At 73.7% G+C, this 57671-nt stretch carries 50 protein-coding genes (1 of these 50 running past the window's edge); 21 read left to right on the top strand and 29 right to left on the bottom strand.

What is annotated here, in order from left to right; genetic code table 11:
* A protein-coding gene (locus HT134_RS24250; protein WP_175602757.1) for a S8 family serine peptidase crosses the window boundary here: on the bottom strand, nt 1–2822 show its 5' portion. The gene continues 442 nt to the left of window position 1, outside the view; 2822 of the gene's 3264 nt are visible here — the first part of the coding sequence; the start codon lies at nt 2820–2822; its stop codon lies off the left edge, out of view.
* 175 nt (nt 2823–2997) lie between these two features.
* Here HT134_RS24250 and HT134_RS24245 point away from each other — a divergent pair, with 175 nt between their 5' ends.
* The gene (locus tag HT134_RS24245; protein ID WP_312888382.1) at nt 2998–3576 is read left to right on the top strand and encodes an RNA polymerase sigma factor; all 579 of its coding nucleotides are present in this window, start codon (nt 2998–3000) and stop codon (nt 3574–3576) included.
* Nucleotides 3573–4466, top strand: a complete 894-nt coding sequence (locus HT134_RS24240) for a PASTA domain-containing protein (RefSeq protein ID WP_175602756.1) — start codon at nt 3573–3575, stop codon at nt 4464–4466. The genes HT134_RS24245 and HT134_RS24240 overlap by 4 nt, the downstream gene beginning before the upstream one ends.
* Before the next feature lie 483 nt (nt 4467–4949).
* Here HT134_RS24240 and HT134_RS24235 read toward each other — a convergent pair whose 3' ends face one another.
* From HT134_RS24235 to HT134_RS24225, 3 genes are read right to left on the bottom strand one after another with little or no spacing between them, the layout of a single operon-like run.
* Nucleotides 4950–5648, bottom strand: coding sequence for an alpha/beta fold hydrolase (locus HT134_RS24235; protein ID WP_175602755.1), 699 nt, complete (start codon nt 5646–5648; stop codon nt 4950–4952).
* Between the two features lie 56 nt (nt 5649–5704).
* Nucleotides 5705–6829, bottom strand: a complete 1125-nt coding sequence (locus HT134_RS24230; RefSeq protein ID WP_175602715.1) for a sensor histidine kinase — start codon at nt 6827–6829, stop codon at nt 5705–5707.
* A gap of 17 nt (nt 6830–6846) precedes the next feature.
* Entirely contained in the window at nt 6847–7512 is a 666-nt protein-coding gene (locus tag HT134_RS24225) for a response regulator transcription factor (RefSeq protein WP_175602754.1), read from the bottom strand.
* Between the two features lie 113 nt (nt 7513–7625).
* On the opposite strand from HT134_RS24225, the gene HT134_RS24220 reads away from it, so the two are divergent.
* Nucleotides 7626–7961, top strand: a complete 336-nt coding sequence (locus tag HT134_RS24220; RefSeq protein WP_175602753.1) for a hypothetical protein — start codon at nt 7626–7628, stop codon at nt 7959–7961.
* A gap of 128 nt (nt 7962–8089) precedes the next feature.
* Here the strand turns inward: HT134_RS24220 and HT134_RS45905 are convergent, their stop codons facing one another.
* From HT134_RS45905 to HT134_RS24180, 8 genes are all read right to left on the bottom strand, one after another.
* Nucleotides 8090–10444: a YfjP family GTPase gene (locus HT134_RS45905; protein ID WP_246365268.1), complete on the bottom strand. Its 2355-nt coding sequence runs from the start codon at nt 10442–10444 to the stop codon at nt 8090–8092.
* The gene (locus HT134_RS24210) at nt 10441–12192 is read right to left on the bottom strand and encodes an ABC transporter (protein ID WP_246365265.1); all 1752 of its coding nucleotides are present in this window, start codon (nt 12190–12192) and stop codon (nt 10441–10443) included. The genes HT134_RS45905 and HT134_RS24210 overlap by 4 nt, the downstream gene beginning before the upstream one ends.
* Before the next feature lie 9 nt (nt 12193–12201).
* Nucleotides 12202–12888, bottom strand: coding sequence for a response regulator transcription factor (locus tag HT134_RS24205; protein ID WP_175602752.1), 687 nt, complete (start codon nt 12886–12888; stop codon nt 12202–12204).
* A gap of 35 nt (nt 12889–12923) precedes the next feature.
* Nucleotides 12924–14345: a sensor histidine kinase gene (locus tag HT134_RS24200; RefSeq protein ID WP_175602751.1), complete on the bottom strand. Its 1422-nt coding sequence runs from the start codon at nt 14343–14345 to the stop codon at nt 12924–12926.
* Nucleotides 14345–15037, bottom strand: coding sequence for a response regulator transcription factor (locus tag HT134_RS24195; protein WP_235995810.1), 693 nt, complete (start codon nt 15035–15037; stop codon nt 14345–14347). Before HT134_RS24195 ends, HT134_RS24200 begins: the two co-directional genes overlap by 1 nt.
* Before the next feature lie 17 nt (nt 15038–15054).
* Nucleotides 15055–16245: an L-2-hydroxyglutarate dehydrogenase gene (gene lhgD / locus HT134_RS24190; protein WP_312888381.1), complete on the bottom strand. Its 1191-nt coding sequence runs from the start codon at nt 16243–16245 to the stop codon at nt 15055–15057.
* Nucleotides 16242–17249, bottom strand: coding sequence for an NAD-dependent epimerase/dehydratase family protein (locus HT134_RS24185; RefSeq protein ID WP_175602748.1), 1008 nt, complete (start codon nt 17247–17249; stop codon nt 16242–16244). The genes lhgD and HT134_RS24185 overlap by 4 nt, the downstream gene beginning before the upstream one ends.
* 113 nt (nt 17250–17362) lie before the next feature.
* Nucleotides 17363–19834: an XRE family transcriptional regulator gene (locus tag HT134_RS24180; protein WP_175602747.1), complete on the bottom strand. Its 2472-nt coding sequence runs from the start codon at nt 19832–19834 to the stop codon at nt 17363–17365.
* A gap of 182 nt (nt 19835–20016) precedes the next feature.
* Here HT134_RS24180 and HT134_RS24175 point away from each other — a divergent pair, with 182 nt between their 5' ends.
* The 3 genes from HT134_RS24175 to HT134_RS24165 all read left to right on the top strand — a co-directional run bounded on the left by HT134_RS24175 (nt 20017) and on the right by HT134_RS24165 (nt 21442).
* Complete coding sequence (locus tag HT134_RS24175) at nt 20017–20472, top strand: carboxymuconolactone decarboxylase family protein (protein WP_175602746.1); 456 nt, start codon at nt 20017–20019, stop codon at nt 20470–20472.
* A gap of 84 nt (nt 20473–20556) precedes the next feature.
* Nucleotides 20557–21012 carry an iron chaperone gene (locus HT134_RS24170; RefSeq protein WP_175602745.1) on the top strand — a complete coding sequence of 152 codons (456 nt, stop codon included), beginning with the start codon at nt 20557–20559 and terminating at the stop codon, nt 21010–21012.
* Between the two features lie 55 nt (nt 21013–21067).
* Nucleotides 21068–21442: a hypothetical protein gene (locus HT134_RS24165; RefSeq protein WP_175602744.1), complete on the top strand. Its 375-nt coding sequence runs from the start codon at nt 21068–21070 to the stop codon at nt 21440–21442.
* 15 nt (nt 21443–21457) lie between these two features.
* Here the strand turns inward: HT134_RS24165 and HT134_RS24160 are convergent, their stop codons facing one another.
* Nucleotides 21458–22528, bottom strand: coding sequence for a YjiK family protein (locus tag HT134_RS24160; protein ID WP_175602743.1), 1071 nt, complete (start codon nt 22526–22528; stop codon nt 21458–21460).
* Nucleotides 22529–22535: 7 nt separating this feature from the next.
* On the bottom strand, nt 22536–23753 hold the full coding sequence (locus HT134_RS24155; RefSeq protein ID WP_175602742.1) for an MATE family efflux transporter: 1218 nt from the start codon (nt 23751–23753) through the stop codon (nt 22536–22538).
* Nucleotides 23754–23862: 109 nt separating this feature from the next.
* Here HT134_RS24155 and HT134_RS24150 point away from each other — a divergent pair, with 109 nt between their 5' ends.
* Entirely contained in the window at nt 23863–24831 is a 969-nt protein-coding gene (locus HT134_RS24150) for an aldo/keto reductase (protein WP_175602741.1), read from the top strand.
* A gap of 164 nt (nt 24832–24995) precedes the next feature.
* Here HT134_RS24150 and thpR read toward each other — a convergent pair whose 3' ends face one another.
* The 4 genes from thpR to HT134_RS24130 all read right to left on the bottom strand — a co-directional run bounded on the left by thpR (nt 24996) and on the right by HT134_RS24130 (nt 28872).
* Nucleotides 24996–25553, bottom strand: a complete 558-nt coding sequence (thpR, locus tag HT134_RS24145) for an RNA 2',3'-cyclic phosphodiesterase (protein WP_175602740.1) — start codon at nt 25551–25553, stop codon at nt 24996–24998.
* Nucleotides 25554–25590: 37 nt separating this feature from the next.
* Nucleotides 25591–26781 carry an MFS transporter gene (locus tag HT134_RS24140; RefSeq protein ID WP_376768108.1) on the bottom strand — a complete coding sequence of 397 codons (1191 nt, stop codon included), beginning with the start codon at nt 26779–26781 and terminating at the stop codon, nt 25591–25593.
* A gap of 56 nt (nt 26782–26837) precedes the next feature.
* Nucleotides 26838–27290 (bottom strand): MarR family winged helix-turn-helix transcriptional regulator, encoded by a 453-nt coding sequence (locus HT134_RS24135; protein ID WP_175602738.1) that lies wholly within the window; start codon nt 27288–27290, stop codon nt 26838–26840.
* 139 nt (nt 27291–27429) lie between these two features.
* Nucleotides 27430–28872, bottom strand: coding sequence for an NCS2 family permease (locus HT134_RS24130; protein WP_312888380.1), 1443 nt, complete (start codon nt 28870–28872; stop codon nt 27430–27432).
* 81 nt (nt 28873–28953) lie between these two features.
* Between HT134_RS24130 and HT134_RS24125 the strand changes: the two genes are divergently transcribed.
* From HT134_RS24125 to HT134_RS24115, 3 genes are all read left to right on the top strand, one after another.
* The gene (locus HT134_RS24125) at nt 28954–29169 is read left to right on the top strand and encodes a DUF2530 domain-containing protein (RefSeq protein WP_175594880.1); all 216 of its coding nucleotides are present in this window, start codon (nt 28954–28956) and stop codon (nt 29167–29169) included.
* 114 nt (nt 29170–29283) lie between these two features.
* A complete protein-coding gene (locus HT134_RS24120; protein WP_246365260.1) occupies nt 29284–30783 on the top strand; it encodes an alpha/beta hydrolase in 1500 nt (499 codons plus the stop codon).
* 109 nt (nt 30784–30892) lie between these two features.
* Complete coding sequence (locus tag HT134_RS24115) at nt 30893–31096, top strand: hypothetical protein (protein WP_175602737.1); 204 nt, start codon at nt 30893–30895, stop codon at nt 31094–31096.
* Between the two features lie 83 nt (nt 31097–31179).
* On the opposite strand, the gene HT134_RS45900 is transcribed toward HT134_RS24115, so the two are convergent.
* On the bottom strand, nt 31180–34383 hold the full coding sequence (locus tag HT134_RS45900) for a sacsin N-terminal ATP-binding-like domain-containing protein (RefSeq protein ID WP_175602736.1): 3204 nt from the start codon (nt 34381–34383) through the stop codon (nt 31180–31182).
* A 104-nt stretch (nt 34384–34487) separates the two neighbouring features.
* The gene (locus tag HT134_RS24105) at nt 34488–35297 is read right to left on the bottom strand and encodes a DUF3027 domain-containing protein (RefSeq protein WP_175602735.1); all 810 of its coding nucleotides are present in this window, start codon (nt 35295–35297) and stop codon (nt 34488–34490) included.
* Between the two features lie 237 nt (nt 35298–35534).
* Between HT134_RS24105 and HT134_RS24100 the strand changes: the two genes are divergently transcribed.
* Nucleotides 35535–37208, top strand: a complete 1674-nt coding sequence (locus HT134_RS24100) for an MFS transporter (RefSeq protein WP_312888379.1) — start codon at nt 35535–35537, stop codon at nt 37206–37208.
* Between the two features lie 30 nt (nt 37209–37238).
* Here the strand turns inward: HT134_RS24100 and HT134_RS24095 are convergent, their stop codons facing one another.
* Nucleotides 37239–37634, bottom strand: a complete 396-nt coding sequence (locus HT134_RS24095) for a cold-shock protein (RefSeq protein WP_175602734.1) — start codon at nt 37632–37634, stop codon at nt 37239–37241.
* A gap of 91 nt (nt 37635–37725) precedes the next feature.
* Nucleotides 37726–38343 carry an HAD family hydrolase gene (locus tag HT134_RS24090; RefSeq protein ID WP_175603078.1) on the bottom strand — a complete coding sequence of 206 codons (618 nt, stop codon included), beginning with the start codon at nt 38341–38343 and terminating at the stop codon, nt 37726–37728.
* A gap of 220 nt (nt 38344–38563) precedes the next feature.
* Between HT134_RS24090 and HT134_RS24085 the strand changes: the two genes are divergently transcribed.
* The 5 genes from HT134_RS24085 to HT134_RS24065 all read left to right on the top strand — a co-directional run bounded on the left by HT134_RS24085 (nt 38564) and on the right by HT134_RS24065 (nt 45445).
* Entirely contained in the window at nt 38564–39238 is a 675-nt protein-coding gene (locus tag HT134_RS24085) for a TetR/AcrR family transcriptional regulator (protein WP_175602733.1), read from the top strand.
* 59 nt (nt 39239–39297) lie between these two features.
* Nucleotides 39298–41730 carry a helicase C-terminal domain-containing protein gene (locus tag HT134_RS24080; RefSeq protein WP_175602732.1) on the top strand — a complete coding sequence of 811 codons (2433 nt, stop codon included), beginning with the start codon at nt 39298–39300 and terminating at the stop codon, nt 41728–41730.
* Between the two features lie 83 nt (nt 41731–41813).
* The gene (locus HT134_RS24075) at nt 41814–43292 is read left to right on the top strand and encodes an AMP-binding protein (protein ID WP_175602731.1); all 1479 of its coding nucleotides are present in this window, start codon (nt 41814–41816) and stop codon (nt 43290–43292) included.
* A gap of 55 nt (nt 43293–43347) precedes the next feature.
* The gene (locus tag HT134_RS24070; protein ID WP_175602730.1) at nt 43348–43719 is read left to right on the top strand and encodes a hypothetical protein; all 372 of its coding nucleotides are present in this window, start codon (nt 43348–43350) and stop codon (nt 43717–43719) included.
* A gap of 73 nt (nt 43720–43792) precedes the next feature.
* Nucleotides 43793–45445, top strand: a complete 1653-nt coding sequence (locus HT134_RS24065) for a DNA repair helicase XPB (RefSeq protein ID WP_175602729.1) — start codon at nt 43793–43795, stop codon at nt 45443–45445.
* Nucleotides 45446–45666: 221 nt separating this feature from the next.
* On the opposite strand, the gene HT134_RS24060 is transcribed toward HT134_RS24065, so the two are convergent.
* Nucleotides 45667–45999: a hypothetical protein gene (locus HT134_RS24060; protein WP_175602728.1), complete on the bottom strand. Its 333-nt coding sequence runs from the start codon at nt 45997–45999 to the stop codon at nt 45667–45669.
* 120 nt (nt 46000–46119) lie between these two features.
* Between HT134_RS24060 and HT134_RS24055 the strand changes: the two genes are divergently transcribed.
* On the top strand, nt 46120–48132 hold the full coding sequence (locus HT134_RS24055; protein WP_175602727.1) for a HelD family protein: 2013 nt from the start codon (nt 46120–46122) through the stop codon (nt 48130–48132).
* A 6-nt stretch (nt 48133–48138) separates the two neighbouring features.
* Here the strand turns inward: HT134_RS24055 and HT134_RS24050 are convergent, their stop codons facing one another.
* Genes HT134_RS24050 through HT134_RS24030 form a run of 5 tightly spaced genes read right to left on the bottom strand, consistent with a single transcriptional unit; the run spans nt 48139 to nt 52561 of the window.
* Nucleotides 48139–48813: a nucleoside/nucleotide kinase family protein gene (locus HT134_RS24050; protein WP_175602726.1), complete on the bottom strand. Its 675-nt coding sequence runs from the start codon at nt 48811–48813 to the stop codon at nt 48139–48141.
* Nucleotides 48810–49691, bottom strand: coding sequence for a sugar phosphate isomerase/epimerase family protein (locus HT134_RS24045; RefSeq protein ID WP_175602725.1), 882 nt, complete (start codon nt 49689–49691; stop codon nt 48810–48812). Before HT134_RS24045 ends, HT134_RS24050 begins: the two co-directional genes overlap by 4 nt.
* Before the next feature lie 39 nt (nt 49692–49730).
* Nucleotides 49731–50519, bottom strand: a complete 789-nt coding sequence (locus tag HT134_RS24040) for an ATP-binding cassette domain-containing protein (RefSeq protein WP_175602724.1) — start codon at nt 50517–50519, stop codon at nt 49731–49733.
* Nucleotides 50516–51493, bottom strand: a complete 978-nt coding sequence (locus tag HT134_RS24035; protein ID WP_175602723.1) for an ABC transporter permease — start codon at nt 51491–51493, stop codon at nt 50516–50518. The genes HT134_RS24040 and HT134_RS24035 overlap by 4 nt, the downstream gene beginning before the upstream one ends.
* A gap of 36 nt (nt 51494–51529) precedes the next feature.
* Nucleotides 51530–52561 carry a sugar ABC transporter substrate-binding protein gene (locus HT134_RS24030; RefSeq protein WP_217708301.1) on the bottom strand — a complete coding sequence of 344 codons (1032 nt, stop codon included), beginning with the start codon at nt 52559–52561 and terminating at the stop codon, nt 51530–51532.
* Between the two features lie 159 nt (nt 52562–52720).
* Here HT134_RS24030 and HT134_RS24025 point away from each other — a divergent pair, with 159 nt between their 5' ends.
* From HT134_RS24025 to HT134_RS24010, 4 genes are all read left to right on the top strand, one after another.
* Nucleotides 52721–53929, top strand: a complete 1209-nt coding sequence (locus tag HT134_RS24025) for an ROK family protein (RefSeq protein WP_175602721.1) — start codon at nt 52721–52723, stop codon at nt 53927–53929.
* Nucleotides 53930–54017: 88 nt separating this feature from the next.
* Complete coding sequence (locus HT134_RS24020) at nt 54018–54548, top strand: YbhB/YbcL family Raf kinase inhibitor-like protein (protein WP_175602720.1); 531 nt, start codon at nt 54018–54020, stop codon at nt 54546–54548.
* 172 nt (nt 54549–54720) lie between these two features.
* A complete protein-coding gene (locus tag HT134_RS24015) occupies nt 54721–55254 on the top strand; it encodes an RNA polymerase sigma factor (RefSeq protein WP_217708300.1) in 534 nt (177 codons plus the stop codon).
* Between the two features lie 5 nt (nt 55255–55259).
* The gene (locus tag HT134_RS24010; protein WP_175602718.1) at nt 55260–56378 is read left to right on the top strand and encodes a hypothetical protein; all 1119 of its coding nucleotides are present in this window, start codon (nt 55260–55262) and stop codon (nt 56376–56378) included.
* Between the two features lie 80 nt (nt 56379–56458).
* Here the strand turns inward: HT134_RS24010 and groL are convergent.
* The coding region (groL, locus tag HT134_RS24005) for a chaperonin GroEL (protein WP_175602717.1) at nt 56459–57671 on the bottom strand (1213 nt) is incomplete at its 5' end.

Here is a 57671-nt window from a genome sequence, read left to right as displayed (position 1 = left end):
AGGCGGACGTCGAGCTGGCAGCTCTCCGTGAACGCGGGCTCGCAGGTCGCCAGATCGGCCTCGGCCAGTTTCTCCCCGCCGCGGGCCAGGGCGATCGTGCCGGTGACGGCGTAGTCGCCGCCCATCAGCCCGGCTCGCCCGTCGGCGAGGATGCCGTCGACGTTGGAGTGCAGCCAGTCGCCGTCGCGGTCGCCCGCGGACGTGCCGAAGGCCGGCCCCGTCACGGCGGCGTTCCACACTTCGGCGACGGGCCGGCGATCAAGCACCTGACTCACGCCGGACACCCAGTGGGTGCCCGTCGCGATGCCCGTCGCCCAGGCGAAACCGGGGGTGCGGTAGTGCGTCATGGTGGCCGGCAGCTCCATGTCCGGGCTGTGGGACAGCCAGGCGCCTCCTGCCCAGGGCGAGCCAGGGAGCCGCGGCCCCACCAGGACGGAGGCCGAGCCCGGCCCGCCCGGCGCCCGGTACGTCTCGCTCACCTTCACCAGGTCACGCGTACGCACCGTGTACGACAGGTCGTCCGGGATCCCGCCGGTGCGGTACTCGACCAGGTCGTAGCGGTACGGGCTCGGCCTGGCGTTCTTCTTGTGCCAGGTGCTGCCGGCCATGTACCGCACGCCGGGCTGGCGTATCGGCACGGCGTAGACGTCGTCACCGAAGCTGGACCAGCCTTGGCTCCACGAGCCGTTGGCCACGGTGATCTCCTCGCTGCCGTCCTGCACGGCGGTCGGCTCGTCCAGCGTGAACGTGATCTCCTTGCCCTGGCGCGCGTCCACCGTCACCTCGCGATCCGCGCCGTCGATGGTCACGGGCTGGTGCGCGGTCGTGGAGTGGTCCGAGGCGAAGACGTTGACGTAGAGGTTCCACTCGCCCTCGGGCACCCGCGCCTTCGCGACGCCCTGGTCGTCGAACGAGAGCTGCCGGTACGTGTCGGTCTTGAGCTGGTAGAGCACGCCCATGGCGTTGCGGGGGAGCTCACCGTCCCGCTCGATGGCCTTGACGGTCAGCGTGTAGCTCTCCGGCTCCACGAACGCGCCCGCGAGAATGCGCAGGACGGTTTCGCCCGACCTGGCGGTGACGACGCCGGGGTAGTCCCCTGGCGCCTTGCCCTGGGCGCGGATCGTCAGCTCGACCGACGCCTCGCCCTTGGCGGGCACCTCCAGCCGCTTGGCCCCCAGCTCCAGCGCCTCGCCGTCCGCGGCGAGGTCCAGGGTGACCGGGGTGTCGCCGGAGTTGGCGTACGTGAGCGTCCTGGTCGCCACCCGCTCGCCGGTGCCGTTCCAGGGGAAGGAGGCCCAGACGTTGCCCGTCGTCGCGGCCACCTGCTGGGAGACCGCACGGGCCACGTCCACGCGTCCGGCGCCCTCCTCGTAGAGTCCGGCGCTCCCGTTGGGGGCGGCGCTGCCGATGAGCGCCGCCTTGAGACGCTGTCCGCTCCAGTCGGGATGGCGTTGGGCGAGGATCGCGGCGGCTCCCGCGACGTGGGGCGCGGCCATCGAGGTGCCGCTCATGGCGACGTACGGCTCGTCGGCCCCGCCCCCGGCGTTCGCGGCCTTGATCGCCGCACCTGGGGCGGTCACGTCCGGCTTGACGGCGTGGTCGGTGAGCCGGGGCCCTCTGCTGGAGAAGGCGGCCACCTTCTCGTCCCGGCCGACCGCGCCGACCGTGAGGGCGGCGTCGGCGCTGCCCGGGCTGAGGACCGTGCCGGACGTGGCCTCGTTGCCCGCCGCCACGACGAAGAGCGCGCCGGTACGCTCCGACAGCGTGTTGACCGCCTGCTCGATCGGGTCCATGTCGATGGTGTCCGGGGCGCCGAGGCTCAGGTTGATGATCTTGGCCTTGACCTCGGCGGCGGCCCACTCCATGCCGGCCAGAAGGTCGGACTCCTCGATCACGTGGTCGCCGACCTTGCCGATCGCGAGCTTCGCGCCGGGTGCCACGCCGCGCTGCTTCTCGCCCGCGCCCGCGACGATCGACGCGACGTGGGTGCCGTGCCCGTCCGTGTCGCGGGTGTCGTCGCGGCCGGTGAAGTCGCGTGCCTGCGTGACGACGCCCTTCAGGTCGGGATGCGTGGGGTCGTAACCGGTGTCGAGCACGGCGACCGTGACGCCCTCGCCGGTGAAGCCCTGCTTCCACGCCTCGGGGGCGCCGATCTGCTTGACGCTCTGGTCGAGGGTGAAGGAGCGACGGCCGTCCAGCCAGAGCTTCGTCCGCCCGGCGGTCAGGGTTCGGGCGCCGTCGCCCGCCAGGCCCTTCCACGTCTCGGCCGCGCTCTTCTTGGACACCTGCACGGCCGTCATGCCGAGAGCGGACAGCCGCCGGTCCTGACGGGCGCTCCGGAGCGCGGGCACGTCCCCCTGGGCCGACTGCGTGATCAGCGGGATGTCGTCCCGCCGCGCGTCGCCGTATCCCCACGTCAGGAGCTGCGTGACGTCGAACAGCCGCTCGTCCAGGAGGCCCCGGGCCACCAGCGGATGGGCGTCGGACGGGTAGACGTACAGGTGGCCGTCGCGGTGCTGGCTGGCGTAGTGCACCTGTCTGCCCGGCCCCGGCTCCACCCGGTGCCCGGCGGCGGTGACGACGACCTTGTCACCGGTGATCAGCGTCACCGTGCCGGTCGGCGCGTTCCCCGGCCGATCGGGGCTCGCGAGCGTCGCGGCTGCGGACGCTCCGGGGGTCGCTGGGGTCGCGGGGGTCGCGGGCGTCGCGGTGGTCGCGGGCGTCGCGGTGGTCGCGGGCGTCGCGGCGGCGGGCGCCTGGGCGGCCGTGACGCCGGCCGATCCGGCCAGGATGGCGGCCACCAGGCCCTTGCCTAACCTCATGCGCTTCCTCTCCATCGGCTGCATGACCGATCACCGCCGACGACCCTCGGGTGCGTACGGCGGCGACGCATGAGCAGATGTCCGGATGAGGAAGGGTGTTACCGGGGCCGCCAGGAAAGCGGAGACGCGCCGCTTCCCGTGAAACAGAGCCGCCAAGCCGGACATCTGCTGAGATGTGTCCAAACAACGGAAAGAAGGCGACATCGGGCCTCCTGCGCCGGAGCACCGCTTCGAGCGGCTCTACCTGGCGCACTATCCCGCGATCGCCGCCTACGTCACGCGACGCACCGAGTCCACGGACGACATCGCCGACGTGATCGCCGAGACGTTCACGACCGCCTGGCGCCGGCTGGACGACGTCCCGCAGGGGGACGAGGCCCGGCTGTGGCTGTACGCCGTCGCCCGGCGCGTCCTCGCCAACCACTTCCGCGCCGAGGAGCGCCGCTCGGCGCTGGCCGCGCGGCTGCGCGAGGAGCTGGCCACCTGGTCCCGGCCCACGGCGGACCGGGACGGCGACGCCACGTACCAGGCGTTCCGGCGCCTGTCGCCCGACGACCGGGAGCTGCTCACCCTCGTCGGCTGGGAGGGGCTGAGCAGCGCCGAGATCGCCAAGGTGCTGGGGTGCTCGCGCGGAGCCGCGCGCCTGCGCCTGCACCGTGCCCGCAAACGGCTGGCCAAGGAGCTGGCCGCCGCCGACCTCGACCTCGCCACCTACGGCCTGCGCGCCGTCGCACTCGCGGAGGGAAAATCGTGAACACCGACGTGGATCGCGTCGTCGCCCACCTGTCCCCCGGCGCCGGACCCGGCATGACCGAGGGGGCCCGCGCGCTCATGCGCGACATCATGGCGGCCGAGCCCGCTCCCGCCATGGCCAACGCGTCGACCAGGGCCGCCGCACCGGCCGGGCGGCGCGGGCGCCGGTCGCGGGTCCTGCGCGCCGCGGTGCCGGGCGTGGCCCTGCTGGCCGCCGCCTTCCTCGGGCTGAGCTGGCTGCTGCCCGCCGGGCACGGCCTCGGCCCGGGGACGGCCGCGGCGCTCGACATCAAGAAGGAGGACGGCTACTACGTCATCGAGGTCAAGGACCTGTACGCCGACTCCGCCACGTACGAGGCGCAGCTCCGCGACGCCGGCCTGGACGTGACCCTCAAGGTCGTCCCCTCGACCCCCGCGTTGGTCGGGTCCGTTTTCCCCACCTCGCCCACCGAGGGCCGGTATCTCGACGAGATCAAGACCATCGACCAGCCGGGGGGCTGCGACAAGATGGGCGGCTGCCCGATCGGGGTGAAGATCCCGGAGAACTTCCAGGGGCCGGCCGAGATCACGATCGGCCGCGAGGCCAAGCCCGGCGAGCCGTTCGAGAACGGCACCTCGATCGACGCGCTGGGCGAGCCGCTGCACTGCCTGCCCTACATCGGCCGGACCGTGGCCGAGGTGCGCGGCATGCTTCAGGAGCGCGGGGTGACCGTCCAGAGCTTCACCGACATGGACCCCGAGACCGGGGGGACGAAGGAGTCGGTCCCGGAGTCGTGGCTGGTGGAGGGCGGCAACATGACGGAGCCGGGCAAGGCGTCCCTGAGCGTCTACGAGGGATCCCAGCCGCAGGAGCCGGGGGGCCGCCGCGGCGAGAACTGCCCGACCTCCTAGGCGCACCGGGTCCCCGGACGACCGCCTAGCCGTGCCGGGTCCCCGGACGACCCCCTGGGCGTGCCGGGTCTAGCCGTGCCGGGTCCCCGGACGGCCCCCTGGGCGTGCCGGCTCTAGGGGTGCCGGGTCCCCGGACGACCGCCTGGAAGCGCCGGTCATCGGTCGGCCTTCCCGGCGCGCGAGGTCGCCGGCCCACTTGCGGGCGTGAGAGGGCCGCTGCCCGCACGGGGCGCGGGGCAGCCGCCCTCTCCACGCGACACCGGCCCGCGACACCGGCCCACGGCGCGTCCCCACGGGCCGTCACCGCGGGCCGGTCACTGCGGGCGGTCACCGCAGGCCGTCGCTGCTGCCCATCGCCACGGGCCGTCGCCACAGACCGTCGCCACGGGCGGTCGCTGCGGGCCGTCACCCGGTCCGTCGCCACGGGCCGTCCCCACGGGCCGACGACACAGGCCGTCCCCACGGGCCGGCGCCGCGTATCGCTCAGCTAGCGGCTGCGTCGAGCAGGACGCGGGCCAGCTCGCGCGGCTGCGAGAACATCGGCCAGTGCCCCGTTTCCATCTCGACCAGCCGCCACCGGTCACCGCCCAGCAGCCGCGCCACATCAGGGCTCGGTTCGTCGCCGTCGAGCAGGCACTTGACGTACGTGGCCGGCAGTTCGCCGAGAGGCTTGGCCAGCACGGCCGGCTCGGTGAGCGTGGCGCCCGGATGGGGCGTCGAGCCGGTCACGATCCGGTCGATCTGCTCGTCGGTCAAACCCTGGCCCGCGTAGTCGGCCGCGGTCAGCGGCGCCCAGAAGCCGTCGTTGGCGGCGATGGAAGCCTCCACCGTCGCGCGCCCCTCCGGCGAGGGGGACACGAACGACTCGCCGTGGGCCGGCACGTTGGAGTCGACGAAGACGACGTGCGCCAGCCGGTCGCCGATGCGCTCGGCGGCCTGGCCGACCGGGATGCCCGAGTAGCTGTGGCCGACCAGGACGACCTCGCGCAGGTCGAGCCGCTCGACCTCGTCGACGATGTCCTGGACGTGGGTCTGCTGCCCGGCCGGCGCGCCCCGCTTCTCGGCGAGCCCGGACAGCGTCAACGGGTGCGCGCCGTGGCCCGCCGCGCGCAGCTCGGGCACCACGTCGTCCCAGGCCCATGCTCCGAGCCAAGCCCCTGCCACCAGTACGAATTCCGCCATAGGCGGCACGGTATCGGACCGCTCCGACAGTTACCGGCGCGCGGGCGGTGCCACCGTCACCGCGGCAGTGTCACGGTGGCCTCCAGGCCGCCGCCCGGCAGGGCGCTCAGCTCCAGCGTGCCGTGGTGGGCCTCGGCGATGGCGGCGACGATCGACAGGCCGAGGCCCAGGCCGTCGCCCATGGCCCGGCGGCCGGTCTCCAGGCGCTGGAACGGTTGCAGGAGCGTGTCCACCCGGCCCGGCGGGATCACGGGGCCGCTGTTGGAGACCCGGAGCACGGCCCGGCCGGCCTCCACGCCGGTGCTCACCCTGATCCAGCCGCCCGGGACGTTGTGCCGGGCGGCGTTGCCCAGGAGGTTCGCCACCAGCCGCTCGACCAGGGCTCGATCGCCGGCCGCCGGCGCGGGCCGAAGGTCCGCCTCCACCCGCGGGCCGGCCGCGAGCGGGGAGCGCGGCTCCGTCCCGGCGCGCGCGCCGGGGACGACGTCCCGCTCGTCGAGGGTCTGCCGGGTGACCTCCGCCAGGTCGAACGGCCCGCGCCGCTGCGGGCCCTGGCGGCTGCGGGCGAGCGTGAGCAGCGCCTCGATCAGCCGTTCCTGGTGTCTCCCGGCGGCGAGCAGCCGGTCCAGTACGGCCCGCAGCGCCGCGGCGTCGGCGTCCGGGTCGGCGAGCGCGACCTCGGCCATGGCCCGCTGCAACGTCAGCGGCGTGCGCAGCTCGTGGGAGGCGTTCGCGACGAACGCCCGCTGCGCCGTGAACGCCGACTCCAGCCGGTCCAGCAGCGCGTCGAACGTGTCGGCCAGCTCCTTGAGCTCGTCGTCCGGCCCGGTCGCGGCCAGCCGCCGGTCGAGCCGGTCGGCCGTGATGTGCCGGACGGTGGCCGTCATGCGGGCCAGCGGGCGCAGCACCCGCCCCGCCACGTACCAGCCGAGCGCTGTGGACGCGAACGCCATGACCGGCAGCGCCACGAGCGAGTTGACCAGGAGCCGGCGCAGCTCGGCGTCGCGCGGCGCGTCGGCCACCACCTCGGGCGGCACCGGGCCCGCCCCGCCCGGCGGCGCGGGGGCGGCGGGCGGGCGCCCGAACGGCGAGTACTCGACCAGCACGTAGAGGAGGGTGATCAGCGCCGTCCCGGCCAGCAGGAACAGCCCGGCGTAGAGCAGCGTCAGCCGCAGCCGCACGGACCACCGCGGCGGCCTCACGCGCCGGCCGGGATGCGGTAGCCGGCCTGCTGGACCGTCTCGATCAGCGGCGGGTCGCCGAGCTTGCGCCGCAGCCGGCTGACCGTGACCTTCACGGTCTGCGTGAACGGGTCGGCGAACTCGTCCCATGCCCGTTCCAGGAGTTGCTCGGCCGACACGACCGCGCCCCGCGCCGACAGCAGCAGCTCCAGCACCGCGAACTCCTTGGGGCTCAACGACAGCCGCCGCCCGTCGCGGGTGGCGGTCCGGGCGGCCGGGTCGAGGCGCAGGTCCCCGTGGACGAGCACCGGCGGCAGCGCGGGCTGCGAGCGCCTGGCCAGCGCCCTGATCCGGGCGACCAGCTCGGCGAACGCGAACGGCTTCGGCAGGTAGTCGTCGGCGCCGAGGGCCAGCCCGGTGACCCGGTCGTCGATGGTGCCGGCCGCGGTGAGCATGAGCACCCGCGCCGGGTGGCCCGCGCGGGCCAGCGACGCGCACACCTCGTCGCCGTGGACGCCCGGCAGGTCGCGGTCGAGGACGACGACGTCGTAGTGGTTCACGGCGGTGCGCTCCAGCGCCGCCCCGCCGTCGAGCGCCACGTCCACCGCCATGCCCTCCCGGCGCAGCCCGGCGGCGACCGTCCGGGCCAGTTCCTCGTGGTCTTCGACGATCAGCACCCTCATGGTGCAGCCAGCATGCCGCGCCACCGGTTACAGCGGGGTAACCGCCGGCGTTCCGGCCCGGTAACCGGGTCCTGTCTTCACTGGGTCCCATCGGTCGGGACAGGAGGACCACCATGATCAACAACACCACGCTCCGGGTCGGGATCATCGCCGCCGCCGTGTCCGTCGTGGCGGCGGTGGCGGCCTCGGCGGCGCCGCCGGGCCCCTCGGGCGGGGGCGGCAAGGCGTTCACCGCGTGCATGCGCGCCCACGGGCTGCCGGACTTCCCCGACACCGCGTTCTCGTCGGACGGGCTGGTCAGTCTGGAGGTCAAGGGCGAGGACGTCGACGTCCGGTCGGCGACGTACGGTGCGGCGGTGCGGGCCTGCGAGCCGCTGCTGCCCCACGGCGTACGGCCGCCCGGCGCTCCGGCCGCGCCCGCGGCTCCGGCCGCCCCCGTGCGCCCCTGAGCCTTCTCGCCGGGGACGTCACAGCCGCCGCCTTGACGCACCGTGGCGCGCCGACTCGCCGGACGACATCGCCGGCCTGCTGCCGGAGACCTTCACCACCGCGTGGAGGCGGCTCGGCGCGCATGGGGTCAGGCGCGGGCCCGTTCCACGGCGTCACGGAAGCGGGCGTAGGCGTCGATCTCCGCCTCCACCGGACGGAGCACGTACGCGGCGCCGACCTCCCCGACGGCGGCGTGCATGGCCTTGGCGGTACGGCGGGCACGACGCCGGCCGCCCACCCAGGCCGCCAGCCGGGACAGCAGCGCGACCACGACCCCCGTCAGCGCTCCCCCGACGAGCAGCACGGTCGGCCACGGCACCACCCCGAGCGTGGGCACCGGCAGCTCCGGCAGCCGCAGGTAGTCCAGCCCGAACAGCACGCCGAGCCAGAGCGCGCCCACCACCATCGTGGCGAACACCAGCCACTGCACCGTCCCGACGGCCTTCCACCAGCGGGGCGGCCGGACGGCCTGGACGGACGTCCGGCCCACGGCCCGGTCCACGGCGTCGGCCAGCTCGCCGGAGCGCGCCCGCGCCGCGCGCCGCACGGCCCCCTCCCAGGGGCCGGGCAGCCCGGTCGCGGCGGCCTCGCCGACGTCGCGGATCGCGGTCTCGACCCGCGCCTTCTGCACGGCGGAGGCGGCGGGCAGGGACGTACGGCCCACGATCTCCTGACCCTCGCCACGCGGAGCGGGAGTCCCGGCGGCGTGCGCTCCGCCTCGCGGGACGCGCGTCCCGGCGGCGGGCGCCCCACCTCGGGGGGCGGGGGTCCCTGCGGCGGGCGCCCCACTTCGCGGGGCGGGGGTCCCGGGGGCGGGCGTCCCGCCTCGCGCGACGATCGCGCCTCCCGCGCCCGGGGTGCCGCCGCTCGTGCCGTTCCGAGTGCCGGTGCTCACGCCCATGCCGAGGCGGAGGCGGCGCAGGGGGTCGGGTCTGAGGCGGCGGATCCACCGGGTGACCGGCCAGCCGGTGGCGACCACGGCCCGGTGCCGGTGTCCCTTCGCCACGGCCTCCAGCACGAGCGGCACCCCGGCCGCCTCCTCCAGCGCCACCGTGAGCCGTCGCCCCAGCCGCGCCGAGACGTCCCTGCCCGAGGGCGCCTCCGGCAGCTCGGCCGAACGTGTGATCTCCCTTCCCGCCGCCAGCACCCCGGCCCGCCCACCAGGCCGCCCTTCCTCCCGGGCCCGCGCCGCTGAGGCCGTCCCCCCGGAGGGCTCGCCGCCCGGTTCCCGAGACACCCCGGCACGCGGCGCGCCGGACACGGCTGTCGGGCCGGACACGGCCGTCGGGCCGTTCGCCGCCCCGGCGCCCGCGCCACCCGCCGCAGGAGCGACGGAGACGCCCTCATCCCTGCTGCCACGCGCCCGGTCCTCGCCCGAAGCCGGCTCCCCGGACGCGGAGCCCTGCCCACCTGCGGCGCCCGCAGGGCTCCGCGAGATCCTGTCCCCCGTCGTCGCGCGCGTCCCGCCGCCACCTGTGTCCCGCGTCCCCGGCCCCGTCGCCCCCGGCCCCGTCGCCCCCGGCCCCGTCGTCCCCGGTACGTCGGCAGAGAGCGGCGCCGGGACGGGAGGGGCGTTCGGCGCGAGGACGGGGACCTCCGGAGGGCTGACCGAAGCGGCCGCCAGGAGGTCGGCGGCGGTGGTGACGTCGGCCGCCAGGCGGGCCGCCCAGGCGCGCCGGTCGGCGACGCGCCCCGCCAGCAGCGTGCGCAGCTCCGCCAGGCCTCTGCCCGTACGGGCCGAGGTGGCGAGCACGGGCACGCCCTTCAGACCGTCGTCGTCCAGCAGGCGCCGCACGTCGCCGAGGCAGCGGTCCACCGCGTCGGGCGGCAGCCGGTCGGCGTGGTTGAGCGCCACCACCATCACGTCGCGGTGCCCGGACAGCGGGCGCAGGTAGCGCTCGTGGAGTGCCGCGTCGGCGTACTTCTGCGGGTCCAGGACCCACACCAGCAGGTCCACCAGCTCGACCAGGCGGTCCACCTCCAGGCGGTGGCCGAGCTGGATGGAGTCGTGGTCGGGAAGGTCCAGGAGGACGAGTCCGGACAGGTCGGGGTCCGCCGGAGAGCCCCCCTCCGAAGGGCCGCCCGTCTGGTGGCGGGTGAAGACGTCCAGCCAGTCCAGGAGCGGGCCCGCGGCGCCCGCGCCGCCGTCCCACACCGCCGCCTGCACCGCCGACGTCGTCGGCCGCGTGACGCCCACCGCCGCCACCTCGGCCCCCGCCAGCGCGTTGAACAGCGACGACTTCCCGCTCCCCGTGGCCCCGGCCAGGGCGACGACCGTGTGCTCGGCCGACAGCCTGCGGCGCGCCCCGGCCCGCTCGGCCACGCCGCGCGCGGACTCCACCGCGCCGTCCGGCAGCCGTCCCTCGGCCAGCGTGGCGGCCTCCAGCAGGGCCTCCAGCCGGGAGTCCAGCGACGGCCCCTCCTTGCGGCGCAGCAGCCTCATCCCCCGCCCCCCGACGAACCCGGCCGCGAAACCCCCGGCGCGTCCGGGAGTTCCGTGCGGTGCGCGCGCACCGCGCCCGCCGCCTCCAGCAGGGCGTCCGCCGTGCCCGGCGGCGGCTCGATCGGCTCCAGCAGCGCCGTGTACCGGGCCGCCTCCTCGTCCGTCAGCGCCCGCACCCGCTCCCGCAGGTCCTCCCGCGCCCGGACCGTCAGCGTCCGCACCGCCTGGTCACCGAAGATCGCCTCCAGCAGCTTCTGCGACAGCACGCTCGTGCCGCCCGCGATGCCCACCTCGATGCCGGTCAGCCCGCCCGTCGAGGCGAACACCGCCAGCATGATCAGCAAGCCCGCCCCGTTCACCCCGAACGACGCCAGCCGCGCCGTGGTCCGCCGCTCCGAGCCTTCCTGCCGTACGAGGTCCATCACGAACTCCTGCCACCCCCGCACCGCCGCCTCGGCCCGCTTGCCCAGGTCCGGCGAGGCGCGGCCGAGCCGGGCGGCCTCGACGGCGCCGATCCGCTCGATGATCCCGGGCCCGCCGGGCGCGGCGGACCAGCCGTCCAGCGCCCGCTCGGCGGCGGCGTCGGCGGCGCCCCTGATCAGCGTCTCCACCCCGCTCTCCAGCGCGTCGCGCAGCTCGGCGGCGGGCACGCGGCCGGTGAAGAACGACACGACCCGGTCGCGCAGCCAGCCCACCCGGCTCTCCAGCGAGCGCATGAGGTCACCGGTGCCGATGAAGTCCTGCCAGCGGGCCAGCACCTCGCCGCGCAGCAGCGACCCGTCGCGCATGCCCTCGTCGAAGTCGGCCATCGCGCCCGCGTACGCCCCCGACACGATGGAGCGCAGCCCGTCGAAGCCCGCCTGCTGCCGCCGCACGGCCTCGGCCAGCTCGGGCACCCGGGCCGCGAGGCTGTCGAGCGCCCCGGACAGCGTCTGCCGCACGACCCGGGCCCGTTCGGCGGCGTCGTCGGCCAGCCCGGCCAGCCAGGCGGCGATGGGCGCGACGAGCGGGGCGGGCAGCCGCGCCTTCTCCGAGGGCAGCGCCGCCTCCGGCACGGTGAACAGGCGGGTGCCGTCGAGCCCGTTGGCGACGAGGAGGCGTTCGAGGTCCCGGGTGACCGGCTCGGCGGCCTCCGAGGGCACCCGGTCGAGGACGACGGCCAGCGCGGTGCTGCGCTCCCGGGCCAGGCGCAGGAAGCTCCACGGCACCTCGTCGGCGTAGCGGGCGGCGGTCGTGACGAACAGCCACAGGTCGGCGGCGGCGAGCAGCTGCGCGGCGAGCTCCCGGTTGGCGGTCACCACGGAGTCGATGTCGGGGGCGTCCAGCAGGGCCAGCCCGGCCCCGAGCGCGTCAGAGGTGACGACGCGCAACGCCCCGGCCGTCCCCTGACCGGCGCCGCCGGCCCGCGACAGTCCGGGCAGCACGTTCGGGCCCATGAACCAGTCGCGGTCCGCCGGGCTGGCCACGAGCGTCGGCACGAGCGTGGTGGGCCGCAGCACGCCGGGCTCGGCCACGTCCGCCCCGACCAGCGAGTTGACCAGCGTGGACTTGCCCGCCCCGGTGGAGCCGCCCACCACGGCGAGCAGCGGCGCGTCGATCGCGCGCAGGCGCGGCAGGAGGTAGTCGTCGAGCTGTCCGGTCAGCTCCCTGAGCAGCCGGCGGTCCTCCTCGGCACGGCCGATGGCCAGCGGGAACAGCTCGCCGTCGAGCCGGCGCCGCAGCGCCTCCAGCGCACCTGGCAGGTCCATGTCCTGAAACTAGCCCGCAGGCGGCTCCCTAAGCACATATCCGACGCTCCGTAGCGTGTGGATCAGCCGCGGCTCGATGGCGTCGACCTTGCGCCGCAGGTAGGAGACGTACGACTCGACCACGCCGGCGTCGCCGCCGAAGTCGTAGTTCCACACGTGGTCGAGGATCTGCGCCTTGGACAGCACCCGCCCGGCGTTGGACATGAAGTAGTGCAGCAGCTTGAACTCGGTCGGCGACAGCCGCACCGGCTTCCCGGCCCGCCACACCTCGCGCGCGTGCTCGTCGAGCTCCAGGTCGGCGACCTTCAACCGGGTGGCGGGGGCGTTCTCGCCGCGGGTGCGGCGCAGCACCGCGCGGATGCGGGCCTGCACCTCCTCCAGGCTGAACGGCTTGGTGACGTAGTCGTCGCCCACGCCGAGCCCGGCGATCTTGTCCTCGGTGGCGTCGCGGGCGGTGAGGAACAGCACGGGGGCGGTGATCCGCCTGGCCACCTCGAACCCGTCGAGGTCGGGCAGCATCACGTCGAGCACGACGAGGTCGGGCGAGGCGCGTTCGGCCACCTCGACGGCCTCGTAGCCGTCGGCGGCGGTCAGCACCTCGAACCCGGAGAAGCGCAGGCTGGCGGACAGCAGGTCCCTGATGCTGGGCTCGTCGTCCACCACCATGATCAACGCTTCGGGTGTGGTCACCTCCATAGCGTTACCCAGGGAGCTGAGGAATAGCTGAAGGGTCACTCCAAGGCGAGTGGGAGTTCGACGCGGAAGGTGCAGCCCGCGCCGAGCGCGGTGGTCAGCGTCACGGTTCCGCCGTGGGCCTGGACGAGGGCCTGCACGATGGCGAGGCCCAGGCCGCTGCCCCGGTCGTCGCCGGCCCGCCGCCGCGAGCGGGCGCTGTCGGCCCGGTAGAAGCGCTCGAAGACCCGCTCGGCCTGCTCGGGCGGGAGCCCGGGGCCCTTGTCGGCGACCTCCAGGAACAGGGTCTCCTCGCCGGCGCCGACGCGGATGGTGACCGGGGCGCCCTGGTCGGTGTGGACGAGGGCGTTGGTGACCAGGTTGCCGATGACCTGGCGCAGGCGCACCTCGTCGCCGGAGACGATGAGGGCGGCGCCGCCGACGACGTCGAGGGTGATCAGCCGGTCGGGCTGCAGGATGCGGGCGTCGTGGACGGCGTCGGCGGCCAGCGCCAGCATGTCCACCGGCCGCATGCTGAGGGGGCGCTGCTGGTCGACGCGGGCGAGCAGCAGCAGGTCGTCAACGAGCAGGCTCATCCGGCCGGCCGCCTTCTCCACGCGCTGCATGAGTTCGGCGGGGTCGGCGCCGGGGTTCTGCCGGGCGTACTCGGCGAAGCCGCGGATGGAGGTGAGGGGCGTGCGCAGCTCATGGGAGGCGTCGCCGACGAACTGGCGCATGCGGTCCTCGGAGCGGCGCGCCGCCGCCTCGGAGGCCGAGCGGGCGGCGAACGCGGCCTCGATCTGCGCCAGCATGCCGTTGAGCGAACGGGCCAGGCGGCCCACCTCGGTACGCGGGTCGCCGTCGGGCACGCGCCGGCCCAGCTCGCCGGCGGCGATGGCCTCGGCGGTGCGCTCGATCTGGATCAGCGGCCGCATGCTGGCCCGCACGCTGGTGACGCCCACGACGGTGAGGATGAGCAGGATGCCGCCGCCGCCGAGCAGCTCGATGAGGCCGAGCCGGCGGGTGATCTCGTCCACCTCGGTCAGGTCGGCGGCCACGACGAACGCGCCGTACGGGGTCTCGGTGTGCAGCACCCGCCACTCGCCCTCGCCGTTGGCGGCCTTGGCGGTGTGGATGCCGGGGCCGGGCGAGGAGGGCAGCACCGGCTTGGACTTGAAGTCCACGTCGCGGTCGATCTGGAGCGGCTGGTAGCGGCCGCTCTTGTCGCGTACCAGGACGATCGTGTCGGACTCGATGAGGATCGGCTTGTCGCCGACCTTGCGCCCCTTCTCGCGCCGCTGGTGGTCGTACTCCAGCTTCTTCTGCATGCGGACGGCGACCAGGTTGACCTGGCCGTCCACCCGGTCGAGCAGGTAGCCGTGCAGGACCGAGACGCTGACCAGGCCGATGAAGGTGAGGCCGAGCGCGAGCAGCGCCAGCATCGCGGCGATCAGCTTGATCCTGAGCGGCAGCCGCGCCATCAGGGACTCGGTGGCAGGCGCAGGACGTAGCCGACGCCCCGCAGCGTGTGGATGAGCCGCGGGCTCCGGTTGTCGATCTTGCGGCGGAGCACCGACACGTACGACTCGACGATGCCGACCTCGCCCCTGAAGTCGTAGTCCCAGACGTGGTCGAGGATCTGCGGCTTGGACAGGACCCGGCCCGCGTTGGTCATGAAGTAGCGCAGCAGCTTGAACTCGGTGGGCGAGAGCGGGACCGCGGTGCCGCCGCGCCACACCTCGTGGCTCTCCTCGTCGAGCTCGATGTCGGCGAAGGTGAGCCGGGGCGGCGGCGCGGGGCCGTCGCCGGTCGTGCGGCGCAGCACCGCGTGGATGCGGGCCACCACCTCTTCGAGGCTGAACGGCTTGGTCACGTAGTCGTCGCCGCCGAGGGTGAGCCCGCGGATCTTGTCCTCGGTCTCGTCGCGGGCGGTGAGGAACACCACGGGGGTGTGCGTCCCGCCGCCGCGCAGCCGCTGCACGATCTCGAACCCGTCGAGGTCGGGCAGCATGACGTCGAGCACGATGAGGTCCGGCCGGTGCCGCTGCACGGCGGCGACGGCGTCGTGGCCGCTCTTGGCCGTGGTCACGTCGAACCCCGCGAACCTCAGGCTCGCGGCGAGGAGTTCGAGGATGTTGGGGTCGTCCTCGACGATCAGCAGGCGCGCTTCCATCACCTCCAAGGATGCACTCATCGGACGGGTGCTGGGACAAGTGCGGTGATATGCCGGGCGATCGCCAGGCTGGACGTGGCCGCCGGAGAGGGCGCGTTGCGGACGAGCACCACCCTGCCGGCCACGTCCACGGCGAAGTCGTCGACCAGGCGGCCGTCCCTGGTCACGGCCTGGGCGCGCACGCCGCCCTCGGCCCGGCGCAGGTCCTCGGCGGTCAGCTCGGGCACGTAGCGCCGGGCCGCCTTGAGGAAGGCGCGCTTGGCGAGCGAGCCGTAGATCTCCCTGAGGCCGGTGCGCCAGTGCCGTCCGGCCATCCGGACCGTGCCCGGCCAGCCGACGATCCGCCGCAGGTCGCGCACGTCGCGCCGGCGGTAGCCCTCGTAGGCGAGGGCCAGCACGGCGTTCGGCCCGACGAGCACCTCGCCGCCGATGTGCCGGGTCAGGTGGACCCCGAGGAACGGGTAGCGCGGGTCGGGCACCGGGTAGATCAGGCCGCGCACCAGGTCACGGGCGGGTTCGGCGAGCTCGTAGTACTCGCCGCGGAACGGCACGATCCTGATGTCGCCCCGGCGGCCGGTCATCGCGGCGACCGCGTCGGTGCCGAGCCCGGCGCAGACCACCAGCCGGTCGAAGGCGAAGCGCCGCCCGCCCGCGATCACCTCCACGCCCGAGGCGGTCTCCCGGATCGCGCGGACCGGGTGCTCCAGCCGTACGGACCCGCCCTGCTCCTCCACGTCGAGCGCGAGGCGGCGGGCGATCGCCGGGAAGTCGGTGATCGCCGTGTGCGGCGAGTGGACGGCGCCGACGCCTACGGCGTGCGGCTCGATCTCGCGCAGGCCGAGCGCGTCGAGCTCGGCGATGCCGGGCACGCCGTTGGCCCGCGCCCGCTCGGCCAGCGCCTTCAGCAGCGGCCGCTCGGCGCGGGTGCTCGCCACGACGAGCTTGCCGACCTCCTCGTACGGCAGCGCGTGCCGGGCGCAGTAGTCCTTGAGCAGCGCCACGCCCTCGCGGCACAGCCGGGCCTTGAGCGAGCCGGGCGGGTAGTAGATGCCGGCGTGGACCACGCCGCTGTTGTGTCCCGTCTGGTGGGCCGCGACCCGGCTCTCCTTCTCCAGCACGGTCACCTCGGCGCCCCGGACCGTGGCCAGCTCGCGGGCGACCGCCAGGCCGACGATGCCGGCGCCGACGATGCCAATCTTCTCCGTCACGGCGACAGTCTGCCGATTTCCCACCGATCCAGGTGCCCTTCCGCACACAGCCACCGCAATGTATCCGAAACGGTGTCTTCCACTGGACGCAAGGTGACGCCGAGCGCCTTCAGCGCGGGGCTGTCGTCGGTGGGGACCATGGTGAGCATGATGTCGGCGGCGTCGCGGGTCAGCGGGTAGGCGACGGGGGCGCCGAGGGCCTTGGCGCCGTCGAGGGCGGTCGCGACCGCGCGCAGCAGGACGGGGGGCAGCCGGTACGTGCGGACCCGGCGGCCGGTCAGGCCGGCGCACAGCGCGGCCAGCTCCGCCCAGGTCCTGAAATGTCCGCCGATGAGGTAGCGGCGTGCGCCCTGCCCGGCCGTGAAACAGCGCGCCAGCGCCACCGCCAGGTCGCGCACGTCCAGGACGCCCACCCCGCCCGGGATCACCGGCCAGCCGGAGCGCGTGCCCGCCCGGAAACCCTCGTTGAGCGCGTCCAGCCGGGGCTGGCCGGGCCCGAGCAGGCCGCCGGGGTAGACGATCGTCACGCCGCCGAGGCCGCGCGCGTGGCGCTCGCCCTCGGCCTTCGAGCGGCCGTACGCGTTGCGCGGGACGGCCAGGGGGCTGTCGGGGGTGATGCGCGGCCCGGCCGGCGGGACGAACACCGCCACCGTGGACACGTGCACGACCGGGTCGAGCCCCAGTTCCACGGCCTGGTCGAGGACGTTGCGCAGGCCGACGACGTTCGAGCCGCGCAGGTCGGCGCCGTGCCCGGTGACGCCCATGTCGGCGGCGGCGTGCAGCACGGCGTCGCAGCTCTTGAGCGCGTCGCGGACGGCGGCGGCGTCGCGGATGTCGGCCCGGTGCAGCGGCCAGGCGGCGCCGGGCGCCCCCGCCCCCGCGAGGGACCGCGCGGCCTTGGCCGGGTCCCTGACGAGGAGGTGCGGCTCGTGCCCGGCCTCGGCGAGGGCGACGGCGGCGTGCGCTCCGACGAACCCGGAGGCACCGGTGACCAGCACGCGCATGCTGGCAACCTAGCGCTCACTTGGTTGCCGGGCAACGGCCCGCGCGGAACGGCACGCGCGCTGGGCCGCCGGCTCTGGAGAGCGCCGTGCTGCCGGCTCCGGGCGGCGCCGTGCTACCGGCTCTGGAGGGCGGTCTCCTCCAGGCCGAGCTCCTTCAGGATGACCGTCCTCGCCTCCCGATGCCGGGCGGCCGCGGCCGGATCCCGCTCGTCGAGCACGATCGCGATCCCCTCGTGGGCCTGCGCCTTCTCGTACCGGTAGCCCAGTCTCGGGGCCAGCTCCAGCGCCTCCCGGTGCAGCCGCAGGGCCTCCTCGGGCAGGCCCGCGAGCCGGCAGGTCTCGCCGTACCCGTTGAGGAAGCGGAGCTTCCAGTGCTCCTCGAACAGCTCGTCCAGCAGCGCGAAAGCCTCCCGGTGGCTGGCCAGCGCCTCGTCGTAGCGGCCCATCTGCCGCAGCGCGACGCCCAGGCAGTTGAGGCACCACGCCTGGTTGTTCAGGTGCCCGTCCTCGCGGGCCAGCGCGAGCGCCCGGTGCAGGTGCTCCGTCGCCTCCTCGGGCTCCTCGCGGGCGATGGCCACGCCGAGGATGATCCGGGCCGTCAGGGTGGGTGGCCAGGCGGGGTCGCCGTGCGGGATGTCCAGCACCTCCCGGGCCAGCCGCGCCGCCTCCTCGCGGTGTCCGAGCTGGAGCATCGCCCAGCCCTCCGCCGCCGCCGCGTGGGCGGCGCCCGTCACGCTCCCGGCCTCGTCGTACAGCTCCCCCGCCAGCCGGAAGAGTTCGAGCGGCTCCTCGACACGGCCCTCGTCCCAGCTCAGGTAGCCGCGCCGGACGGCCAGCTCGGCCTCCGCGCGGAGGTCGCGCGCCTGGGACAGCAGGCGTCCGGCCGCCTCGTACGCGGCGGCGGCCTCCGCCGTCCGGCCCGCGTTGTAGCGGGCGAAGCCCAGGTCGCTGTGCGCCTCGGCCAGCCGCAGCGGGTCGCCCAGGCGCTCGGCGGCGGCCAGCGACCGCTCGAACAGGACGTTGAGATGCGTCGTGCCGCAGCGCCGCGCGAAGTACGCCCGCAGGAAGCGCGGCAGCTCGGACACGTGCGCGTCGGCCCCGATCGCGGCCGCCGTCTCGAAGACGCCGATCAGGTTCGCGTACTCCGCGACGAACCAGGCCAGGGCCGCGTTCTTGTCCGCGAAGCGCGGCAGCTCGGCCGGGGGCCGTCCCGCCGAGGGCGCCCGGCCGGCCGAGACGAACGGCATCGCGGCGTCGGCGGCGGCCGCCGCGTGCACGTAGTAGTCGAGCACCCGGCCCAGCGCCCGCTCGCGCTCGGCGGCCGAGTCCTGATCCGCGGTGGCCTGGCGCGCGTGCTGGTGCACCAGGTCGTGCAGCCGGTAGCGGCCGGGGGTCGGCTGCTGGACGAGGTGCGCGTCGAGCAGGTCCTCCAGCGTCGCCCGCGCGGTGCGCACCGGTATGTCCGCCAGCGCGGCCGCCACGTACTCGTCGAAGGACGCCCCGGGCAGCAGGCCGAGCAGCCGGAACAGGCGGGCCTGGGCCCGGTCCAGCTGCCGCACGGACATGGCGAGCGCGGTGTCGAACTCGCTCGCCCCCTCCGCCATGCGCTCGACGAGGATGCCCACGGTCCAGCCCGGCCGGTGCCGCAGCCGGGCCGCCGCCAGGCGCAGGGCCAGCGGCAGATGGCCGCACAGCCGCAGCACCTCGGCGGTGGCCTCGGGGTCTCGGGACAGCCGGCCGTCGGGGCCGCTGGGGTCGCCGCTGGCGCGGGCCAGCAGCTGCGCGCTCTCCTCCGGGGTCAGCACGTCGAGCGACACCGGAGGCACCTCCTCCAGGCCCAGCAGCCGGTTGCGGCTCGTGATCAGGGCGACGGAGGGGCCGGCGCCGGGCAGCAGCGGGCGGAGCTGGTCGGCGTCGGCGGCGTTGTCGAGGACCACGACGACGCGACGGCGGGCCAGCTCCGACCGCCAGCAGGCGGCGAGCTGTTCGAGGCCGTCCTGCGGGACCCTCTCGGACGGGACGTCGAGCGCGCCGAGCAGCATCCGCAGCGCGGAGTCGGGATCGAGCGGCGGCCGGCCCTCGGTGAACCCGTGCAGGTCCACGTAGAGCTGGGCGTCCGGGTAGCGGTCGGCGAGCCGGTGCGCGGCGTGCACCGCCAGGCAGCTCTTGCCCACGCCCGCCATGCCGTCGATCGCGACGACCCGGTGGCTGTCCACCGCGGCGAGCACGGCGGCGAGCTGGGCCTCGCGGCCGGTGAAGTCGGGCACGTCGCGCGGCAGGTCGTTGCGGGGCTGCGGCGGGACCAGGCGGCTGGCCTTCGGCGGCGCTGGCAAGGGGTCGGACGCGCGTTCCCACAGGGGACGCAGCGGGCGGGGGTCGCGCTTGACGAGGCGGCAGAGCGCGATCACCGTGGACCAGGGAGGCACGGTCTGGCCGTTGAGGTAGCGCGACAGCGACGAGGAGCTGAGGCCGGCGTCCCTGGCCAGGGCCCGGACGCCGAGCCCGGACAGGTTCTGGAGCACGCGCAACCGGGCGGCCAGCTCCTCCTGCGGGTCAGTCTGTGCCGTCCGCTGTCGCGTGTCCACCGCACTCCGCCCTTCTGTCCCATGTCGCCGGGATTTTCCCGGGCCAGGTTATCGCTGGTCAAGGTCGTGCCAGGTGTCCCACGGTGTCCCATCGCCGTGGTCGTGGCGAGCCCGTTCGGCTGTCATGGAGTCACGCCCCGAACGGAACGGAACGGGGCGCCGACCGAAGAGGAGCGACCGACGTGCAGTCTCGCATGCAGAACCCCGCGTTCGTCCTGCCGGGCGCGATGCAGCCGATCCAGGACATCTTCAAGGCCGTGCACTCCGGCGGGGTCGACGGGCAGACGCTGGAGCTGGTGCACCTGCGGGTGAGCCAGATCAACGGGTGCAGCGCCTGCGTCGACGCCGGCGCCAAGACGGCCCGCAAGGCCGGAGTGAGCGACGAGCGGCTGGCCACGGTCGCCGCCTGGCGCGAGGCCCCCTACTTCACCGAGCCGGAGCGGGCCGCCCTCGCGCTGGCCGAGGCCGCGACGCGGCTGGCCGACCGGCCGGACCCGGTGAACGACGAGGTGTGGGACAGGGCCGCCACCTACTTCGACGAGAAGCAGCTCGCCGCGATCGTCATGATGATCGGCGTCACCAACCTGTTCAACCGGCTCAACGCCACGACGCGCCAGATCGCCGGCGCCTGGGGCTGACCGGGCTCCCGCCTCGGCATCCCCACCAGCACTCCTTAGCATGACGTTGTCCCCCATCCAGCCACGTACCGGAAGGACCCCGCGATGACCAAGAAGACCGACGCCACGGCCGAGACGTTCACGGACGAGGAGCGCGCCGCGATGAAGGAGCGCGCCAAGGAGCTGCGGGCGTCCTCCCGCCGCGCCTCGGCCGCCGAGAAGGCGGCGGAGGAGGAGGCCGCCGTGGTGGCGAAGATCGCCGAGATGGACGACCCGGACGACCGGTTCATGGCCGAGCGGATCCACGCCGTGATCAAGGAGAACGCGCCGCACCTCGCGCCGAAGCTCTGGTACGGGATGCCCGCGTACGCCAGGGACGGCAAGATCGTCTGCTTCTTCCAGCCCTCCCGGAAGTTCAAGACCCGCTACGCCACGCTCGGCTTCAACGACCCGGCGAAGCTCGACGAGGGCGCCATGTGGCCGACCGCCTACGCCCTGACCGAGGTGACCGCCGCCGAGGAGGCGCGGATCGCCGAGCTCGTGAAGCGGGCGGCGGGCTGAACCGCCGGGGCGACGCGGCCGGACCGGTCCAATCGAACGTGAGTACGATGGACTCATGTACCTGCCGCCGGAGTGGCCGGCCGAGGTCCGCCCGCCCAGCGTGCCCGACTGGGAGACCTCGGCGGTGGCCTGGCTCCTCGACGCCGTCCCGCCCGACTACCGCGCGTACGAGGTCCTCAAGCGCCATCCGATCGCCCTGGCCAGGATGGCGATCCACCACGTGAACGCCGACGTCGAAGCCGCCCGCGCGGGATACCGCAGCGCGGCGGTGGAGCTCAAGGGCCATCTCCCGCCGCACGCCGTCGAGGCGGTGCTCGACGTCTACCGCGCGGAGGGACCACGCCTGGTCCGGCTGGCCCGCGCCATCGCCGTCGTCGAGCGGGCCCTGCGCGGCGACATGTTCACCGCCACGATGCGCCACCACCGCTGAGGCCGCTCCGGCCGGTCAGCGGGTACGCCGGGCGATGTAGGCGATCACGCCGGTCGCCCCCGCGGCGGCTGCCAGCCAGATGAGCACGTCGCGCACCGTTAAGCCGCGCTCCGCGCCGCCGCCCGACGCCTCCGGCCGGGGCGAGGCCGTGCGGGCCGCCCGCCCCGACGCCCTGGCGCTCGGCGTCGCGGACGGCCGCGCCGACGCCTTGACGCCGCGCAGCGCCTCCGCCGGGAGCGGCACCCGGTAGACCGGGCTCGACACCCCCTCGCTGCCCACCAGCACGGCCCGGCCGTCGGCCGTGTACGTGATCGACTCGGCCTGGTCGAGCTCCGGCATCGACATCCTGGTGATCATGTCGCCGGCCGGCCGGTAGACGGTGGCCGAGAAGTAGGTGCGGATCACGTACGAGGAGCCGTCGGGCGCGTACGCGGCGTCGGTGGCCATCAGCGGCGCGGCGGCCACCTTGCGCAGCACGTTCACCCGGCCGGTGCGCAGCTTGGCCGGGGCGGCGTACACCGACCCGGCGAACTCCTTGGACACCACGTACAGCCGCCCGGTGACCGGGTGCACCATGAGGCCCTCGGCGTTGCGGGCGCCGTCCTCGTAGCGGAACCGGTAGCGGACCGCGGGCAGCGTGGCGTCCCGCAGGGTCTCCGGCTCCGTCACCTTGTAGACCGACACGTCGGGCCACGCGCCGTCGAGGTTGTCGCCGATGTCGGCGAACCAGAGCACCCCGCGCCCGGTCGCCGGGTCCTTGGTGGCGGCCATCGCCTCCCAGTCGCGTGCCTGCGCCCCGCTCACGTGGAACGTCGCCCGGGTGCGCCCGTCGCCGTCCACCGCGTAGAAGATCGGCGCGGCGGAGCTGTCGTTGTGCGTGTAGTAGACGCCGTCGTGCGTCGGCGACAGCGCCAGGCCGCTCGACTCGGTGATCCTCTTGTCCTTGAACCGGAACAGCCGCTCCCCCACGTCGTCGGCCGCCGAGCGCGGCCGCCCCGTCCCCCCGGCCGCCGCGGGCGCCGCGAGGCCGCCCAGCACCGCGCATGTCACCGCGGCCGTCATGACCGCGCGTCTCAGGTCCCCCACGCCGCCATCATGCCTCAACCGCCACCTTTCCGACCTGAGCGCTGTGCCGGCGGAAACCCGTGCCTTGGAGGACGACCAGGACGAGGTTGGTCACGGCCAGCGCCGTCCACAGCCCGGTGATCCCCCAGGTCGCGGCCACCGGCACGGCGGCGAGCACCATGAGCCCGTAGCCGGCGGCGAAGTAGAGCATGCTGGCCCCCGACTTCTTCAGCGCGGTCAGCCCGATGCCCTGCACGGCCTGCGCGCCGTCGGCGGCCGAGGCGAGCAGCATGAGCGGCAGCAGCTCGCCCGCCCGCTCCCGTACGGCGGGGTCGTCGGTGAACGCCGCGAGCACCGGGTCACGCAGGACGAACAGCACGAGCGCGCCCACGGCCGTGCCACCGAGCGCGACCAGCGCCGCGATCCGGTTGGCGCGCCGCGCCCCGGCGGGGTCCTCCGCGCGGGCCACCTCCGGCACCGACGCCTGCGCCACGGACAGCGAGGCCAGCATGATGAGGCCGGTGAGCGTGCTGAGCACGGCGTGGGCGGCGGCGTCCCGGGCGCTGGTCGTGCTCGCGGCGAAGGTGACGACGCCGAGCCCGCCGAACTTGATCAGCACCGTGGCGGCCAGCGGCAGGCTCACCCGGCCCAGCTCGGCGATCCGGGCGGGCCGGGGCCGGGCCTGGCCCACCCGTACGCCGATGGCGCGCCGCAGGCAGAGGTTGGCCACCACCACACCGACGACCCCCCACGACAACCACGCGACGCCCACCCCGGGCAGGCCGAGGCGCGGCACCAGGACGAGCGCGCAGCCGGCCATCACGGCGGTGCCCGCGAGGCTGGACCAGAGCACCTCCCGGCTGCGGCCGAGCGCGACGAGCACGATGGTGGCGCCGCCGCTGGAGGCGTACACCAGCAGGTAGAGGGCGAGCAGCCAGGGCAGCGGGCCCAGCTCGGCGACCACCTCCGGGGGCACGCCCGTGAGCCGGGCGAGCGGGGGCACCGCGAGGACGGCCAGCGCGCCGGCCGTGCCGACGAGGAGGGTGAGCCAGCGGGCGTCGCGCAGGACGGGGACGGCGCGGGCGGGCTCGTCGCGGTGGGGCGCGACGAACGGCGCCAGGCCGCGCAGCGCCCCCGCGACGGCGGCGGTGGCGGGGTTGAGCACGGCGGTCATGACCGCGAAGGCCGCCAGCGTGACCGTGGCGTGCCGGCCGAGCACCGAGGTGACGACGAGGGTGCCGATCATTCCGGTCACCATCGAAAGGAAGAGGGGGACCGCCGATTTGATGATCACCGCGCCCACCCGCGTCACCCTACTAGCCTGGAGTGCGCTCCAGGTATTTAGCCTGAGACGTATGGATTATGTGAACCTCGGACGTAGCGGGCTCAAGGTCAGCCCGCTCTGCCTCGGCACGATGAACTTCGGTCCCGCGACCAGCGAGGAGGACTCCTTCGCGATCATGGACCGGGCTCACGAGCTGGGCATCAACTTCTTCGACACGGCCAACGTGTACGGGTGGAAGAAGGGCGAGGGGGTCACCGAGCGGATCATCGGCAACTGGTTCGCCAAGGGCGGCGGGCGCCGGGAGAAGACGGTCATCGCGACCAAGCTCTACGGCTCGATGGGCGACTGGCCCAACGACGACAAGCTCTCCGCGCTCAACATCCGCCGCGCCTGCGACGCCTCGCTCAAGCGCATGCAGACCGACTACATCGACGTCTACCAGGCTCACCACGTCGACCGGGACACCCCGTTCGAGGAGTTCTGGGAGGCCATGGAGATCCTGCGCCAGCAGGGCAAGATCCTCTACGTCGGGTCGTCCAACTTCGCCGGCTGGCACATCGCCAAGGCCCAGGAGACCGCGGCCCGCCGCAACACGCTCGGCCTGGTCAGCGAGCAGAGCCACTACAACCTGCTCACCCGCGCGGTCGAGCTGGAGGTGCTGCCGGCCTGCGAGGACTACGGCCTCGGCGTCATCCCGTGGAGCCCGCTCGGCGGCGGGCTGCTCGGCGGCGTGCTCCGCAAGATCGACAAGGGCCGCTCGGCCAGCGACCACATGGTCAAGCAGCTGGAGAAGCACCGCGACGCGATCGAGCAGTACGAGAAGTTCTGCGACGAGCTGGGCGAGGAGCCGGCGAACGTGGCGCTGGCCTGGCTGCTGACCCGGCCCGCGGTCACCGCGCCGATCATCGGCCCGCGCACGATCGAGCAGCTCGACGGCAGCCTGCGGACGCTGGAGATCAAGCTGGACGAGCAGGCGCTGGCGCGCCTGGACGAGCTGTTCCCCGGCCACCGCACCGCGCCGGAGGACTACGCCTGGTAGACGGGACGGCCCGCGGCGTCCACCCGCTGCGGGCCACTCCCCTCCCCGGCGAACGGTCCGTGCGGGGGCGTCAGCGGAGCAGGGCGCCGATGACGACGATCAGCAGCAGGAGGCCGAGCACGGTCGGCAGCAGCCAGGAGCGAGGACGGTCCACGCCTTGGAGCCTAATCGGGCCGCGAGGGTGCCAGCGCCCACTCCCCCAGTGACTCGTACCTCACCTGGGGCCCGGTGTGGCTGCGCACCAGGCGGACCGCCTCGGCCCGCCAGGGCGTCCCGCTGAAGCCCGACAGCGACTCGACGAGCGGGCGCAGATCCGTCTCCGCCCGCGACCGGGCCAGCGTGAGGTGCGGGTGGAAGCGCTTGTCGTCCACCTGCGCCGCCCCGGCCCGGCGGGCGCCGGCCCTGACCGAGTCGGCCAGCCGGTGCATGGGGTCGCCGGAGACGGCCGCCCAGAAGACCCGGGCCCGCCGTACGGACGAGAACGCCCCGAACCCGGTGAAGGCCAGGTTCAGGGCGTGGTGGCGGTGGACGGCGCGGGCGAGGCGCGTCTCCAGCTCGGGCAGCGCCGCCTCGGGCACCTCACCGAAGAAGCCCAGCGTGATGTGCCAGGTGGCGCGGTCCGGCCAGCGCAGCCCGGGCACCTCGCCGACGTGCGGCGCGATGGCGCGTTCGAGCTCGTCGAGCGCCTCGGCGGGCGGCACCACGGCCGCGAAGAGCCTCATGCCATCCGATTCTGCCCCGCGTCCCGGGGCGGGGCGGTCAGGCGGTGGCCGGCACCGTGCGGCGTACCCTCGCCCCGATCAGCCGCGTGGCCAGCAGCGCCAGGCCGGTGCCCGCGAGCGCGAGCACGCCGGAGAGCATCACCCCGGCCCGGGGGCCGCCGAGGTCGGACAGCCAGCCGACCAGCGTGGCGCCGAGCGGCGCGCCGCCGGTGAAGACCAACATGTAGATGCCCATGACCCGGCCGCGCATCTCCGGCGAGGAGGCGAGCTGGACGCTGGCGTTGGCGGCCGTGTTGACCGTGATGAGCGCGACGCCCGTGGGGACGAGCAGCAGCAGGTACAGCGGGTAGAACGGCGCGAGCCCGGTGGCGACCTGGAACAGGCCGAACCCGATCGCGCCCGCCATCAGCACCTTGCGCGACGGCCGCGACCTGCGGGCCGCCAGCAGCGCGCCGCCGAGCGCGCCGACCGCGAACATGCTGGACGCCAGGCCGAACGAGGACGCCCCCGCGGCGAAGACCTCGCGCGCCATGAGCGCGATCGACATCGAGAACGCCTGCGAGAACATCGACACGAACCCGATCAGCAGCACCGGCATGAGGAGCTCCTCGCGCTCCACCACGTACCGCAGCCCCTCGCGGAGCTGGCCCTTGGCCCTCGGCACCGGCTCGGACAGGTGCAGCTCCGACTTGCGCATGAAGACCAGGCTGGAGATCACCCCGGCGAAGGTCAGCGCGTTGATGAGGAACAGCGGGCCCGTGCCGCCCAGCACGAAGATCAGCACACCGGCGATGGCCGGGCCGACCACGCGGGCCAGGTTGAAGGAGGAGCTGTTGAGCGCGATCGCGTTGGACAGGTCGCGCCGGCCGACCATCTCGACGACGAACGCCTGCCGGGTCGGCACCTCCACGCAGGAGATCACGCCGAGCGTGAACGCCATCACGTACACGTGCCACACCTCGGCGGAGCCCGTCACCGTGAGCAGGCCGAGGGTGAGCGCGAGCAGGGCCATCAGCGACTGCGCGACGATGAGGATGGGCCGCTTGGGGTAGCGGTCGGCCAGCACGCCGCCGAAGAGGCCGAAGAAGAGCATGGGGAGGAACTGCAGGGCGGTCGCCGTTCCCAGCGCCGCCGCGCTGCCGTGGGTGAGCTCCAGGACCAGCCAGTCCTGGGCCGTGCGCTGCAGCCAGCCGCCGACGTTGGAGACGGCGCCACCGGCCACGAACATGCGGTAGTTGCGAATCCTGAGCGACCGGAACATTCCGGTCCCGGGTTGTTCGGGCTCTATATCCTGCTGAGCTTCTCCAGGATCGGCGCCGCCTGCCTGAGGATCGACCGCTCCTCGGGTGTCAGCTCCTTCAGCCGCTGCGTCAGCCACGCCTCCTTGCGGCGGCGCTCCTCCTTCAGCAGCTTCTGGGCGGGTTCGGTCACGGTCACGCTCACCTGGCGCCGGTCGGTCGGGTGCGGCGTGCGCGAGACCAGTCCGCGCTCCTCTAGCGCGGCGATCACGCGCGTCATCGAGGGCGGCTGGACCTTCTCCAGCTCGGCGAGCTCGCCGGGCGTGATCCCAGAGTGTCGCTCCACGGCGGCGAGGGTCGCGAACTGGGTGGGTGTCAGGGTGTGCGCCGCCGCCTGCCGGCGCAGTCGTCGGGTCAGTCGGGCGAGCGACACGCGCAGGGCCGATGCCAAGCCCGCGTCGCTGCGCAGATCTGCTTGCTGCTGGGTTTTGGTTACCACGTCTCATTACCTTTGCTAACTATAGGGCAAACCACGATATTTCCCCAACTCACGAGTTATCTCACCCCTTGATACACCGAGGCCGCCCCCCTTGCGAGGGGCGGCCTCATGGCTGGTCAGCTGGGCAAATGGTACGTCCTCAGACCCCCAGCAGCGCCCGGATCGGGCCGAGCGCGAAGTAGAGCAGGAACATGGCCGACACGACCCACATGAGGGGGTGGATCTCCCTGGCCTTGCCCCGCACCACCTTGATCAGCACGTAGCTGACGAAGCCCGCGCCGACGCCGTTCGAGATCGAGTACGTGAACGGCATGACGACGATCGTGAGGAAGGCGGGGATGGCCAGCTCGTAGTCGGAGAAGTCGATCTCGCGGACCGACGTCATCATGAGGAAGCCCACCACGACCAGCGCGGGGGTGGCGGCCTCGTAGGGGACGACCGCCACGAGCGGGGCGAAGAAGATCGCCACCAGGAACAGCAGGCCGGTGACGACGCTGGCCAGGCCGGTCCGGGCGCCCTCGCCGACGCCCGCGGCCGACTCGATGTAGGTGGTGTTGGACGACACCGAACCGGCGCCGCCCGCCGCCGCGCCGAGCGAGTCGACGAGCAGGATCTCGCGGGTGCGGGGCAGCACGCCGTCCTCGCCGACCAGGCCGGCCTGCCGGCCCACGCCGACCATCGTGCCCATCGTGTCGAAGAAGTCGGTGATGAGCAGGGTGAAGACGAGCAGCGCGACGAGCAGCACCGAGACGCGGCTGAACGCGCCGAAGGGGTCGAACTCGGTGAAGAGCGTGAGCGGGTTGTGGAAGTCGAAGAGCGTCTTGGGCATGGTGGGCACGTTGAGCTGCCAGCCGCCCGGGTTCTCGGCCGACGCCTGGCCCGCCTTGGCCAGCGCCTCCACGATCACGGCCAGCACGGTGGTGCCGACGATGCCGATGAGGATCGCGCCCTTGACCTTGCGGGCCACCAGCGCGGCCGTCGCCAGCAGGCCCACCACGAACACGAGGATCGGCCACGAGGTGAGCGCGCCGCCGATGCCCATCTCCAGCGGCGGCCCCACGGCGACCCGGCGCACGAAGCCCGCGTCCACGAAGCCGATCAACGCGATGAACAGGCCGATGCCCACGCTGATGGCCGTCTTGAGCTGGGCCGGGATCGCGTTGAAGACCGCCACCCGGAAGCCGGTCAGCACGAGCACGGCGATGATGACGCCTTCGAGGAAGACCAGGCCCATGGCCTCCTCCCAGCTCATCACCCCGGCGATGTTGAAGGTGACGAAGGTGTTCAGCCCGAGCCCGGCCGCCATGGCGAACGGCACGCGGCCCACGACGCCCATGAGGATCGTCATGACGCCCGCGACGAACGCCGTCCCGGCCGCGACGAGCGCCACGTTCGGCGCCGACCCGTCGCCGATGAACTGCTTCTCGACGTCCTGGCCGTTGGCGATGATGATCGGGTTCAGCACGACGATGTAGGCCATCGTGAAGAACGTGGCCAGCCCGCCGCGGATCTCGCGGGAGACGGTCGAACCTCGTGCGGAGATTGCGAAGAATCTGTCAATAGCGGTAGTTCTGTCACTCACGGGCGAAGAGTGGCAGCAGTCGCGTTCCGGTAAAAGTGCTGGTGATCGGATCGAGACCGGATTGGAAGCTAGGCTGGACCCGTGAAGCAGGAGTGGCACCCCGACCCCGAGCCGATCGAGACCAACGACACCGCGACCGTCGCCGTGGGCACCGGCCTGTGGGCGCTGGCGCTCGTCGTCCTCCTCGTGCTGCGTCCCGATCCGGCCCACATGTGGTGGGTCTGGACGTGCGTCGCCGGCGTCGTCCTCGGCCTGATGGGGCTCTGGTACGTCCACCGGCGGGCCTCCCGGAGCTGACATCCGCGGCCCCCGGGGCTGACATTCGTCATGTCCCGGCCGTCCCCGAAGTCACCCCGAAGAGCTGTTTCCGGGCACTACCTGGGCGAGATCGGCAAGACCATGCTGATGGGCATGAAGAAGACCGCCCTCGTCTCCGCCCTCTGCCTGACCGCCCTCGCCGGATGCGCGGGCCCGACCGGGGCCGCCACCGCCTCGACCACCGCGACGACCACCGCGACGGCTTCCGGGGCCGGGCAGGGCGGCGGCGCGATCTCCTGGAAGACCTGCACCGGCCTCACGGGCCCCGACGGCAAGCCCCTCACCGCCGATCCGACCCTCCAGTGCGGCACGCTCGCCGTACCCCTCGACTACTCCCGGCCCGGCGGCGAGCGCATCGACCTCGCGCTGATCCGGATCAAGGCCACCGGCGACCGGCTCGGCTCCCTCGTCTTCAACTTCGGCGGCCCCGGCGGCTCCGGCGTCGACACGCTGGCCATGTCCGCCCGGGCGTTCGCCGCCCTCGGCACCCGCTACGACCTGGTCAGCTTCGACCCGCGCGGCGTCGAGCGCAGCGCCGGCGTCCGCTGCGGCGGTGACGTCGAGGCCATCCTCGCCGCGATGGACGGCGCGGGCGGCGACAAGGCGGTCCGGAAGTACGTGGCCGCCTGCCGCAAGGACTCGGGCAAGGTGCTGGCGCACGTCGGCACGGTCGACGCCGCCCGCGACATGGACCGGATCCGCGCCGCGCTCGGCGAGGCCAAGCTCAACTACTTCGGGCTGTCGTACGGCACGCAGCTCGGCGCCGTCTACGCCACCCACTTCCCCAAGAACACCGGCCGGTTCGTCCTGGACGCCGCCTATGACCCCAGCGGCACGTTCGCCGACCGGGCCGTCATCCAGGCGACCGGGTTCGCGACGTCCTTCGCCGCCTTCGCCAAGGACTGCGTCGCCAAGGGCTGCGACCTCGGCCAGGACCCCGCCACGGTGAAGAAGACCGTGGAGGCGTTCGTGGCCGGCCTGCGGGACAAGCCGCTCAAGGTCGGCGAGCGCACGCTCACCCACGCGCTGGGCCAGCTCGGCGTCATCACCCCGCTGTACGCCAAGGCCACGTGGCCGGCGCTGGAGCAGGCCGTCGCCGCCGCCGTGAAGGGCGACGGCGCCATGCTCCTCGCGTTCGCCGACATCTACACCGGACGGCGCGCCGACGGCACGTACGCCACCACGCTCACCAGCATGCAGGCCATCACCTGCGCGGACTCCTCCGAGCGGCCCACGCCCGCCCAGGCCGCCGCGGTCAACCGGAAGGTCAAGAAGATCTTTCCCGTCCTGGCCATGAACGGCACGGTCCCGCCGTGCGCCCACTGGCCGGTGCCCGGGGACGACCGGGCCAAGCACATCGACGCCACCGGCTCTGCGCCCATCATGGTGGTGGGCGCCAAGGGTGACCCGGCCACGCCGTACCGGTGGGCGGTGAGCCTGACGGCCCGCCTGCGGACGGGCTCGCTGCTCACCTACGAGGGCGAGGGGCACGGCTCCTACCTCAGCGGCAGCGCCTGCGTCGCGCAGCACGTCAACACGTACCTGCTGACGGGCAAGCTCCCCGCCCGCGACACGAGCTGCCCCGCCGCCTGACCTCCTGGGTCCTCGCATCGGCCGGTGAGCGCGCATGCCGCAGCTCACCGGCCGATGCTCACGTGTCCGTGGTTCGCCGGACCGGCGAACAAGATCACCCGGATCGGGGATGACCGGCCCGATCGCCGCCTACATCCCGTGGGTGCCGACGACGATGCTGCTGTCCCTCGCCGGCATCTCCCGGTCGCCGGAATCCGTGAGCTTGGTGCCCATCGGCGCGTTCGGTCACGCCGCCAAGACGTGGGTGATGAGCACGGCCGCCTCCTGGTGGTCCGGGCTCGCCGTGGTGGGCCTGGTGGTCATGGTCTTCTGAGGGCCGGTCGCCCTGCTGGCGGCCGGTGCGAGCACAAGGGCGGACCCGAGGGCGCCCCGGGCGGGCCGGGGCGCCCGGACGGGTCAGGACAGGTCGGCCTCGGCGAGCAGGAGGGGGACGGCGGACGGGTCGCGCAGGAGGGCGGCGACCGCGAGCCGGTCGTTCCACTGCCCCGTCGCCCAGGCCAGCCCGCGCGCCAGCCCCTCGACCCCGGTGCAGTGCACCATGCCCTCGTAGTAACGCCACGTGCAGGCCATCCCGTCGACCAGCAGCTTGTCGTGCTCCACGTACGTGTCGGGCGCCGTGGGCAGCAGGGAGCGCACCTCGGGCGGCACCGGGCGGGTCTCGCCCTCGGAGGTGACCTCCCCGCTGGTGAGCTCGCCCGCGAGCGGCAGGTCGAGCAGCTCCGACAGCGACTCGGCCAGGTCGTACGGGGCCAGCACCAGGGGACGGTCGGTGACGAGCTGGAGCAGGTCGGGCGCCTCCACCACCACGGCGTCGTCGGCGGCGGCCACCACGATGTCACCGCGCAGCACCGCGCGCACCCGCGAGGGCGGCGCGACCCGCGCCGGGTCGACCGTCGCCAGGGCCATCCACAGCGCCCGCAACTGGGCCCGGTCGACCTCGACGGACGCGTCGGCCATCAGGTCGAGCAGCTCCTCCGGGCCGCCGTGGGAGGCGAGCAGCTCGGCGAGCGTGGTGCGCACCCCGAGCATGGCCAGGGCGCCCTCGTCGAGCCCGGCCGGCGCGTCGGCGTACAGGCCCTGGAGCAGCGGGTCGGCGCCGGGCAGCCGCAGCTCGCGCGGGCGCCGCCCGCCCAGCACGGGATGGTGGGACAGCCACCACGCGGTGTAGGACGGCACCTCGACGCCCTCGACGCGCAGCGGGTGGAGCGCGGCCCGCAGCGGCGGCCTGGCCAGCAGCGCCAGCGCGGCCGGCCAGTCGGCGACCAGCTCCAGATCGCGCACCGCCGTGAACTCCGGCACGACCGGCGGCACGTCGAGGTCGGGCAGCAGGTCGAGGACGTGGTCGAGCCAGTCGTCCTCGCCGTCGAGGTCGTGGTCGCAGTCGTCGTGGTCGAGCAGCACGTCGGCGTCGTGGACCACGGCGAACCCGTCGAGCACCCCCACGGCGGCCAGCACGCGCGCGCCGTAGGTCTCCTCCAGCTCGGCCGCGACCACGCCGAGGTGGCCGCCGGGCTCGACGAGCCGGGCCAGCGCCCCGTCGGCCAGCATGAGCTCGCCCGCGGGGTACAGCTCGCCGTCGGTGGCGGGCAGCGCCAGCTCGGCCAGCCACGGGGCCTCGCCGGGCGCCAGGCCGCCGGCCTCGACGAGCGACAGCACCGCCCGGGCCACCGGCTCGGGGTCGGGGCTGTCGAGCGACTGGGAGACGGCCTCCCGGGTGAGCGGGTCCTCCAGGATCGTGCGCGGCGTGGCCTCGGCGGCGCCGAGCCGCAGCAGCGCGGGGTGCGCGGCGTCGGGGTGGACGATGCGCAGGCCCAGCGGCGTCAGGTCCAGCCCCGCGCCCTCCGCGAGACCCCCGCGACCGGACACACCGGCGCCGCCCGCGGAAGCCCCACGCGGGACATCGGCGCCGCCCGAGGAGGCGCCGCCCGAGATCCCGGCGCCGCCCGCGGAGGCGCCGCGCGAGACGCCGCCGTCGCCGGAGGCGCCGAGGTCGAGGATGAGGGTGCCGCGCGGGCCGCGCACCAGGCGGCCGTCGGCCAGCGGCACCGGCAGCGCGCCGAGCGACTCGGGGTCGTCGGCGGGCAGCACGTCGTACAGGGAGCGCCACCACGACGGCTCGCGCCCCTCCACGGCCTCGCCCGACAGCAGGTCGACGACCTCGGCCAGCTCCACCCGGCGCACGCCGAGCGAGGCCATGGCCGGGTGCCGGGCGGGCCAGCCCGCGGGCAGCAGGCCGGGCACGAAGTCGGCGACGGCCGCCAGCAGCTCGCCGGAGCCCGCCACCACGGCGGCCTCGCGGCCCGCGACCACCCAGCCGTCGCCCTGGCGCTCCGGCGCCGGGTGCTCGACCCGCCACTCGGCGTCGGGCTCGTAGACCTCGGCGTCGGCGAACGACGGCGTCTGCACGGCGGGCGCGGGCGCGGACAGGGCGGGCAGCAGCGGCGTGCCGGGCAGCCTGCGCAGGATGGCCCGGCGGATGCGGGCGTCGAGCTCGCCCTTGCCCATGAGCGCGGGCACGAGGTCGAGCAGCGCGGGCGTGCGCGGCAGCTCCTGGAGCAGCCGGACGTAGGCGTCGGCGGCCCGCTCGATGAGGAAGTCGGTCAGCGGCCCCTTGGCGACGTGGCGCCGGTCGGTGGCCATCGGGAACGAGGCGATGAGCAGCGCCGGCAGGTCGAGCGGCTCGTCGCTGGGCGTCGGCGCGTGGACCACGGGCGGCACGGCGCCGGGCAGCGGCCTCGGCTCCCCCACGCCACCCGCCCCGGTCCCGGAGCCGTCCGGGGCCGCCACGGGCACGGCCCAGCGGACCGACCAGTACGGCCGGGCGCGCTCCTCGGTGGGCCGGTCGGCGAACAGCTCGGCCACCTGCTCCGGCCCGAAGTCGCCCTCGTCGGACACGACGTGCCATCCGCCGGCGGCCACCGTGCGGGTCGCGCCCTCGACGTCGATCTCGATGGCGGTCAGCGCGGGCATGCCCAGCGGCAGCGCCGGGCTGGTCTCCTCCAGCATGCGGCGTACGGCCGCGACGGCCGCCTCGTCGCGCAGCGGGAGGCGGACGAGCGTGTCGAAGCCCTCCGGCACCTCCAGCGGCTCGGCGGCGAACGGCAGACGCAGCAGGGGCACGTGACCCGAGCGGGACGCCAGCTCGCCGGCCAGCGCGGGCGTGCCGGACACCAGGGCGGTCGTCTCGGCCCGCGACCAGCGGACGGACTGCGCCCCGCGGGAGCCGACGGACGGCTCGTCGCACACCGACACCACCGCGGCGAACCCGACGCCGAACCGGCCCGCGGTGCCCGTCTCGCCGCGCTTGCCGGAGACCCGCAGCGTGGACAGGCTCTCCACGCCGGTCGCGTCGAGCGGGGCGCCGGTGTTGGCGGCGGTCAGCACGCCGTCGCGCAGGGTCAGCCGGAGCACCCCCGGCACGCCGGCGCGCAGGGCCGCGTCGGCGGCGTTCTGGGCGAGCTCGACGATCAGCCGGTCACGGTAGCCGCCGAGGGCGAAGTCCTCCTCGGCGTTGGCGTCCTCGCGGAAGCGGGCGGGCGAGGCCGTCCAGGCGGCGAGCACGGCGGCCCGCATCCGGTCGGTGCCGAAGGTGTCGGTCATGGATCACGATCCTGGTTGGGAGTAGGGGGCCACCGTAGGTTAGCGGCCCTCACCGACACTCCCGGTCCCGTGGACGATCACGGGACCGGAGCCGCCGGGACGGCTCAGGAGGGGCCGGGCTCCGCGGGGGCCGGCTCGCCGGCCGGGCCCTGCTCGCCCTGCTCCTCCTCGATCAGGTCGTAGCCGAGGTCGTCGAGGATCGGCGTGGCCTGCTCGACCGGCGGCGGCATGACCGCCGCCTCGGAGTGGGCCCCGCACCCGTGGTCGGCGGCCACCACCTTGCCGTCGTCGGGGGCGTACTCATTCGCGCAGACCCCGAACATGTGCCGGAGCCCACCCGCGAGCAGCCAGTAGAACCCGCAGGTGGAGCACTGCGCGGGAGCGGCGTGTGCGATCGGAGTGTGCGGCCCGTGCTCGCCCGAGTGCCAGCGCCTGGCAGCCCGGTCCTTGCCGATGGCCGAGAGCACACGTGCCCGGCCCAGGCCGTACTCGAAAACCATCTGGCGGTCGACGTCTTCGTCGGTCTCGGCGAAACCCGGCTCCAGCCGGTCGTCGTCGTCCGGGGTCGGCAGCAGGTCGCCCACGCCGAGGTCGCCGGGGCGCAGGCGCTCGCTCCACGGCAGCCACTCGGGCGCCAGCAGGGCCCCCGAGCCGGGCAGCAGGACGGCCTCGCTCACCGTGACCTTCTTCGCGCGGGAGGCGCGGGTGACGGTGACCGCCCAGCGCCAGCCCCGGTAGGCGCGGTCGAGGCAGGCGAAGTAGTGAGTGACGACCCGGTCACCCTCGGCCTCGAAACCGAGGTGCTCGCCCGGCTCGCCGGGGTGCGCGAGCTCCTCCGCGGCGGCGCGAGCCAGGTCGACCGCGGCGACGCAGGCCTGGTCGGGGGCGGAGACGCGAGTCCGGGTGCGGCTCATCGGACCGCCTCCGCCGAAAGGTGCTGTTCGCTCACACTTCATTCTCACCCATGACCGGACCTGAAGGTGCCGACTGCGCGGATCTCCCCCGCCTTCGCCCGGCTCCGCGGCCGGGCCGACCCGGCTCCCGTACGGGCCATGCGGGCAATTCGGCAAAAGATGTCGATACATCCGGAAGACCCAACGGTGAACAGTGATCGCCCGGCAGCCGACGTCCATCGGGTATGACTGGTAACCGTGGAGGGTGGCTGGGACAGGGCGCGGCGGGTCTCGCGGCGCGTCGGCCGCGGGATGGCCGGCGCGGGCCGCGCCACCGCGCGCGCCGGTCGGGCCACCGCCTCCGGAACCGCCAGGGCCGCCCGGGCCACCGGACGCGGCGTCAGGTTCGCCGGCCTGGCCGCCGCGGGCGGCGTGCGCGGGGCCGGACGGGCCACCAGACGCCTCACCCACGCGGGCGGCGCGGGCCGCACGGGCCTCGGCCGCCTGATCGAGCTGACCGCCGGCCACGGCGCGGGCGACGCGCTGGTCACGGTGGCGCTGGCCAGCACGGTCTTCTTCGGGGTGCCGGTGGGCGAGGCGCGCGGGCCCGTGGCGCTGTACCTGCTCATCACGATGCTGCCGTTCGCCCTGCTCGCGCCGTTCGTGGGGCCCATCCTCGACCGGTTCCGGTCGGGCCGCCGCTACGTCATGGCCGGCACGCTGTTCGGCCGGGGGCTGCTGTGCTTCGCGATGGCCGCCGCCGTGGGGCCGGGCGACGTGGTGACGCTGTTCGGCGGGGCGCTCGGGGTGCTCGTGCTGTCCAAGGCGTACAACGTGTCGCGGGCGGCGATCATGCCGAGCGTGCTGCCCGCCGACATCACGCTGGTGTCGGCCAACGCCCGGGTCGCGCTGTTCTCGCTGGTCTCGGCGGGCGCGGTGGTGCCCGTCGGCGCGGGGCTGTCCGCCTGGCTGGGCAGCGCGGCCGTGCTGCGCGTGGCGATGGTGGTGTTCCTGCTGGCGGGCGTCTCGGCCGTACGGCTGCCGCGCCACGTCGACTCGCCCGACCTGGAGGAGGCGGACGGCGAGCCGGGCGGCCCGCCGAAGTGGCGCACGCTGCTCCAGGTGGGACCGGCCGTGGCCGAGGCGGTCTGGGCGAACGTGGCGCTCCGCCTGTTCTCCGGCTTCCTGCTGTTCTTCCTGCTCTTCCTCGTCCAGGACGGCGGCGTGCCGTGGCTGGCCGAGCGCGAGCCGTTCTTCGACGTGCCGAAGACGATCGCGCTGCTCGCGCTGGCGGCCGGGCTCGGCGGCCTGCTCGGCGCGGTGGCCGCGAACTGGGCGCGGCGGCGGGCGCCGCAGGTCATCGTGCTCATCACGCTGGCCGTCACCTGCGTCACCACGATCGTGAGCGCCGCCCTGTTCGGGCTGTGGACCGCCGTGGCGATCTCGCTGGTCACCGGGTTCGCCCAGGAGCTGGGCAAGCTGGCACTCGACGCGATCGTGCAGCGGGAGATCGGCGAGGAGGTGCGCTCGTCCACGTTCGGCGTGGTCGAGGCGCTGCTCCAGCTCGCGTGGGTGTTCGGCGGGCTGGTGGGGCTGCTGCTGTCTCTGTCGGAGAGCAGCGTGGCGGGGTTCGCCACGCTGGGGGCGGCGCTGACCGCCACGCTCGGCTGGCTGGCCGTACGGCGGCGCCGCCGGATCCGCGCCGTGGACGAGCGGATCGGGGCGCGCACCGGCCCGCCGGACGACCGCCCGGACCCGGCGCATGAGCCCGCCCACGGCCCGGACCCGGCGCACGAGCCCGCCCACCGCCCGGACCCGGCGCATGAGCCCGCCCACCGCCCCGACGCCGCCTATGAGCCGGCCCGTCCCGAACCCGGCGACCTGGACACGACTCTGGAGCGCACCAAGCCGCTGACCAACCCTCACGGTTGAGCGGGCAGCCCCCCGCAAACCCTTCCGGGGTCAGGCGTCGAGGTCGTCGGCCACCGCCCGCAGCACCTGCGCGATCTTCTTGGCGTGGGCCGCGTCGGGGTGCTTGCCCCGCTGGTAGGACGTCGAGACGCCGTCGAGGAGCTTGATCAGGTCCTCGACGATGACCACCATCTCGTCCGGCTTCTTGCGCTTGCCCTTGGGCTTGGCCTTCGCGAGCGTCGGCGGCTGGTCGAGGATCCTGACGGACAGTGCCTGTTGACCGCGCCGGCCCTCCGCGACGCCGAACTCCACCTTCTGGCCGGGCTTGAGCGGCCCGGCGCCGGGGGGCAGCGCGGAGGAATGCACGAACACCTCACCGCCGTCGTCACGGGTGAGGAAGCCGAACCCCTTGTCGGCGTCGTACCACTTGACCTTGCCACTCGGCACAGGAGGGACCTCGTTCGAACCGTCGTAAAGGATGAATGGATGTAGGTTATGCCCCGGAGCGCGCCAGAGCGACCGGGTAATTACGGAGCAATTACACGAGTTCGTCGTGGGGGCGCCAGCCCATGAACCAGGCGGCGAATTCGGTCAGGTCTCCCAGCGCCACATCGGCTCCGTGATCACGCAACTCCTCCACCGTGTAGGGGCCGGTCGCCACCGTCACGCTGACGGCGCCGCCCGCCCGCGCCGCCTCGATGTCGGCGACATGGTCACCAACATAGGCGGCGGCGCCGAAGCGCGCGAGAGCCGTTCCCTTGGCCGCTCCGAACAGCGATCCGACGACCTCGTCCACCTCGAACCCGAGGGAGTTCACCGTCCGCACCGCGTCGTGGACGTTCTTGCCGGTCACGACGATGACCCGGCCGCCGCGGGCCCGTACGGCCGCGATCGCCTCGCGCGCCCCGGTCATCGAGGTGGTCATGGGAACGGCCACCCGCGGATAGATCTCCCGGAACAGCGTCGCCACCGCCGGGATCTCCTCGGCCGGGAACCAGTTGGCCAGCTCCGCCTCCAGCGGCGGCCCGAGCCGGCGCACGACGGCGTCGCTGTCGATGGGCACGCCCACCCGCGCCGACAGCTCGTCGAAGACGGCCGCGATACCGGAGCGCGTATCCGCCAAAGTCAGGTCCAGATCGAAACCCACGGAAGTCATCACACGCTGCAGGATGCCAAACACCGCAGAGTTACCCATAACCGGCCTTGTTGTGCCACGGTGGGAATGGGCGGAAACGCCATTGACTTATCGGGGCGACAACCGCGTACGGACGCCTTGGGAACCACCTCGCGGCCCGTGACCGCACGGCTGCTCCGGGCCGCGACGGGCCGCGACGGGCTGTGACGACTACGCTCCTCACGGAGGTGTCACCGAGGACATGACCAGATCGCCAGCCGCCGCGGCCGGGAGCGGGCCGGCCAGGGCCGGGGGCCGCCCCGCAGTGAGCACGCGTGAGCGGATCATCGACGAGGCGCTGCGCCTGTTCGCCGAGCGCGGTTACGCGGCCACGTCGGTGGCCGAGATCGAGGCCGCCTCGGGGCTGTCCCCCGGCGCCGGCGGGCTCTACCGCCACTTCAGGTCCAAGTACGAGGTGCTCGCCGCGGCCATCAACGAGCACGCCGCGCGCACCCGCACCCAGGTGGCCGACAGCCTGGCCGAGCTGGGCGACATGGAGGGCTCCGTCGAGCTGGAGACGCGGCTGACCCGGCTGTGCCGGGCCGGGCTGGCGAAGGTGCGCGAGGAGTCCGAGCTGACCCGGGTGTTCTTCCGCGACCTCAGCCAGTTCCCCGAGCTGGTGGCGGTGGTGCGCGAGGGGCTGCTCCAGCCCATGTTCGACGCCATCACCACGTGGTTCTCCACGCAGCCGGAGTACCGCGACGCGGACGTCGACTGGAGCGGCATCGCTGCCGTGCTCGGCGGCGCCGTGGTCCACTACCGGATGTTCCAGGAGACGGTCGGCGACGCGCCGGGGCACGCCGACAAGGATCGGTTCGTCGCGGCCTGGGTGCGCCTCGCGCTCGGCCTGCTGCCCGCCCCGGCGCGGCTCGGCTGACCCACGCGGCCACGTCCGCGGCCACGGCGGCGCGATCTGGTGGACATACCATGGCATCAATGGAGTTCACCGAGTGGATCAGGGCCCGCAGCGACGCGCAGCTGCGGGCGCTCGTGTCCGCGCGCCCCGAGCTGATCACCCCGGTCCCCGCGCACCTGGAGGGCCTGGCCGCGCGGGCCGGCAGCCCGTCGGCGATCGGCCGGGCCCTCGACCGGCTCGACCGCTTCACCCTGGCCGTCGTCGAGACGCTGGCCGTGCAGGACGGGCCCGCGCCGCGGGAGACGCTGGCCGACCTGGTCGGACGCGCGCTCGCCGCCGGTGAGCCCGAGCCGGCGCTCGGCGCCGCGCTCGACCGGCTGCGTGACCTCGCCCTCGTGTACGGCCCCGACGACGCGCTCGACCTGGCCCCCGGAGTGCGCAAGGCGCTCGACGACCCGGCCGGGCTGGGGCCGACCGTCGCCGAGGTCTTCCGCCACCACCCGCCCGAGCAGCTCGACGAGCTGGCCGACGACATCGCGCCCGGCACCACCGGCTCGGGCAAGGAGCGGCTGGCCGCGGCTCTCGCCGAGCCGGCCAAGCTCCTGGAGGAGGTCTCCGGCGAGGCCAGGGCGGCGCTCGACCAGCTCGCCTGGGGCCCGGCGACGGGCCGGGTGCCCAACGCCCGCCGCGAGGTGCGGATCGGGTCGGCCCGCTCCCCCATCGAGCAACTGCTCGCCCGCGGGCTGCTGGCCGCCACCGGCGAGGAGAGCGTGACGCTGCCCCGCGAGGTCGGCCTGCACCTGCGCGGCGGCCGCGTCCACCGCGACCTGCTGGCCGAGCCGCCCGCCCTGGAGGGCACGGCGCGCGAGCAGGGGCTGGCCGACCGCACCGCGGCCGGCCAGGCGTTCGCGTTCGTCCGGGTGGTGGAGGAGCTGTGCGAGCGCTGGAGCTTCGAGCCGCCCGGTGTGCTGCGCACCGGCGGGCTCGGCGTGCGCGACATGAAGCGCGTCACCACCGAGCTGGACGTGCCCGAGTGGGCGGCGGCGCTGGCGGTGGAGGTGGCGCACGCGGCCGGGCTCGTCGCCCAGGGCGGCGGCGTCGACGGCGAGTGGCTGCCGACCACCGGCTACGACCTGTGGCGGGTCCGGTCGACGGCCGACCGGTGGGTGACGCTCGCGCTCACCTGGCTGACCATGGACCGCGTGCCCGGCCTGGTCGGTGAGCGCGACGAGCGCGACCGGCCGCTCAACGCCCTGCACCCCGACCTGCGCCGGACGGCCGCGCCGGTGGTGCGGGCGGCGGCGCTCGGCGTGCTCGCCTCGGCGCCCGGCCTCGCGCCGTCCCGGGCGTCGGTGCTCGACCGGATGGCCTGGGAGCAGCCGCGCCGCAGGGGGCCGCTGCGGGAGCAGCTCGTCGAGTTCGCGCTGCGCGAGGCCGAGCAGGTGGGTGTGACCGGTCTCGGCGTGCTGTCCGGGCACGGCCGCGCCCTGATGGCCGCCGCGGGGATCGGCCCGGGCGCCGAGGAGAGCGCCGGGACTCACAAGGGGAAGGCGTCGGGCTCGAAGGGGACGAAGGGCGCTGCGGCGAAGGCGGCGGCCGGCGATCCCGCCGCCGTGCTCGCGCCCCTGCTGCCCGAGCCCGTCGACCACGTCCTGCTCCAGGCCGACCTCACGGCCGTCGCGCCCGGCCCGCTGACCAGCGAGCTCAACCGCTGGATGACGCTGGCCGCCGACGTCGAGTCCAAGGGCGGCGCGACCGTCTACCGGTTCAGCGACGCGTCGGTCCGGCGCGCCCTCGACGCCGGGCAGGGCGCCGACGAGCTGCTGGCGGCACTGGAGCGCCACTCCGCGACACCGGTGCCGCAGGCGCTGTCGTACCTGGTCGCCGACGTGGCGCGGCGCCACGGCCGCATCCGGGTCGGCACGGCCAGCGCGTACATCCGCTGCGACGACCCGGCGCTGCTTGACCAGATCACCGCCGACCGCCGCTCCGCCTCGCTGCGGCTGCGCCGGCTCGCGCCGACCGTCATCGCCTCGCGCACCTCGCGGGCCGCGCTGGTCGACTCGCTGCGCGCCATGGGGTACGCGCCGGTCGCCGAGTCGCTCGACGGCGACGTGATCGTCTCCCGGCTGGACGGCCGGCGCTCGGAGGGCCCGGCGCAGACCCGGTCCGTGCCGGCCTCCAACGGCCTGGACCCCGAGGTGGCGGCGGCGGCCGTGCGCGCGCTGCGGGCCGGCGACGCCGCGCACCTGGCCCGCCGCGAGCCGGTCGCCGCGCCGGGCGGCGCGATCCCGCGCGGCCCCGCGACGAGCACCATCACCGCCCTCCAGGACGCCATCAAGCAGGGTGTACGGGTGTGGATCGGCTACCTCGACTCCCAGGGCAACGCCACGTCCCGCATCCTCGAACCCGCCCGGATGGAGGGCGGCTACCTGACCGCGTACGACGAGACGAGGGCGGCCGTCCACCGCTTCGCCCTGCACCGCATCACCGGAGTGGCCGGGCTGTCCTGACGACCCCGGCGGCGGATCACCGGAGTGGCCCGGCTGTCCTGACAACCCTTGACGGCGGGTCATGATCGCGCGAGGTTGGACCCGTGGGAGAGCTGACGCTGGGCAGGCTGGCCGAGGAGGCGTGGGAGCGGTTCGACGACCACGACGCGGTGTTCTACGACGGCGTCTGGCACCGCGGTCACGCGCTGGCCGAGCGCGCCCGCCGGGTGTGCGGCGGGCTCGTCGAGGCGGGCGTCCGGCCGGGCGACCGGGTCGCGGTGATGATGGCCAACTCGCCCGACGTGGGTGTCGTCTACCAGGCGCTGTGGGCGGCGGGCGCGGTCGTGACGCCCGTGGTGTTCCTCGTGGGCGCCGCCGAGCTGCGGCACATCCTGGCCGACAGCGGCGCCTCGGCCATCGTGACCTCGCCCGAGCTGCTGCCGGTCGTGGAGGAGGCCGGGGCGGGGATCCGCGTGTTCGTCGACACCGCCGAGCTGGAACGGGCCGACGAGCACGGCCCGGTGCCGCGCGACCCCGGCGACCTGGCCGCGCTCATGTACACCGGCGGCACCACCGGCACGGCCAAGGGCGTCATGCTCAGCCACCGCGGGCTGTGGCAGGTGGGCAAGGACGCCTTCGAGCTGTCCCACCAGGAGGGGCTGGACCGGGCCATCGTGCCGGTGCCGCTCTCCCACGCGTACGGGCTGATCGTCACCGTGGCCGGGATGCACGCGACGACGCCGCAGCAGGCGGTGCTGATGCGCTGGTTCGACCCCAAGGCGTTCCTGTCGCTGGCGGCGGAGCAGCGCGTCCGCTACGGCACGATCGTGCCGGCGATGCTGCACATGCTGCTCGCCGAGCCGCTGGAGGAGCACCCGCTGCCCGACCTCGCGTTCCTCACCTGCGGGGCGGCGCCGCTGGGCCGGGACGCGCTGGAGGAGTTCGAGCGCCGGATGCCCGGCACGCAGATCCTGGAGGGCTACGGGCTGACCGAGACCAGCGCGGTCACCACGTTCAACCCGCCGGGCCGGCGCCGGGTGGGCAGCGTGGGCCTGCCGCTGGCCGGCTACCGGGTCACGATCCGCGAGTCCTCCGGCGAGGAGGCGGAGTGCGGCGACGTGGGGGAGATCTGCGTGCGCGGCGAGTCGCTGATGCTGGGCTACTGGGGTGACCACGAGTCCGACCCGGGCGGCACGGCGCTGGTGGACGGCGAGCTGCGCACGGGCGACATCGGCTGCGTGGACGACGACGGTTATCTCTACGTCGTGGACCGGAAGAAGGACCTGATCATCCGGGGCGGCTTCAACGTCTTCCCGCGCGACGTGGAGGACGCGCTGAACGAGCACCCCGACGTGGTCATGTCCGGCGTGGTGGGCCGGCCCGACCCCCGCCTGGGCGAGGAGGTCGTGGCGTTCGTGCAGCTCATGCCGGACCGCACGGTGACCGCCGACGAGCTGATCGCGTGGGCTCGGGAGCGCGTCGGACGGGTGAAGTACCCGCGCGAGGTGGTGTTCGTGGACGCGATCCCGGTGACGAGTGTGCTCAAGCTCGACCGCAAGGCCCTGCGCGCCCGCCTCCGCTGATCGCACCCGGCTCGACCGACATGTCGTGATAAGTGTTGACCTTCAGGAGGTGAGCATGAGTCACGCGGACCCGGGCGGCGACTACCCCTACGAGCCGTACGGAGCCCCGTACGGCGAGCGGCCCCCGCCGGGCCAGGGCTACGGCTACGGCTACGGACCTCCCTACGGCCCTCCCCCGCCCCGGCGCGACGGCGTGAACGCCGCCGCGCTCGTCGCGCTCGTCCTGAACCTCCTCGCGATCGTCGGCTGCTGCAACGTCCTCGCCATCCCGGGCTCGATCCTGGCCGGGCTCGCCCTGCGCGCCGAGACCCCGCCGAAGACCAGGCGCGACCTGCTCACCTGGAGCTGGGTCCTGTACGGGCTCGGCCTCGCGCTCACGGTCGGCGTCTTCCTCTACCTCGGCCTCAACGGCTACCTGGACGACTGAGCGAGGCGTTTTCCCCGTTCGGGGACTGTTCCCGGCTCCGGATGTGTTGGATAAGGGTCACCCCGGAGGAAGGATGTCCGTGAACGACGGCCCGCTCATCGTCCAGTCGGACAAGACGCTGCTGCTCGAAGTCGACCACGACAAGGCCGACGAGTGCCGTAAGGCCATCGCGCCGTTCGCCGAGCTGGAGCGCGCTCCCGAGCACGTCCACACCTACCGCGTCACGCCGCTCGCGCTGTGGAACGCCCGCGCCGCGGGCCACGACGCCGAGCAGGTCGTGGACGCCCTCATCAGCTACAGCCGCTACCCCGTCCCCCACGCGCTGCTGGTCGACGTCGCCGAGACCATGGCCAGGTACGGCCGGCTGCGCCTGGAGAAGGACCCGGTCCACGGCCTGATCCTCACCTCCAGCGACCGGGCCGTGCTGGAGGAGGTGCTGCGCTCCAAGAAGATCCAGCCGATGCTGGGCGAGCGTCTCGGCCCCGACTCGGTGATCGTCCACCCGAGCGACCGCGGCAACGTCAAGCAGGCGCTGCTCAAGCTCGGCTGGCCGGCCGAGGACCTGGCCGGCTACGTGGACGGCGAGCACCACCCGATCGAGCTGGCCCAGGACGGCTGGAGTTTGCGGCCCTACCAGCGGGAGGCCGCCGACGCGTTCTGGCACGGCGGCTCCGGCGTCGTCGTGCTGCCCTGCGGCGCCGGCAAGACGATCGTCGGCGCGGCGGCGATGGCCCACGCCCGCGCCACCACGCTGATCCTGGTCACCAACACGGTCAGCGCCCACCAGTGGAAGCAGGAGCTGATCAAGCGGACCTCGCTCACCGAGGACGAGATCGGCGAGTACTCCGGCTCGAAGAAGGAGATCCGCCCGGTCACCATCGCCACCTACCAGGTGATGACGACCCGCCGGAAGGGCGTCTACAGCCACCTGGAGCTGTTCGACGCCCGCGACTGGGGCCTGATCGTCTACGACGAGGTGCACCTGCTGCCCGCGCCGATCTTCCGGATGACGGCCGACCTGCAGGCCCGCCGCCGCATCGGGCTGACCGCGACGCTCGTCCGCGAGGACGGCCGCGAGGGCGACGTCTTCTCCCTCATCGGCCCCAAGCGCTACGACGCGCCGTGGAAGGAGATGGAGAACCAGGGCTGGATCGCGCCGGCCGACTGCGTCGAGGTGCGGGTGACGCTCACCGACGAGGAGCGGCTCGCGTACGCGATGGCCGACTCGGAGGAGCGCTACCGCTTCTGCGCCACGACGCCGTCGAAGACGCGGGTCACCGAGGCGCTGGTCCGCCGCCACCTGGGCGAGCAGGTGCTGGTCATCGGCCAGTACATCGACCAGCTCGACGAGCTCGGCGAGCACCTCAACGCGCCGGTCATCAAGGGCGAGACCCGCATCAAGGAGCGCGAGCGCCTCTACCAGGCGTTCCGCGACAAGGAGATCCAGGTGCTGGTGGTGTCCAAGGTCGCCAACTTCTCGATCGACCTGCCGGAGGCCGCGGTGGCGATCCAGGTGTCGGGCACGTTCGGCTCACGCCAGGAGGAGGCGCAGCGGCTCGGCCGGGTGCTGCGGCCCAAGGCCGACGGCGGCGGGGCGCGCTTCTACACGGTGGTCAGCCGGGACACGGTCGACCAGGAGTTCGCGGCGCACCGCCAGCGGTTCCTGGCCGAGCAGGGGTACGCGTACCAGATCATCGACGCCGACGACGTGCTCGGCGGGGTCTGAGCCTCGACCGCGGCTCAGCCGCTGATGACCCGGCCGCGGCGCGGCCGGGCACCGGCGTTCGTCACGTCCACGAGACTCCGCGGGCCGTCGACAATCGAACCACCCCCCTCTGCGTGCAATCCGCCGCCGTAACTGAACCGCTGGCGACATACCCCCATGATCGAGCAATCCCACCTGATATGCCCGAATTTCTTGGTTTTGCCAGGCATCTTCCAGGTTTGTTACCTGGCCAACATGCCGCCGAGGAACAGCACCCCCTCGGCGGTGATCCAGGCCGCCACACCCACCCCCATGAGCCAGCCGAACGCGCGCGCGTCACGCCTGGCCGTCGGCACCAGCCACGCCCCCGCCGTGGAGCACGCCGCCAGGACCGCGAACAGGCCCGACACCGTGGAGACCATGCCGAGCCGCTGCGGGCAGTTCTCCGGCCCGCCTCCCGGGCAGAACGCCTCCACGCCCCAGCCGGCGAACACCGACAGCCCCCACAACGCGGCCAGCAGGAAGCTCGCGATGGTCGGGATGATGGGCGAGAAGCGAAGCCGTACGCGTCCCACGCCCTGTGCCTACCCCGGGTAAATCCATTGGAAGCATCCCGGGGCTCCCACTAAACTGTCCGGCTCGCTACCTTGCACCACCACCACCTCCGCCGACACTCCTCAGGGAGGCGCTTTCGCATGCCCGCACACAAGCTGGCCCCCGACATACCCGACGCCCCCGCCGACGTGCTCGCCGCCGAGCAGGCCCATCTGGCCCAGTCCCGCGAGGCGCTGCGCGCGATGCGCGTCCACGCCCAGTCCCTCTCGGCCGACGCCGCCGGCGACTGGGTGTCCCAGCAGATCCTCCAGGGCCTGCTCGACCAGCGCGTGGCCGCCCTGGCCGACCACCCCGACACGCCCCTGTTCTTCGGCCGCCTCGACCGCACCGGCGGCGACGACCTGCCCTCCACGATCTACGTCGGCCGCCGCCACGTCCACGACGGCACCAGCCGCCCCCTCGTCATCGACTGGCGCGCGCCGGTGTCCCGCGCCTTCTACCAGGCCAGCCCCGCCGAACCCATGGGCGTCGTACGGCGGCGCCGCTTCGGCTACCACGGCGGCGCGCTCACCGCGTACGAGGACGAGCCGCTGGCCGAGGGCGGCCAGATCGGTCCCTCCCGGATCCTCACCGAGGAGATCGAACGGCCCCGCACCGGCCCCATGCGCGACATCGTCGCCACGATCCAGCCCGACCAGGACGAGATCGTCCGCTCCACGCTGGCCCAGACCGTGTGCGTGCAGGGGGCGCCCGGCACCGGCAAGACGGCCGTGGGCCTGCACCGGGCCGCCTACCTGCTGTTCACCCACCGCGAGCGGCTGGCCCGCTCCGGCGTGATGATCGTCGGGCCCAACCGCGCGTTCCTGTCCTACATCTCCTCCGTGCTGCCCGCGCTCGGCGAGGTCAAGGTCGACCAGACGACGGTCGCCGGGCTGCTCGGCGAGCACGCCGCGCCCGAGGACCCCCAGGTGGCCGCCGTCAAGGGCGACGCCCGCATGGCGAAGGTCCTCGACCGCGCCCTGTGGCTGCACGTCGTCAAGCCGGAGGAGGGCGTCGTCTTCACCAAGGGCGCCTACCGCTACCGGGTGGCCGACCACGAGGTCCGCGAGATCGTCGCGTCCCTGCGCGGCACGACCCGCTACGCCCCCGGCCGCGCCGCGCTGGCGCAGCGGCTGGCCCACCAGGTGCTGGTCCGCATGGAGCAGCGCGGCGAGTCGCCCGACGACCGGGTGCAGGACGCCGTGGCCCGCTCCAAGCCGGTACGGCAGCTCGTCGACGCGGTCTGGCCCAAGCTCACGCCCGAGCAGGTGCTCTTCCGGCTGCTGTCCGAGCCGGAGTTCCTGGCCCGCGCCGCCAAGAGCGACCTGACGCCCGAGGAGCAGGAGCGGCTGCTCTGGGCGAAGCCGTACCGGAGCTGGAAGTCGGCGAAGTGGTCGGCGGCCGACGCGGCGCTGCTCGACGAGCTGGCCGACCTCATGGAGCGCACGCCCTCGCTCGGCCACCTGGTCGTGGACGAGGCGCAGGACCTGTCGGAGATGCAGCTTCGCGCGCTCGGCCGGCGCTGCCGCAACGGCTCGGCCACCGTGCTCGGCGACCTCGCCCAGGGCACCACGCCGTGGTCGGCGACCACGTGGGAGGCCGTGCTCGCGCACCTCGGGCAGGAGGGCGAGGTCACGGAGCTGACGCTGGGCTTCCGCGTGCCGCGCGAGGTCCTCGACTACGCCGCCCGCCTGCTGCCGTCCATCGCGCCGGGCCTGGCCGCGCCCCGCTCGCTGCGTCCCGGCGCGGGCTCGCTGGCCGTGCGGGAGGGCGGCGAGGTCCTGGCCGCCGTGCAGGACGCGCTCGGCCGCGAGGGGTCCATCGGCGTCATCGCGCCGGACGCCCTGGTGCCCGAAGTGGCCGGGACGCTGGCCGGGGCCGGTCTCGCCCACGCCGTCCTCTCGCCCGACTCGGCCGAGGAGCACCGGCTGCTCGTGGTGCCGGCGACGCTGGCCAAGGGTCTGGAGTACGACCACGTGGTCGTGGTGGAGCCGGCCGACATCGTGGAGGCGGAGCCCCGGGGGCTGGCGCGGCTCTACGTGGTGCTCACCCGGGCCGTCACCACGCTCACGGTCGTCCACCGCAAGCCGCTGCCGGCCCAGCTCACGGCCTGACCGCGCTCAGGCGTCGGGGTCGTCGCCCAGCGAGCGCAGGAGGCGGTCGGGCACGACGAGGTCCGCCCGGCCCTGGGTGGTGGCGATCAGATCGGCGTTGCGCTGGTCGGTCCCCATCACCCAGGCCACGGCCGCCTCCGGCTCCTTGCCGAAGCGCGTGTGCCGGGAGACGAGCCGGCGCACCCGCTCCACCGAGTCGAGCGCGCAGTACCACACCTCGTCCAGGCAGGGCCGCACGCGCGCCCAGTCGCCCTCGTCGAGCAGCAGGTAGTTGCCCTCGGTGATGACGAGCCGGGCGGCCCGGGGCACCGGGATGCTGCCCGCGATCGGCTGCTCCAGGACGCGCTCGAACGAGGGCGCGTACACGACGTCCTCCTCGTCCTCGCGCAGCCGGCGCAGCAGCGCCGCGTACCCGGCCGCGTCGAACGTGTCGGGAGCGCCCTTGCGCTCGCGCCGCCCGAGCCGGTCGAGCTCCACGTCGGCCAGGTGGAAGCCGTCCATCGGCACGTGCGCCACCCACTCGGCCGTCCGCCCGGGCGGCGGCGCCTCCCGCAGGACGCGCAGCAGGTGCTCGGCGAGCGTCGACTTGCCCGCCCCTGGCCCGCCGGTGATACCGAGCAGCGCCCGGTGCCCGCCGGTGACCAGCGCGCGCGCCCGGGCCGCCAGGTCGTCGAGCGTCATCGGGCGCGGCTCGCGTGGAGCTGGCCGGCGATGAACGCGCGGGCGTGGCGGGCCAGGTCCTCGCCGTCGCTCCACAGGTTGCGCCAGATGGCCAGGTCGTTGGACAGGCCCCGCATCACGACCGCCGAGGAGAACGACTCGAACGTGATCGGCCCTCGGTAGCCGATGTCGCCGAGCGCGTGGAAGAACGCGGTGAAGTCGATGTGCCCTGATCCGAGGTAGCCGCGATGGTTCTCACCCACATGGACGTAACCTAGCCGGTCCCCGACCTCGTGCACGGGCCGGACGAGATCCTCCTCCTCGATGTTCATGTGGTACGTGTCGAGGTGGATGAGCACGTTGTCCTCGCCGATGTCGTCGGCGAGGCGGAGCGCGTCGCGGGCGGTGTTGACCACGTTGGTCTCGTACCGGTTGCAGATCTCCAGCCCGAGCGTCATGCCCTCGCCGGCGGCCTCCTGGGCCAGGCGGCGCAGCACGGTCACCACGTTGCGGCGGCCGCCCTCGGTGAGCGGATGGCCGTACTTGCCGAGCGCGCTGTAGAGGGCGCCGGTGAAGTGGGTGCCGCCCAGGCCGCGCGTGACGGCCAGGGAGTCGTGCAGGAGCTTCTCTCCGCGTTCGACCACGGCGAGGTCCTCGCTGGAGACGTCGGCGTCGAAGGCGAGGCCGCGCGAGCAGGCCACGCCCAGACCGGCGGAGGTGAGCGCGTCGCGGGCCGCCGCGACGTCGAGGTTCGCCGAATCGTGCAGAGAGATCTCCAGCAGGTCGAACCCGGCGGCCTTCGTCTTGCCGATCGCCTGCTCCAGCGAGGCGGGACTCGTGTCGCCCACCCATACCAGGGCGTGCACCCCGATCGGGTTGGCCGGGTTGTCGGTGGCCATGGGAACGTGCCTTCTTTCCTGTGGATCGTTGTGGGGCGGTCAGGAGCCGATCGCGCCGGTGACCAGGCCGACGATCTCCTCGCCGGTGGTCTCGGCGGTGCGCCGGCCGCCGACGCAGCGGCCCGCGCGCATCACCCACACCTGCTGGCTGAGCCGCATGACCTGGGCGAAGTTGTGGCTGATGATCAGTACGGCGTGGCCCTCGTCGCGCAGCCGGAAGACGAGCTCCTCGACGCGGGCCGTCTCCTGGACGCCGAGCGCCGCCGTGGGCTCGTCCATGATGACGAGCTTGGAGCTGAACCCCGCGGCCCGGCAGATGGCGACCGCCTGACGCTGGCCGCCGGACAGCCGCCGCACGCGCGAGCCCACGGCCGGCACGTTGACGGCCAGCGCGGAGACCATCTCGCGGGCCCGGGACTGCATGGCCCGGCGGTCGAGCAGCCCGACGGGGCCCAGCCGGCGGACGATCTCGCGGTTGAGGAAGAGGTTCTGCCACACCGTGAGGTCCTCGACGAGGGCCAGGTTCTGGTGGACGGTCTCGATCCCCGCCTCGCGGGCGTCCTCCGGCGAGTGGAAGTCGGTCCGCCTGCCGTCGAAGGTGATGGTGCCGCTGTCCGGCCGGTGGATGCCGGAGATGCAGCGGACCAGCGTCGACTTGCCCGCGCCGTTGTCGCCGACGAGGGCGGTGATCTCGCCGGGCCGCAGCGTCAGCGAGACGTCGACGAGGGCCCGGACGTTTCCGAAGGACAGGGACACGTCGTCGCACGACAGCAGCACGTCGCCCGACGGCTGCCCGGTCTGCTCCGCGACCTGCGGCTGTTCGGTCATTTCTGGAACCTCATGAGGAGCGCGGCCAGCACCACGACGATGCCGACGGCGAGCGGCTGGTAGAACTGCGAGACGCCGAGCAGGGTGAGCCCGTTGACCAGGGCGATCAGCAGCAGGGCGCCGAAGAAGGGGCCGACGATGGTGCCCCGGCCGCCGAACAGGCTGACGCCGCCGAGCACCACCGCGGCCACCGAGTTGAGCAGGAAGGCGGTGTTCGCCGCGGGCTCGGCCGCGCCGATCCGGCCGACCAGCAGGATCGCGCCGATCCCGGCGAGCAGGCCGCTGATCAGGTAGACGGCGATCTTGATGCGGGCCGTGCTGATGCCCATGGCCGTCGCCGACTCGGGCGAGCCGCCGGTGGCCAGCAGGTGGGTGCCGAAGCGGGTGTGGAAGAGCACCACGTGCGCCACCACGGCCACCACGATCGCGATGACGAACGACCAGCCGAAGATCCCGATCCCGCTGGTCGACAGGCGCAGGAGCAGCGGGTCGATGACGGTCACCGGCTTGCCGTCGGACAGGATCAGGGCGAGCCCCGAGGCCGCCGACAGCATGCCGAGGGTCACGATGAAGTCCGTGATCCTGCCGCGGGCGACGATGACGCCGTTGACGGCCCCGGCCACCCCGGCCGACACGACAGCCATCAGCGAGGCCACGCCGAGCCCGTGCCCGCCCTCGTACATCTGGCCGAAGACGACCGCGCCGAGCGTCATCACCGAGGCGATGGACAGGTCGATGCCCGCGGTGGCGATCACGAACGTCTGCCCCACCGCCAGGATGATGAGGATGGCCGCCGCCACCAGCATCGAGGCGATGTTGCCGGGGCTGAGGAAGGTCGGGTTGAGCGTCTGGAAGACGATCACCAGGACGATCAGGCCGACGAGGGCGGCCCATTCCGCCCAGAACCCGGCGTCCTTCAGCCGGTGGGACCAGTTCGGTCCGCCACTGGCCCGCAGTGTGGTGGTGTTGGTCATGGAGGTCTCTCCTCCGCGGGTGCGTCGCGGTCGGGGCTACTTGGTGAGCGTCTTGTACGGGTCCTGGTACGGGCCGAACGGCTTGGGCGTGGAGGCGAGCGCCTTGTCGGCGGTGTCCTTGGTGACCAGCTCCACCGGGGCGGCGACGCTGGCGGGCAGCGTCTTGCCGCTCGTCGCGGCCTGGCATGCCTCGACGCCCATCTGGCCGATGGTGTACGGGTACTGCGCGACGGTGGCCTCCAGCGTGCCGGCCTTGACCGCCTGCAGGGCGTCCTTGATGCCGTCCACGCTGATGACCTTGACCTTGCCGGTCTTGCCGGCGTCGGCGACGGCGCGGGCCACGCCGAGCCCCATGTCGTCGTTGGCGACGAAGAAGCCGGCCAGGTTCGGGTGGGCCCGCAGCACGTTGGTGGCGGCGGTGAGCGCGGTCTGGCGGTCCCAGTCGGCGGCGACGGTCTGGACGACCTTGACGTTCTTGCCGACGCCCTGGGTGAAGCCCTCGATCCGGGCGCCGCTGGTGACGTCGCCGGCGATGCCGCCGATGGCCGCGACGTCGCCGCCTGAGGGCAGCACCGTGGTCATCCGCTGCCCGGCCATCTTGCCGGCCTCGCGGTTGTCGGTGCCGACGTACGTGGCGAGCTTGACGTTCGCGCTCTTGGCCGCGGTCGGGTCGACGGGACTGTCGATGTTGACGACGGGCTTGTTCATCATGGAGAGCTTGGCGAGGCCCTGGATGAGGTTCGTGCCGGAGATCGGGTTGACGATGTAGCAGGAGAAGTCCTGGCCGGCCAGGCCGTTGAGCTTGTCCGCCTGCCCGGTGGTGTCGGTGATCGAGTTGGCCGCCTGCACGGTGACGGTCGCCCCGGAGGTTTTGGCCTGGTCGTCGATGCCCTGCTTCATGGTCTGGAAGAACGGGTTGTCCAGGCCCTTGATGACCGCCGCGTAGTTCTGGGGGGCGCGGCCCGCGGCCTGCGCGCCGTTCGCGGCCGCCGCCTCGGTGGACCCGCCGGAGCCACACGATCCGAGTGCGAGCGCGCCGGCTGCCGCGATCGCACCGACTGCCGCCACCCGGCGGCCTCTGGCGTTGGCATACATCGGTTGTCCCTTTCCCGCGTAGATGTCCCGACCGTAAACCGACCTTCTAACGCCTGGCAACCCTTCTTTCGACTTTTTCTGTCGAAACATGCTTGACTTACGAGCAGTCACCGTCATAGCTACAGTGGTGCTATGACGACGACAGGCCCCACCACGCCGAGGATGGGGGTGAGCAGCGGAGAGATCCTCAGCCTGTTCCGGGACGTGCCCGACGGGCTGACCAAGTCGGACGTGGCACGTCTGACCGGGCTCTCCCGCACCACGGTCAACCAGCGGCTCGACGGGCTGCTCGCCGCCGGCCTGCTGGTGCCGGGCCCGGAGGAGGCGCGCACCCGCGGCCGCCCGGCCGGCCAGTTCGTGGTCAACCGCGCCCGCGGGGTGCTGCTCGTCGCCGACATCGGGGCCACCGCGCTGAGGGCCGCGGTGTGCGACCTCGGCGGGCACGTCCGCAACGAGCGCGAGGCCAAGGCCGACGTCACCGCGGGCCCCCAGAGCATCCTCACGATCGTGGAGAAGCTCTTCGCCGAGATCCTGCACGACATCCGCCGCCCCCCGGAGGCGGTGCTCGGCATCGGGCTCGACGTGCCGGGCCCGGTCGACTTCGCCTCCGGCCGGGTGATCAGCCCGCCGATCATGACGGGCTGGGACCGCTTCGACATCCGCGGCTGGTTCGCCGGGCAGTACACGTGCCCCGTGCTCGTCGACAAGGACGTCAACGCGATGGCCTACGGCGAGCAGCGCCTGCGCTACCCGGACGTCCCGCACCTCCTCATGGTCAAGGTCGGCACGGGGGTCGGCACCGGCCTCATCGCCGGCGGCCAGGTCCACCGGGGCGCCGACGGCGCGGCCGGCGACGTGGGGCACATCCACGTCACGGTGCCCGACGTGACCGAGCCGCCCGCGTGCCGGTGCGGCAACACCGGCTGCCTGGAGGCGTACGCCGGCGGCTGGGCCCTGGTGCGCGACCTGCGCGAGCAGGGCCGCGAGGTCGCCACGGTGGACGACGCCGTCCGCCTGATCCGCGCCGGCGACCCGGTCGCCGTACGGCTCGCCCGGCGCGCGGCGCGCATCCTCGGCGGCGCCATCGCCGACATGGTCAACCTGTTCAACCCGCGCGTCATCGCGGTCTGCGGCCAGCTCGCCCACACCGACGAGCTGCTGTTCGCCGGCATCCGCGAGATCGTCTACCGCCGGTCGCTGCCGCTGGCCACGCGCAACCTGCAGATCGTCCGCAGCGACCTCGACCCGCACGCGGGCGTGCTCGGCCTGGCCCAGCTCCTGGTCGACGGCATCTACTCGCCCGAGCGCGTGCAGGAACTGGTGGACCGCGCCACGACCTGACCCGGCCGGGGGCGTACCCGTCAGAGATGATCGATCGCTTCTAGGATGGCGGGAAAGACCTCTCCAGCCGCCACGCAAGGAGGACACCGTGCCCGCACCTCTGCCGCACGAACACCTGCCGTCGGTCCCGGCGCTCCAGGTGCGCAGCGACGACATCACTGACGGCGAGAGGCTGGGAGACCTCCACGTCTTCAACGACTGGGGCATGACCGGCCAGAACCTGTCGCCCGCGCTGAGCTGGTCGGGGGCACCGGCCGAGACCCGCAGCTACGCCGTCACCTGCTACGACCCCGACGCGCCGACGGGCAGCGGATTCTGGCACTGGGTGCTGTACGACATCCCGGCCTCGGTCACGGAGCTGCCCACGGGCGCCGGCACGGGCCCCGAGTTCAAGGGCCTGCCGCAGGGAGCCAAGCACGCCCGCAACGACTACGGCACCAAGGAGTACGGCGGCGCCGCTCCCCCGCCCGGCGACCCGCACCGCTACGTGTACACGGTGCACGCGCTGGGTGTGGACAGCCTGGGCGTCGACACCGACGCCAGCCCGGCCGTCGTCGGCTTCAACATCACCGCCAACACGCTCGCACGCGGCCACATCGTCCCGCACTACGGCGTCTGACGCCCCCCACCCGCCGTCGTTCCTGGGGCCTTCCACAGGCAGGCCTCCAGGAAGACGGATTTCTCTCCGCCACCCGGTAATGGTCGGCGTGTTCCCTACATAGGCGCAGGTGTCCACACTTCGGAAGAACGAAGGAAGCCTGTCATGGGAACCGCCCGTGGATGACCCCCGGATGGCCAGATTCGAGGCCGTCTACAAAGAGACATACGGCCGTATCACGGCCTATGCCGCACGCCGCTGCGACTCACCGCAGGACGCGGCGGACGTGGTGGCCGACACCTTCACCGTCGCCTGGCGGCGCATGGACGAGTTACCCGAAGGCGAGCAGGCCACGCTGTGGCTGTACGGCGTGGCCCGCAGGGTGCTGGCCAACCGCCGCCGGACCGGCCGCCACCGCCAGGAACGCAACGTCGAGCTCGACGCCGAGCTGGCCGACCTGTACGGGCGGCGCCCCGACAGCGGGGTCGAGCTGGACGCGATCGCCAGGGCGTTCCGCGACCTGCCCGGCGACGACCGTGAGCTGCTGGCGCTGGTCGCCTGGGAGGGCCTGGACCGCGCGGAGATCGCCACGGTGCTCGGCCTGACCCGCAACGCCGTCCGCGTCCGGCTGCACCGCGCCCGCAAGCGTTTCGCCCGCGCACTCGCGGAGGCGGACGTCCCTCTGACGACGACGCGCCGGCTCGTCCCGGCGGAGAGGTCACGGTGAACGGCATGACCAAGGACATGAGCGACGGCATGGCCGACGACACGGCCCAGGACCTGACGCGGGACATGACGCGGGGCGGCCGCGACGTCGAGGCCCTGACGAGGGCGCTGGCCCGGGTCGAGCCCGGCGCGCCCGGTGCCGACCCGTCCGGCGCGGGGGCGCGGACGCTGCTGGCCTCCATCGTCACGGCCCCGGCCACGGAGGACCCGCTCACGGCGGACCCCCTCACGGCGGACCCCCTCACGGCCGACCCGCTCGCCGCCGACCCGGTCACGGCGGCGCCCGGCGCGGGGCGTCCGGTCGCGTGGCGCTCGCTGCGCCGGCGCGGTCTCGGGCGGCTGGCGGCCGGGCTCGCCGTCGCGGCGGCCCTGGCCGGCGGCTTCGTCGTCGGCCCCAGCCTGCTCGGCGGAGGCGGCGGCGCGACGCCCTCCTACGCCGTCACCAAGGACGATCACGGGGTCGTCACCATCCAGGTCCGCGACTTCAGTGACGCGGACGGGCTCAGGAGGCGGCTGGAGGAGCTCGGCGTCCCGGCCATCGTGGACCACGTGCCCCTGGGAAAGAGGTGCGAACGGCCGCGCACCCAGTATGTGCAGGACGTGCCCCGCGGCCTCTACTCCACGCCCGAGAACATCCCGGATGAGACCGGGGGCTGGCAGATGCGCATCGACACCCGGCTGTTCAGGCCCGGCGAGACGTTCGTCTGGACCATCGGAGAGGGCGGCACCAGCACCATCCTCATGAAGGACCCGGTGGGGCCCTGCGAGTTCGTGCCCGACCGGCCGCCGCTGAAGGAGGTCGACGGGGTCGGGATGCGCCTGGCGACCACCAAGGGCGGCTCGCTCGCCGGTCACCGGGTCGACGAGAAGACCGTCGGGGAGGTGATGCCGGAGATCCGCAAGCGCGGCCTGAAGGTCACCTTCATGGTCATGTCCGGCCCCGACGGCCTCGGCGAGAGGTACCTTCAGGCCCGGACGAGCCCCCTGGCCACGGTCGGCGACGACTGGGTGGTCTGGGACGCCATGGACGTCCGCGAGGGCGAGGTCTGGCTGTGCGTCTCGAAGCAGCGCTACGACCGCAACCCGCTCTTCGGCGGCCCGCGCGACGCCGTCATCAAGGACTGACCCCGCCGGACGCGCGAGGGCGGCCCGTCCGGTGCCGGACGGGCCGCCCTGGTGGTGCGTGAGGGTGCCGCGAGAAGGACTTAGAAGTCCATGTCGCCGCCGCCGGGCATGGCGGGGGCGGCCGGGGTCTTCTCCGGCTTCTCGGCGATGACGGCCTCGGTGGTGAGGAAGAGCGCCGCGATGGAGGCGGCGTTCTGCAGCGCCGAACGCGTCACCTTGGCCGGGTCGATGATGCCCGAGGCGAACATGTCGACGTACTCGCCCGTGGCGGCGTTGAGGCCCTCACCCGGCGTGAGGTTGCGGACCTTCTCCACCACGACGCCGCCCTCGAGGCCGGCGTTGACGGCGATCTGCTTGAGCGGCTCCTCCAGAGCCTTGCGGACGATCGCGGCACCGGTGGCCTCGTCGCCGTTGAGCTCCAGCTTGTCGAACGCCTTGGCGCCGGCCTGCAGCAGCGCCACGCCACCGCCGGGGACGATGCCCTCCTCGACGGCCGCCTTCGCGTTGCGCACGGCGTCCTCGATGCGGTGCTTGCGCTCCTTGAGCTCGACCTCGGTCGCGGCGCCGGCCTTGATGACGGCCACGCCGCCGGCCAGCTTGGCCAGGCGCTCCTGGAGCTTCTCGCGGTCGTAGTCGGAGTCGGTGCGCTCGACCTCGGCGCGGATCTCGTTGACGCGGCCCGCGATGGCGTCGGGGTCGCCGGCGCCGTCGACGATGGTGGTCTCGTCCTTGGTCACCACGACCTTGCGGGCGCGGCCGAGCTGGTCGAGCGTGGTGCTCTCCAGCTTCAGGCCCAGCTCCTCGGCGATGACCTGGCCACCGGTGAGGATGGCGATGTCGCCGAGCATGGCCTTGCGGCGGTCGCCGAAGCCCGGGGCCTTGACGGCCACGGAGCGGAACAGGCCGCGGATCTTGTTGACGACCAGGGTCGCCAGGGCCTCGCCCTCGATGTCCTCGGCGATGATGAGGAGCGGCTTGCCGGACTGCACGACCTTGTCGAGCAGCGGCAGCAGGTCCTTGTTGGCCGAGACCTTCGAGTTGACGATGAGGATGTACGGGTCCTCGAGCACGGCCTCCATGCGGTCCGAGTCGGTGACGAAGTACATCGACGTCATGCCCTTGTCGAAGCGCATGCCCTCGGTGAGCTCCAGCTCCAGGCCGAAGGTGTTGCTCTCCTCGACGGTGATGACGCCTTCCTTGCCGACCTTGTCCATCGCCTCGGCGATGAGCGAGCCGATCTCGGGGTCGGCGGCGGAGATGGAGGCGGTGGAGGCGATCTGCTCCTTGGTCTCC

This window comes from Nonomuraea rhodomycinica (assembly GCF_013363995.1).
In the GTDB taxonomy this organism is placed as follows: domain Bacteria; phylum Actinomycetota; class Actinomycetes; order Streptosporangiales; family Streptosporangiaceae; genus Nonomuraea; species Nonomuraea rhodomycinica.
Note: the sequence above shows the minus strand (reverse complement) of the source record. Positions and strands in the feature narration are given on the sequence as shown.

Excerpts from the sequence above, each read along its gene's own strand:
- HT134_RS24080 (WP_175602732.1), top strand. The coding sequence starts at position 39,298 with ATGGAGTTCACCGAGTGGATCAGGGCCCGCAGCGACGCGCAGCTGCGG.
- HT134_RS24025 (WP_175602721.1), top strand. The coding sequence starts at position 52,721 with ATGACGACGACAGGCCCCACCACGCCGAGGATGGGGGTGAGCAGCGGA.
- HT134_RS24225 (WP_175602754.1), bottom strand. The coding sequence starts at position 7,512 with ATGAGGGTGCTGATCGTCGAAGACCACGAGGAACTGGCCCGGACGGTC.
- HT134_RS24150 (WP_175602741.1), top strand. The coding sequence starts at position 23,863 with ATGGATTATGTGAACCTCGGACGTAGCGGGCTCAAGGTCAGCCCGCTC.
- HT134_RS24185 (WP_175602748.1), bottom strand. The coding sequence starts at position 17,249 with ATGCGCGTGCTGGTCACCGGTGCCTCCGGGTTCGTCGGAGCGCACGCC.
- HT134_RS24045 (WP_175602725.1), bottom strand. The coding sequence starts at position 49,691 with ATGGCCACCGACAACCCGGCCAACCCGATCGGGGTGCACGCCCTGGTA.
- HT134_RS24195 (WP_235995810.1), bottom strand. The coding sequence starts at position 15,037 with ATGGAAGCGCGCCTGCTGATCGTCGAGGACGACCCCAACATCCTCGAA.
- HT134_RS24235 (WP_175602755.1), bottom strand. The coding sequence starts at position 5,648 with ATGGCGGAATTCGTACTGGTGGCAGGGGCTTGGCTCGGAGCATGGGCC.
- HT134_RS24070 (WP_175602730.1), top strand. The coding sequence starts at position 43,348 with ATGAGTCACGCGGACCCGGGCGGCGACTACCCCTACGAGCCGTACGGA.
- HT134_RS24115 (WP_175602737.1), top strand. The coding sequence starts at position 30,893 with ATGACCGGCCCGATCGCCGCCTACATCCCGTGGGTGCCGACGACGATG.
- HT134_RS24090 (WP_175603078.1), bottom strand. The coding sequence starts at position 38,343 with ATGACTTCCGTGGGTTTCGATCTGGACCTGACTTTGGCGGATACGCGC.
- HT134_RS24105 (WP_175602735.1), bottom strand. The coding sequence starts at position 35,297 with ATGAGCCGCACCCGGACTCGCGTCTCCGCCCCCGACCAGGCCTGCGTC.
- HT134_RS45900 (WP_175602736.1), bottom strand. The coding sequence starts at position 34,383 with ATGACCGACACCTTCGGCACCGACCGGATGCGGGCCGCCGTGCTCGCC.
- HT134_RS24120 (WP_246365260.1), top strand. The coding sequence starts at position 29,284 with ATGAAGAAGACCGCCCTCGTCTCCGCCCTCTGCCTGACCGCCCTCGCC.
- HT134_RS24050 (WP_175602726.1), bottom strand. The coding sequence starts at position 48,813 with ATGACGCTCGACGACCTGGCGGCCCGGGCGCGCGCGCTGGTCACCGGC.
- HT134_RS24085 (WP_175602733.1), top strand. The coding sequence starts at position 38,564 with ATGACCAGATCGCCAGCCGCCGCGGCCGGGAGCGGGCCGGCCAGGGCC.
- HT134_RS24140 (WP_376768108.1), bottom strand. The coding sequence starts at position 26,781 with ATGTTCGTGGCCGGTGGCGCCGTCTCCAACGTCGGCGGCTGGCTGCAG.
- HT134_RS24065 (WP_175602729.1), top strand. The coding sequence starts at position 43,793 with ATGTCCGTGAACGACGGCCCGCTCATCGTCCAGTCGGACAAGACGCTG.
- HT134_RS24015 (WP_217708300.1), top strand. The coding sequence starts at position 54,721 with ATGGCCAGATTCGAGGCCGTCTACAAAGAGACATACGGCCGTATCACG.
- HT134_RS24170 (WP_175602745.1), top strand. The coding sequence starts at position 20,557 with ATGACCAAGAAGACCGACGCCACGGCCGAGACGTTCACGGACGAGGAG.
- HT134_RS24210 (WP_246365265.1), bottom strand. The coding sequence starts at position 12,192 with ATGGACCTGCCAGGTGCGCTGGAGGCGCTGCGGCGCCGGCTCGACGGC.
- HT134_RS24205 (WP_175602752.1), bottom strand. The coding sequence starts at position 12,888 with ATGGAGGTGACCACACCCGAAGCGTTGATCATGGTGGTGGACGACGAG.
- HT134_RS24010 (WP_175602718.1), top strand. The coding sequence starts at position 55,260 with ATGACCAAGGACATGAGCGACGGCATGGCCGACGACACGGCCCAGGAC.
- HT134_RS24220 (WP_175602753.1), top strand. The coding sequence starts at position 7,626 with ATGATCAACAACACCACGCTCCGGGTCGGGATCATCGCCGCCGCCGTG.
- HT134_RS24040 (WP_175602724.1), bottom strand. The coding sequence starts at position 50,519 with ATGACCGAACAGCCGCAGGTCGCGGAGCAGACCGGGCAGCCGTCGGGC.
- HT134_RS24200 (WP_175602751.1), bottom strand. The coding sequence starts at position 14,345 with ATGGCGCGGCTGCCGCTCAGGATCAAGCTGATCGCCGCGATGCTGGCG.
- HT134_RS24165 (WP_175602744.1), top strand. The coding sequence starts at position 21,068 with ATGTACCTGCCGCCGGAGTGGCCGGCCGAGGTCCGCCCGCCCAGCGTG.
- HT134_RS45905 (WP_246365268.1), bottom strand. The coding sequence starts at position 10,444 with ATGAGGCTGCTGCGCCGCAAGGAGGGGCCGTCGCTGGACTCCCGGCTG.
- thpR (WP_175602740.1), bottom strand. The coding sequence starts at position 25,553 with ATGAGGCTCTTCGCGGCCGTGGTGCCGCCCGCCGAGGCGCTCGACGAG.
- HT134_RS24035 (WP_175602723.1), bottom strand. The coding sequence starts at position 51,493 with ATGACCAACACCACCACACTGCGGGCCAGTGGCGGACCGAACTGGTCC.
- HT134_RS24155 (WP_175602742.1), bottom strand. The coding sequence starts at position 23,753 with ATGATCGGCACCCTCGTCGTCACCTCGGTGCTCGGCCGGCACGCCACG.
- HT134_RS24055 (WP_175602727.1), top strand. The coding sequence starts at position 46,120 with ATGCCCGCACACAAGCTGGCCCCCGACATACCCGACGCCCCCGCCGAC.